At 69.5% G+C, this 57671-nt stretch carries 48 protein-coding genes and 1 riboswitch (1 of these 49 running past the window's edge); of the genes, 23 read left to right on the top strand and 25 right to left on the bottom strand.

Annotated features, from left to right (window positions below; all coding sequences use genetic code 11):
* On the top strand, positions 1 to 667 hold the 3' portion of the coding sequence (locus tag ACIBK4_RS11630; RefSeq protein WP_398994446.1) for a GNAT family N-acetyltransferase. 296 nt of this gene lie to the left of the window's left edge; 667 of the gene's 963 nt are visible here — the last part of the coding sequence; its start codon lies beyond the left edge, outside the window; the stop codon is at positions 665 to 667.
* Here the strand turns inward: ACIBK4_RS11630 and ACIBK4_RS11625 are convergent.
* The 3 genes from ACIBK4_RS11625 to ACIBK4_RS11615 all read right to left on the bottom strand — a co-directional run bounded on the left by ACIBK4_RS11625 (position 654) and on the right by ACIBK4_RS11615 (position 3435).
* The gene (locus ACIBK4_RS11625; RefSeq protein WP_398994445.1) at positions 654 to 1586 is read right to left on the bottom strand and encodes a chitinase; all 933 of its coding nucleotides are present in this window, start codon (positions 1584 to 1586) and stop codon (positions 654 to 656) included. The genes ACIBK4_RS11630 and ACIBK4_RS11625 overlap by 14 nt on opposite strands.
* A gap of 262 nt (positions 1587 to 1848) precedes the next feature.
* Positions 1849 to 3024 carry a permease gene (locus tag ACIBK4_RS11620; RefSeq protein ID WP_398994444.1) on the bottom strand — a complete coding sequence of 392 codons (1176 nt, stop codon included), beginning with the start codon at positions 3022 to 3024 and terminating at the stop codon, positions 1849 to 1851.
* Positions 3025 to 3075: 51 nt separating this feature from the next.
* On the bottom strand, positions 3076 to 3435 hold the full coding sequence (locus tag ACIBK4_RS11615) for a DUF2218 domain-containing protein (RefSeq protein WP_398994443.1): 360 nt from the start codon (positions 3433 to 3435) through the stop codon (positions 3076 to 3078).
* A gap of 122 nt (positions 3436 to 3557) precedes the next feature.
* Here ACIBK4_RS11615 and ACIBK4_RS11610 point away from each other — a divergent pair, with 122 nt between their 5' ends.
* The 4 genes from ACIBK4_RS11610 to ACIBK4_RS11595 all read left to right on the top strand — a co-directional run bounded on the left by ACIBK4_RS11610 (position 3558) and on the right by ACIBK4_RS11595 (position 7446).
* Entirely contained in the window at positions 3558 to 4136 is a 579-nt protein-coding gene (locus ACIBK4_RS11610) for a TetR/AcrR family transcriptional regulator (protein ID WP_398994442.1), read from the top strand.
* 193 nt (positions 4137 to 4329) lie between these two features.
* Complete coding sequence (locus ACIBK4_RS11605; RefSeq protein WP_398994441.1) at positions 4330 to 5469, top strand: ABC transporter substrate-binding protein; 1140 nt, start codon at positions 4330 to 4332, stop codon at positions 5467 to 5469.
* Between the two features lie 85 nt (positions 5470 to 5554).
* Positions 5555 to 6802 carry a sensor histidine kinase gene (locus tag ACIBK4_RS11600; RefSeq protein ID WP_398994440.1) on the top strand — a complete coding sequence of 416 codons (1248 nt, stop codon included), beginning with the start codon at positions 5555 to 5557 and terminating at the stop codon, positions 6800 to 6802.
* Complete coding sequence (locus tag ACIBK4_RS11595; protein ID WP_398994439.1) at positions 6799 to 7446, top strand: response regulator; 648 nt, start codon at positions 6799 to 6801, stop codon at positions 7444 to 7446. The genes ACIBK4_RS11600 and ACIBK4_RS11595 overlap by 4 nt, the downstream gene beginning before the upstream one ends.
* Before the next feature lie 8 nt (positions 7447 to 7454).
* Here ACIBK4_RS11595 and ACIBK4_RS11590 read toward each other — a convergent pair whose 3' ends face one another.
* From ACIBK4_RS11590 to ACIBK4_RS11575, 4 genes are all read right to left on the bottom strand, one after another.
* Positions 7455 to 9509 (bottom strand): beta-galactosidase, encoded by a 2055-nt coding sequence (locus ACIBK4_RS11590; RefSeq protein WP_398994438.1) that lies wholly within the window; start codon positions 9507 to 9509, stop codon positions 7455 to 7457.
* Positions 9510 to 9646: 137 nt separating this feature from the next.
* A complete protein-coding gene (locus ACIBK4_RS11585; protein WP_398994437.1) occupies positions 9647 to 10987 on the bottom strand; it encodes an ABC transporter substrate-binding protein in 1341 nt (446 codons plus the stop codon).
* Between the two features lie 46 nt (positions 10988 to 11033).
* Positions 11034 to 11984, bottom strand: a complete 951-nt coding sequence (locus ACIBK4_RS11580) for a carbohydrate ABC transporter permease (RefSeq protein ID WP_398994436.1) — start codon at positions 11982 to 11984, stop codon at positions 11034 to 11036.
* A 3-nt stretch (positions 11985 to 11987) separates the two neighbouring features.
* The gene (locus ACIBK4_RS11575) at positions 11988 to 12914 is read right to left on the bottom strand and encodes a sugar ABC transporter permease (protein WP_318021014.1); all 927 of its coding nucleotides are present in this window, start codon (positions 12912 to 12914) and stop codon (positions 11988 to 11990) included.
* Positions 12915 to 13207: 293 nt separating this feature from the next.
* Between ACIBK4_RS11575 and ACIBK4_RS11570 the strand changes: the two genes are divergently transcribed.
* On the top strand, positions 13208 to 14194 hold the full coding sequence (locus ACIBK4_RS11570) for a LacI family DNA-binding transcriptional regulator (protein ID WP_398995038.1): 987 nt from the start codon (positions 13208 to 13210) through the stop codon (positions 14192 to 14194).
* A 52-nt stretch (positions 14195 to 14246) separates the two neighbouring features.
* Here ACIBK4_RS11570 and gndA read toward each other — a convergent pair whose 3' ends face one another.
* Both gndA and ACIBK4_RS11560 read right to left on the bottom strand, forming a co-directional pair.
* A complete protein-coding gene (gene gndA / locus ACIBK4_RS11565) occupies positions 14247 to 15716 on the bottom strand; it encodes an NADP-dependent phosphogluconate dehydrogenase (protein WP_398994435.1) in 1470 nt (489 codons plus the stop codon).
* Positions 15717 to 15860: 144 nt separating this feature from the next.
* The gene (locus ACIBK4_RS11560) at positions 15861 to 16394 is read right to left on the bottom strand and encodes a hypothetical protein (RefSeq protein ID WP_398994434.1); all 534 of its coding nucleotides are present in this window, start codon (positions 16392 to 16394) and stop codon (positions 15861 to 15863) included.
* Positions 16395 to 16536: 142 nt separating this feature from the next.
* Here ACIBK4_RS11560 and ACIBK4_RS11555 point away from each other — a divergent pair, with 142 nt between their 5' ends.
* Positions 16537 to 17394 carry an endonuclease/exonuclease/phosphatase family protein gene (locus tag ACIBK4_RS11555; protein WP_398994433.1) on the top strand — a complete coding sequence of 286 codons (858 nt, stop codon included), beginning with the start codon at positions 16537 to 16539 and terminating at the stop codon, positions 17392 to 17394.
* Position 17395: 1 nt separating this feature from the next.
* Here ACIBK4_RS11555 and ACIBK4_RS11550 read toward each other — a convergent pair whose 3' ends face one another.
* Both ACIBK4_RS11550 and ACIBK4_RS11545 read right to left on the bottom strand, forming a co-directional pair.
* Positions 17396 to 17857, bottom strand: a complete 462-nt coding sequence (locus ACIBK4_RS11550) for a hypothetical protein (RefSeq protein WP_398994432.1) — start codon at positions 17855 to 17857, stop codon at positions 17396 to 17398.
* A gap of 197 nt (positions 17858 to 18054) precedes the next feature.
* A complete protein-coding gene (locus ACIBK4_RS11545) occupies positions 18055 to 19737 on the bottom strand; it encodes an NlpC/P60 family protein (RefSeq protein WP_398994431.1) in 1683 nt (560 codons plus the stop codon).
* A gap of 8 nt (positions 19738 to 19745) precedes the next feature.
* Positions 19746 to 19919, bottom strand: a riboswitch (cyclic di-AMP (ydaO/yuaA leader).
* Between the two features lie 334 nt (positions 19920 to 20253).
* On the opposite strand from ACIBK4_RS11545, the gene ACIBK4_RS11540 reads away from it, so the two are divergent.
* Positions 20254 to 22332, top strand: a complete 2079-nt coding sequence (locus ACIBK4_RS11540) for a DUF1996 domain-containing protein (protein WP_398995037.1) — start codon at positions 20254 to 20256, stop codon at positions 22330 to 22332.
* A gap of 90 nt (positions 22333 to 22422) precedes the next feature.
* On the opposite strand, the gene ACIBK4_RS11535 is transcribed toward ACIBK4_RS11540, so the two are convergent.
* The 5 genes from ACIBK4_RS11535 to ACIBK4_RS11515 form a co-directional block, all read right to left on the bottom strand.
* Positions 22423 to 23877 (bottom strand): glyceraldehyde-3-phosphate dehydrogenase, encoded by a 1455-nt coding sequence (locus ACIBK4_RS11535; protein ID WP_398994430.1) that lies wholly within the window; start codon positions 23875 to 23877, stop codon positions 22423 to 22425.
* Between the two features lie 117 nt (positions 23878 to 23994).
* Positions 23995 to 24321: an SCO5918 family protein gene (locus ACIBK4_RS11530; protein ID WP_366437420.1), complete on the bottom strand. Its 327-nt coding sequence runs from the start codon at positions 24319 to 24321 to the stop codon at positions 23995 to 23997.
* A gap of 62 nt (positions 24322 to 24383) precedes the next feature.
* A complete protein-coding gene (locus tag ACIBK4_RS11525) occupies positions 24384 to 25952 on the bottom strand; it encodes a DEAD/DEAH box helicase (protein WP_398994429.1) in 1569 nt (522 codons plus the stop codon).
* A 180-nt stretch (positions 25953 to 26132) separates the two neighbouring features.
* Positions 26133 to 26336, bottom strand: a complete 204-nt coding sequence (locus tag ACIBK4_RS11520; RefSeq protein WP_019056860.1) for a cold-shock protein — start codon at positions 26334 to 26336, stop codon at positions 26133 to 26135.
* Between the two features lie 252 nt (positions 26337 to 26588).
* Positions 26589 to 34391, bottom strand: coding sequence for an SDR family NAD(P)-dependent oxidoreductase (locus ACIBK4_RS11515; protein ID WP_398994428.1), 7803 nt, complete (start codon positions 34389 to 34391; stop codon positions 26589 to 26591).
* 106 nt (positions 34392 to 34497) lie between these two features.
* On the opposite strand from ACIBK4_RS11515, the gene ACIBK4_RS11510 reads away from it, so the two are divergent.
* A complete protein-coding gene (locus ACIBK4_RS11510) occupies positions 34498 to 34935 on the top strand; it encodes a hypothetical protein (RefSeq protein WP_398994427.1) in 438 nt (145 codons plus the stop codon).
* Positions 34936 to 34965: 30 nt separating this feature from the next.
* Positions 34966 to 35895 carry an oxygenase MpaB family protein gene (locus ACIBK4_RS11505; protein WP_398994426.1) on the top strand — a complete coding sequence of 310 codons (930 nt, stop codon included), beginning with the start codon at positions 34966 to 34968 and terminating at the stop codon, positions 35893 to 35895.
* Between the two features lie 17 nt (positions 35896 to 35912).
* On the opposite strand, the gene ACIBK4_RS11500 is transcribed toward ACIBK4_RS11505, so the two are convergent.
* Positions 35913 to 36719 carry a class II aldolase/adducin family protein gene (locus ACIBK4_RS11500; RefSeq protein WP_366437415.1) on the bottom strand — a complete coding sequence of 269 codons (807 nt, stop codon included), beginning with the start codon at positions 36717 to 36719 and terminating at the stop codon, positions 35913 to 35915.
* Positions 36720 to 36887: 168 nt separating this feature from the next.
* Positions 36888 to 37337, bottom strand: a complete 450-nt coding sequence (locus tag ACIBK4_RS11495; RefSeq protein WP_366437414.1) for an Lrp/AsnC family transcriptional regulator — start codon at positions 37335 to 37337, stop codon at positions 36888 to 36890.
* A 177-nt stretch (positions 37338 to 37514) separates the two neighbouring features.
* On the opposite strand from ACIBK4_RS11495, the gene ACIBK4_RS11490 reads away from it, so the two are divergent.
* The 9 genes from ACIBK4_RS11490 (at position 37515) to ACIBK4_RS11450 (ending at position 45650) form a co-directional block, all read left to right on the top strand.
* Positions 37515 to 38660, top strand: coding sequence for an acyl-CoA dehydrogenase family protein (locus tag ACIBK4_RS11490; RefSeq protein WP_398994423.1), 1146 nt, complete (start codon positions 37515 to 37517; stop codon positions 38658 to 38660).
* 76 nt (positions 38661 to 38736) lie between these two features.
* Positions 38737 to 39498: an SDR family NAD(P)-dependent oxidoreductase gene (locus ACIBK4_RS11485; protein ID WP_398994422.1), complete on the top strand. Its 762-nt coding sequence runs from the start codon at positions 38737 to 38739 to the stop codon at positions 39496 to 39498.
* A gap of 69 nt (positions 39499 to 39567) precedes the next feature.
* A complete protein-coding gene (locus ACIBK4_RS11480) occupies positions 39568 to 40707 on the top strand; it encodes a thiamine pyrophosphate-dependent dehydrogenase E1 component subunit alpha (RefSeq protein ID WP_398994421.1) in 1140 nt (379 codons plus the stop codon).
* Complete coding sequence (locus ACIBK4_RS11475; RefSeq protein ID WP_398994420.1) at positions 40704 to 41672, top strand: alpha-ketoacid dehydrogenase subunit beta; 969 nt, start codon at positions 40704 to 40706, stop codon at positions 41670 to 41672. The genes ACIBK4_RS11480 and ACIBK4_RS11475 overlap by 4 nt, the downstream gene beginning before the upstream one ends.
* Positions 41673 to 41685: 13 nt before the next feature.
* The gene (locus ACIBK4_RS11470; protein ID WP_398994419.1) at positions 41686 to 42993 is read left to right on the top strand and encodes a dihydrolipoamide acetyltransferase family protein; all 1308 of its coding nucleotides are present in this window, start codon (positions 41686 to 41688) and stop codon (positions 42991 to 42993) included.
* A 129-nt stretch (positions 42994 to 43122) separates the two neighbouring features.
* Complete coding sequence (locus tag ACIBK4_RS11465) at positions 43123 to 43818, top strand: alpha/beta fold hydrolase (protein ID WP_398994418.1); 696 nt, start codon at positions 43123 to 43125, stop codon at positions 43816 to 43818.
* 66 nt (positions 43819 to 43884) lie between these two features.
* Positions 43885 to 44487: a helix-turn-helix domain-containing protein gene (locus ACIBK4_RS11460; protein WP_398994417.1), complete on the top strand. Its 603-nt coding sequence runs from the start codon at positions 43885 to 43887 to the stop codon at positions 44485 to 44487.
* 60 nt (positions 44488 to 44547) lie between these two features.
* Positions 44548 to 44952, top strand: coding sequence for a RidA family protein (locus ACIBK4_RS11455; protein WP_398994416.1), 405 nt, complete (start codon positions 44548 to 44550; stop codon positions 44950 to 44952).
* Between the two features lie 44 nt (positions 44953 to 44996).
* Positions 44997 to 45650 carry a TetR/AcrR family transcriptional regulator C-terminal domain-containing protein gene (locus ACIBK4_RS11450; protein WP_398994415.1) on the top strand — a complete coding sequence of 218 codons (654 nt, stop codon included), beginning with the start codon at positions 44997 to 44999 and terminating at the stop codon, positions 45648 to 45650.
* Positions 45651 to 45709: 59 nt separating this feature from the next.
* On the opposite strand, the gene ACIBK4_RS11445 is transcribed toward ACIBK4_RS11450, so the two are convergent.
* Positions 45710 to 46522: an SDR family NAD(P)-dependent oxidoreductase gene (locus ACIBK4_RS11445; RefSeq protein ID WP_398994414.1), complete on the bottom strand. Its 813-nt coding sequence runs from the start codon at positions 46520 to 46522 to the stop codon at positions 45710 to 45712.
* Positions 46523 to 46693: 171 nt separating this feature from the next.
* On the opposite strand from ACIBK4_RS11445, the gene ACIBK4_RS11440 reads away from it, so the two are divergent.
* Positions 46694 to 47116, top strand: coding sequence for a nuclear transport factor 2 family protein (locus ACIBK4_RS11440; RefSeq protein WP_398994413.1), 423 nt, complete (start codon positions 46694 to 46696; stop codon positions 47114 to 47116).
* A gap of 89 nt (positions 47117 to 47205) precedes the next feature.
* Here the strand turns inward: ACIBK4_RS11440 and ACIBK4_RS11435 are convergent, their stop codons facing one another.
* The 4 genes from ACIBK4_RS11435 to ACIBK4_RS11420 all read right to left on the bottom strand — a co-directional run bounded on the left by ACIBK4_RS11435 (position 47206) and on the right by ACIBK4_RS11420 (position 50648).
* On the bottom strand, positions 47206 to 48249 hold the full coding sequence (locus ACIBK4_RS11435) for a glycoside hydrolase family 5 protein (protein WP_398994412.1): 1044 nt from the start codon (positions 48247 to 48249) through the stop codon (positions 47206 to 47208).
* Between the two features lie 369 nt (positions 48250 to 48618).
* Positions 48619 to 49443 (bottom strand): SAM-dependent methyltransferase, encoded by an 825-nt coding sequence (locus ACIBK4_RS11430; protein WP_398994410.1) that lies wholly within the window; start codon positions 49441 to 49443, stop codon positions 48619 to 48621.
* Between the two features lie 84 nt (positions 49444 to 49527).
* Positions 49528 to 49779, bottom strand: coding sequence for a DUF397 domain-containing protein (locus ACIBK4_RS11425; protein WP_366495946.1), 252 nt, complete (start codon positions 49777 to 49779; stop codon positions 49528 to 49530).
* A complete protein-coding gene (locus ACIBK4_RS11420) occupies positions 49776 to 50648 on the bottom strand; it encodes a helix-turn-helix domain-containing protein (RefSeq protein ID WP_398994408.1) in 873 nt (290 codons plus the stop codon). The genes ACIBK4_RS11425 and ACIBK4_RS11420 overlap by 4 nt, the downstream gene beginning before the upstream one ends.
* A 240-nt stretch (positions 50649 to 50888) precedes the next feature.
* On the opposite strand from ACIBK4_RS11420, the gene ACIBK4_RS11415 reads away from it, so the two are divergent.
* On the top strand, positions 50889 to 51335 hold the full coding sequence (locus tag ACIBK4_RS11415; protein ID WP_398994407.1) for an ATP-binding protein: 447 nt from the start codon (positions 50889 to 50891) through the stop codon (positions 51333 to 51335).
* Positions 51336 to 51375: 40 nt separating this feature from the next.
* On the opposite strand, the gene ACIBK4_RS11410 is transcribed toward ACIBK4_RS11415, so the two are convergent.
* Positions 51376 to 52662 (bottom strand): PP2C family protein-serine/threonine phosphatase, encoded by a 1287-nt coding sequence (locus tag ACIBK4_RS11410; RefSeq protein WP_398994406.1) that lies wholly within the window; start codon positions 52660 to 52662, stop codon positions 51376 to 51378.
* A 266-nt stretch (positions 52663 to 52928) separates the two neighbouring features.
* On the opposite strand from ACIBK4_RS11410, the gene ACIBK4_RS11405 reads away from it, so the two are divergent.
* A complete protein-coding gene (locus tag ACIBK4_RS11405) occupies positions 52929 to 53681 on the top strand; it encodes an SAM-dependent methyltransferase (RefSeq protein WP_398995036.1) in 753 nt (250 codons plus the stop codon).
* A gap of 6 nt (positions 53682 to 53687) precedes the next feature.
* Here ACIBK4_RS11405 and ACIBK4_RS11400 read toward each other — a convergent pair whose 3' ends face one another.
* Positions 53688 to 56345 carry a glycoside hydrolase family 2 TIM barrel-domain containing protein gene (locus ACIBK4_RS11400; RefSeq protein WP_398994405.1) on the bottom strand — a complete coding sequence of 886 codons (2658 nt, stop codon included), beginning with the start codon at positions 56343 to 56345 and terminating at the stop codon, positions 53688 to 53690.
* 220 nt (positions 56346 to 56565) lie between these two features.
* On the opposite strand from ACIBK4_RS11400, the gene ACIBK4_RS11395 reads away from it, so the two are divergent.
* Positions 56566 to 57444, top strand: coding sequence for a SigB/SigF/SigG family RNA polymerase sigma factor (locus ACIBK4_RS11395; protein ID WP_398994404.1), 879 nt, complete (start codon positions 56566 to 56568; stop codon positions 57442 to 57444).
* Positions 57445 to 57671 lie beyond the last annotated feature (227 nt).

Below are 57671 nucleotides of genomic sequence, written 5' to 3'. Positions count from 1 at the left end.
TCTCCACCTGTTCGACCTGATGGAGACCCGGGCCGCGCAACGGGCCGCCGCCAACGGGGCACGGCGAGCGGTGGTGCACCTGCACCTCACCCTCGCACCCACCATGGACACGGACGCGCTGCGCGGCCGAGGCTGGCGCCCGGTCCGCCGCTACAACGTGATGGCCCGTCAACTCTCTTCGGCAGCCGACCCGTTGCCGTCCGCCCCGCCCGGCGTGACTCTGCGCCCCTGCCTGACGGAACCGGACCGGCGGCGTGCCCACGCGCTGCTCCAGGAAGCGATGACCGAGCACTTCGACTTCCAGTACCGCACCTACGCCCAGTGGCTGGACGACATCGACGCCGAGCGGGTCGACTGGTCACTGATCTGGACCGCCCACGTCGACGGCCTCGGGGACGCCGCGATGCTGCGCACCCACGGCGACCGCGCCTCGATGGCCTGGATCAGCAACATCGCCGTCCTGCGCCAGGCCCGCGGCCGGGGCCTGGGCAGCCACCTCCTCCGCCACGCCTTCGGCCACTACGCGGCGCTGGGCCGCGACCGCATCGGCCTGGGCGTGGACACCGACAACACCAGCAACGCGCTCGCGCTGTACGAACGGCACGGCATGGCCCTCGACTACGGCGTCGACACCTGGGAGTTGACGCTCCCCGTCACCTCCGGGTAAGCGACTCGAAGGCGTGGCTGAAGTACCAGGTGTCCTGGGCGATCCCGGAGCAGTTGTTGGCGCCCCCGGTGCCCACACAGGTGCCGTTGTCGCGTTGAAGTGCCCAGAAGGACAGCGTGTTGATGCCCCGGGCGGCGGCCCACTTGCTCACCGTGACCGCGTTCTGCGTGGTGAAGGTCTCCGCCGGACCGAAGTCGTCGATGCCGGGCATCTCCGTGACGCCGATCCGCTTCCACAGCTTCGCCGGGTTCTTCTTCGGGTAGAGCGCGGCGAGTTGGGCGTGCAGCCCGGTCGCGGCGGTCTTGGTGTCCTCCGCCATGTCGTGGGTGGCGCCGTCGTAGTAGTCGAACGTCATGATGTTCACGACGTCCACGCGCGCGCCGTTGTCGACCGCGTTCTGCAGCAGGGCGACGCCGTTGGGTGCCAGACCGGTGGTGGTGGTCGGCAGGGTGTAGGAGAACTCCACGCTGCGGCCCGTGCGTTCGGCCCAGCGCTGCACCTTCGCGATCGCCTTGTTGCGGCGGTCGATGCCGGCCGTGTTGTTGATGGAGTCGGCCTCGATGTCGAGGTCGATCCGGCTCACGCCGTACGTCGTGACCAGGCTCTCGTAGACCTTGGCGATGGCGTCGACGTCGGTGCAGCTGTCGGCCAGTTCGGTGTTGGTGGTGTCGGCGCTGTACCCGCCGAAGGACGGGATGACATTGCCGCCGCGCGCCTGGATCGTCGCGATGTCCTTGCCGAACGTGGACTTCGAGATCGGCTGCGCGGGCAGGCCGTTCCAGTACGCCGTGCAGGAGCCGGCCGCCTCGGTCTGCAGGAAGGCCATCGTGAGGTACTTGTTGCCGGAGGCCGCCGCGAGCGCGGCCGGGCTCTCACCGGTCCATGCCTCGAAGTACGGCGCCGCCACATGGTCCGGCATGGGCGGCACGCGGTGCGTGGCGCTCGCGTCACCCCCGCCGAGAGCAACAAGCCCCGTGGACAAGGCGGTTACGGCCGCGCAGGACAGCGACGCGCGAAGAGGCCCAGGTCGTCTCATTGACGCTCCCATGCTGAAAGGAGAGAAGCCGCCCCTGACCGGGACGAACAGCGACCATATTTGGACTAGACCAATCGTCTGTCAAGGTTCTTTACAGTGAACTGACCGTGACGGCCCGCGAATTCGGCGGTCGGTGCGTCCCTGGCTAGTGGTGGTCGTGGTGCTCGTGCTCCTGCTCCTGCTCGCCGTGATCCGGTGAACCGCCCATCATCCGCAGCATCGCGGGACCGCCGCTGCGCAGGAACCGTACGACCAGACTCGCGGCCAGCAGCAGGAAGACGATGTTCAGCCAGGTCGTGTAGTTCCAGGTGATCCCGTCGTCGGGGATCTTGGCGTCGGCCTGGTCCGGGATGAGCCCCAGACCGCCGAAGGCGAACTCGACGATGTACCCGGCGACGGCCATCGCGGTGAAGAAGGTGACCAGCAGGAAGCCGGCCGTCCGGGCGCCGTAGTACTTCCGGTAGATGTTCAGGATCGGCAGGATCAGCAGGTCGGCGTAGATGAAGGCGATCACCCCGCCGAAGCTGATGCCGCCCTTCCACAGGACCACCGCGAGCGGCACGTTGCCGATCGAGCAGACGAAGGTCGCGATGGCCACCAACGGTCCGACGAGCGGGCCGACCAGCTTCGCGGCGAGGGGATGGTCCGCGAGGAAGAACGTGTGCCAGAAGCTGTCCGGCACCCAGGCGGCGATCGCGCCCGCGATCAGCAGCCCGGCCACCAGGTCGCGCAGGATCGCGGCCCACTCCATCACGAAGATGTGCGCGACGGACGTGAACCCGTCCCGCGAGAACAGCCGACGGACGAAGCTCCCCTCGCCCCCGATCGACATGTCCATCGCCGCGTGCCCCTCCATGGAACCGGCCAGCCCGCGCTCCGCCTGCTCCCGCGCCCGGTCCAGCAGACGCTGCCGCAGGAAGAGCCGGAACAGCACCGCGAGTACGACGATCATGATCGGTCCGCCGACGAACTCGGCGGCGGTGAACTGCCAGCCCATCAACAGGGCCAGGATCACGCCGAGTTCGACGACCGGGTTGGTGGAGGCGATCTCGAAGGCCATGGCCGCCGTGAAGTTCGCGCCCTTGCGGAACAGGGAACGGGCGAGCGCGACGGCCGCGTACGAACAGGACGACGAGGCCGCGCCGAGCCCGGCGGCCAGGGCGAGCGTGCGCGGCCGGTCGTCACCGAGCAGCCGTACGACCGTCGACCGGCGCACCACCGCCTGCACGACAGCCGAGAGTGTGAACCCGAGGATCAACGCCCAGGTGACCTCCCAGGTCATCGAACCGGCAATGGACAACGCGTGCCCGATGGCTCCCATGAACCCGCCCCTCTCCGATGTGTGTCGGCAGGACTATACCCCCTGGGGGTATCAAGTGTGCGTGGCGGGACCCGTCCCCCACTCCACCCTCAACGGATCGCGCTTGCTGAACCTCGCCAGGTGGGTGCTGACGAGGTCCTGAAGTCGTTCGAGGTTCTCCTGGTCGTCGGCCTCGACGCGCACGCGCAGCGTGCCGGGAAGGGCCCGCAGGGTGCACTGGCCCCACGGCAGGCGGAGCAGCCCCTCGTCGTCCGTCCACTCGACCTCGATCCGGTCTAGAGGAACCTCCGGGAGTGCGTGGGCGCGCGGGCGATGGCCCAGGTGTCGGCCCTTGTTGGCGAAGTGCTTGCAGAGCTGTACGAGATAGCGGCTGGCGCGGTCGGTGGGGATGTGCGCTTCGGCGGTGAGCATGGGTTCGATTCCTCGGTTCGGTCGGCCCGTCTGTTGCTTCGGCTGCTTCGGCAGCTTTATCGAGACACTGTGTCGCTGTCAATGCATAGTGTCTCGATGGCGGCAAGACGTATGCTGAGGCGGTGCCGAAGCTCTGGAACGAGACCATCGAGGAGCACCGCCGCGCCGTACGCGACACGGTGCTGGAGACCACGGCGGTGCTGGTGACCGAGCGCGGGCTGCGCTCGGTGACGATGTCGAAGATCGCCGAGGAGAGCGGTATCGGCCGCGCCACGCTGTACAAGTACTTCCCGGACGTCGAGTCGATCATGACGGCGTGGCACGAGCAGCAGATCGCCGGTCATCTCCGCGAACTCGCCGAACTCCGGGACGGTTCCGGCAGCGCGGGGGAGCGGCTGCGAGCGGTACTGGAGGCGTACGCCTTCATCCAGCAACGGCGCCACGGCCACGGCCCCGAACTCGGCGCGCTGCTCCACCAGGGCGACCACGTCGTCGGCGCCGAGCAGCACCTCCACCGCTTCCTCCGCGAACTCCTGGCCGAGGGCGCCCAGGCCGGCGACATCCGCGCCGACGTCTCCCCGGACGAACTCGCGACCTACTGCCTCCACGCCCTCGCCGCGGCCGGCGTCCTGCCGTCCAAGGCGGCGGTACGACGCCTCGTGTCGGTCACGGTCACGGGGCTGCGCCCGGCGCAGGAGTGACGGAACTCCCTGGTTGGCGACATCCCGTTCAACCGATCGGTTGAACGGGACTTCAACCTCACGCACATCCCTCGCTCCGTACGGACGACGCGAGCGGCCCCCGGGCGGCTGAAGAATCACGGATGACCATGGCACGCAGGGTTCCGGCCCACGCGGCACATGGCCTCACGCCCCCCTCAGAGAGGCCCCCATCGTGTCCAGTTTTCTCAGCAGACGACGTGTTCTCGCCGGTGGAGCCGGTGCCGCCCTCGGGATGAGTGTGCTCGCTGCCACGCCCGCTTCCGCCACCTCGGCCGCGCGGTCCTCGCGGAGCGGTTCCGGAGCCGAGGAGAGCCGAACGCTCGACGAGCTGTACCGGGACGCGCTCGCGGACGGCGGCAAGCTGGTCGTCTATGCCGGAGGTGACACACCGACCCAGCAGGACGCCACCAAGGCGGCCTTCAAGAAGCGTTTCCCCGACATGGAACTGACGCTGATCGTCGACTACAGCAAGTACCACGACGTCCGCGTGGACAACCAGTTCGCGACCGACACCCTGGTCCCCGATGTCGTACAGCTCCAGACGCTGCAGGACTTCACGCGGTGGAAGGAGCAGGGCCGGCTGCTGCCCTACAGGCCGGCCGGGTTCTCGAAGGTCTACGACAAGTTCAAGGACCCGCAGGGCGCCTGGGTCGCCATCGGCGCGGTCGCCTTCAGCTTCCTGTACGACGTCGCCGCGGTCGGTGCGGACGCCCCGAAGACCCCGCTCGACCTGATCGACCCCAAGTGGAAGGGGAAGATCGCCTCGTCCTACCCGCACGACGACGACGCGTCCCTCTACCTCTACTCGCTGTACGCGCAGCGCTATGGCTGGGAGTGGGTGGCCGCGCTCGCCGGGCAGGACGTGCGGTTCGCCCGGGGCAGCAACTCCCCGGGAGACGCGGTTCGCGGCGGCCAGAAGGCGATCGGCGTCGCGACATCGGGCACGCTGGTCTCCACGTCTCCCGTGAAGTGGGTCGTTCCCGACAGCGACCCCTTCATGGCCTGGGGCCAGCGCGCCGCCATCCTCAAGCAGGCCAAGAACACCACGGCCGCCAAGCTCTACCTCAACTGGCAGCTGTCCGACACCCAGCAGCGAGCGTCCTTCAACGGCTGGTCGGTACGGACCGACACCACGCTCCCGGCGGGACTGAAGCCGCTCTGGGAGTACCCGAACGCGAACATCGACGGCTTCCCCCGCTTCATGGCCGACCGCGCTCAGGTCGAGCGCTGGAAGCAGACCTTCGCCCTCTACTTCGGCGAGGTCAAGGGCGATCCCTCGCCGGGCTGGCTGGGGCTGCACCCGGGCGCGTGACGAGCCCCACTGCTCACACCGGTCATACAGGTGGTCGATAGACTCGGGGGCCCTGTCCGGATCAAGTGGCCCAAGGGGATCTGCCGTGTCCGCTCGCGCTCCGCTGACCGCTCGCGGCAGTCGGCTCACCCTGGAGCACGTCTCCCATCTCGCGCTGTTCCTCGTCGTCGGGGCGGGCTTCGTCCGGCTCGCCCTCGTCGACGTCCCGTTGTGCTGGTACATCGTGAGCCTCAGCGGAGCGCTGGCCCTGGTGTACGCGGCCGGACTGACGTGGTGGGACCGGCTCGGGCCGTTCGGCCGGCGCGCCTGGGTCCCCGTCCTGCTCCTGCTGTGGACCGTGCTCACCTTCCTCACCCAGCCGCCGCTGACAACTGCCTACGTGTGGTGCGCCGTTCCGCTGGCCTGCGCCGCCCTGCGCGTGCTCGGCCGCCGGGCCGCCGTGGTGACGGTGGCCGTGATCACCGTCGTACTCGTCGGCTCGCTCGTCCGCTCCACCGGCGGGTTCGACCCCGAGGTCGCGCTGGTCCCCGTGGCGGCGGTGTGGGCGACCGTCGCCCTCTACCGGACCCAACAGCGGGACGCGGCCGTACGACAGCGGCTCGTCGAGGAACTGCGCGCCACCCGGGACACGTTGGCGAAGCAACAGCGCCAGGCCGGCGTGCTCGCGGAGCGCACCCGTATCGCCCGCGACCTGCACGACACCCTGGCCCAGGAACTCGCCGGCAGCGTGATGCTGTTGCAGGTGGCCGAACGCGACTGGGACGAGCGGCCCGACGTGGCCCGCACCCGGGTCCGCGCCGTGGCCGACGGACTCGGCGCCAATCTGACGGAGACCCGGCGGATCATCCGCGACCTGACTCCCGCCGCCGTCGCCGAGGCGGGCCTGGAGGACGCGCTACGGCTGCTGTGCGCCCGGTCGCGGACGGAGGGCGCCGGGGCTCGGGTCCAGTTCCGCGCGGTGGGCGCGCATCAACCGGTACTCGACGACCACACGGCCACCGTCCTCTTCCGCGTCGCCCAGAGCACGTTGGCCAACGTACGCGAACACGCCGACGCGGCAAGCGTGTTGGTCACCTACCGGCAGCACCGGGACCGGGTGGAACTCGAAGTGAGCGACGACGGACGGGGCTTCGACCCCGCGGCGGCCTTCGCGGCCGGTGCCCGAGCGGACCGCGGCTTCGGGCTGCCCGCCGCCAGAGCGCGGCTGCGTGAGTGCGGGGGAGACCTCGACGTGAGCAGCGTGCCGGGGCGCGGGACCAGGATCCGCGCCACGGTGTCCGCCGTGCCACGGATCCAGCCGGTCGCCCCCCTCGCCACGGCGACCACCTCATGACCGCCGGACCGCTCCGCGTCCTGATCGCGGACGACCACACCGTCGTACGGGCCGGACTGCGCGCCCTCCTCGACGGCGAACCGGACCTCGACGTGATCGGCGAAGCCGGGAGCGGCGAGGAAGCCGTGCGCCTGGCAGCCCGGTTGACGCCTGACGTCGCACTGATGGATCTGCGGTTCGCCGGGCCGGGGAGCGGGATCGACGGCGTCGAGGCCCTCCGGCGGCTCGGTGTGCAGGCGCCCGGGGTGGCGGTGGTGATGTTGACCAGCTACGCCGGACGGGCCGATGTCGTACGGGCGTTGGAGGCCGGCGCGCGCGGTTACGTGCTCAAGGCGGGGCCGCCGGAGGAGCTGTTCCAGGCCGTCCGTGCGGCCGCCGCTGGATCGGTCGGGCTGGCGGCGGACGTCGTCGGTGAACTCGTCGGTCAAGTGGTCAGCCCCGCCCAGGAGTTGACCCGGCGCGAGATCGATGTCGTCCGGCTGATGGCCGAGGGGCGCAGCAACCGGGCCATCGCCGAGGCGTTGTTCCTCAGCGAGGCCACGGTCAAGACCCATCTCGTGCGGATCTACCGCAAGTTCGAGGTCGACAACCGGGCGGCGGCCGTGTCGGAGGCCGTCCGCCGGGGGCTGCTCGAACTCACTTGATTCGTCGGTCAGTTCGCGGGCCGGCGTACTACGGCGACATCCCTGGGGGAGAGGACCGGGAAGCCGTCCTCGCCCGCGCTGCCGACCAGGAGTTCGCCGGTGAGACCGGTCAACGGCACTGTCCCGTCGGTGCGGTTGACCAGGAACAGATAGCGGCTCTCGGCGTTCCGGCGCACGGTCAGCTCCACAACTCCCCGTGCGGTGTCCGGGAGTTCACTGCCGACACCGGCCGGCGCGAGCAGCTCGGGGAGCAGACCCGCGAGGCCCTCGCGGCCCAGGCGCGTGGAGACGTACGCGGCCGAACCCCCGCCCACCGTGCGGCGGGTGACGGCGGGACGGCCGGAGTACGCACCGCTGCGGTAGTGGGCCAGCACCTCCACCTCGGCGTCGGTCACCGTGATCCGGTCGGTCCACAGGGAGCCGGTGGCGGTGCCGTCGAGGTCCAGCTCGACCGTGTCGCCGTCGAGCAGCGGGCCGAACTCCTCGATGCGGATGCCCAACAGGTCGCGCAGGGCGCCCGGGTAGCCGCCGAGCCAGATGTGGTCGTTCTCGTCGACGACACCGGAGAAGTAGGTGGAGACGAGGTGACCGCCCTGCTCGACGTAGCGCGTGAGTTCCTTGGAGAGGGCCGCCGGGATCATGTGCAGCACCGGCGTGATCACCACGTCGTAGCGGTCCAGGGCGGTCTGCGCCGTGACGATGTCGGCGCGGACGCCGAGGTCGAGGAGGGCGGAGTACCAGTCGAGCGCTTCCTGGCGGTAGTCGAGGCGGTCGGTGGGGTGCGAGTCCTGCTCGCTCGCCCACCAGGACTCCCAGTCGAAGACGATGCCGACCCGGGCCGTCTCCCGGTCCGTGCCCGCGATGGGGGCCAACGCCCGCAGCGTGCGGCCGAGTTCGGCCACCGCGCGGAAGACCTCACTGTCCTCCCCGGCGTGCGGGACCATCGCCGAGTGGTACTTCTCGGCACCGGCGGCCGACTGGCGCCACTGGAAGTAGCAGACGGCGTCGGCGCCGTGCGCTACGTGCAGGAGGGAGTCGCGGGCCAGGTCGCCCGGGCGCTTCGCGACGTTGACGGGCTGCCAGTTGACGGCGCTGGTGGAGTGCTCCATCAGGAACCACGGCCGGCCGGCGGAGATCCCGCTGACGAGGTTCGCGGAGAAGGACAGCTCGTCGCGGTCCTGCGAACCGGGCAGCACATAGTGGTCGTTGGAGACGAAGTCGATCTCGCTCGCCCAGTCGGCGTAGTTCATGCCCTTGGTGTTGCCCATCACCATGAAGTTGGTGGTGACCGGCACGTTGGGGGTGATCTCGCGCAACAGGTCGCGTTCCGCGCGGAGATGGTCCTTGAGCGCGTCGGAGGAGAAGCGCTTGAAGTCGAGTTGCTGGGTGGGGTTCGGGAAGGAGGCGGCCAGCCGGGGCGGGAGTATCTGCTCCCAGTCGCTGTACCGCTGGGACCAAAAGGCCGTGCCCCAGGCCTGGTTGAGCGTGTCGATGGTCGTGTAGCGGGCGCGCAGCCAGTCGCGGAAGGCGCGGGCCGCGTCGTCGGAGTAGTCGTAGACGTTGTGGCAGCCGAGCTCGTTCGAGACGTGCCAGGCGACCAGCGCGGGGTGGTCGGCGTAGCGCTCGGCCAACTTCCGTACCAGGCGCAGCGCGTGCTCGCGGAAGACGGGCGAGGTGGGACGCCAGTGCTGGCGGCCTCCCGGCCAGAGGGTCTCGCCGGCGGCGGTCACCGGGAGGATCTCCGGGTGCTCCGTGCTCAGCCACGGCGGCGGGGACGCGGTCGCGGTGGCCAGGTCGACGCCGATGCCGCCCGCGTGCAGCAGGTCCATGACCTCGTCGAGCCAGCCGAAGTCCCACTCGTCCCGGGCCGGTTGGATGCGCGCCCAGGAGAAGATCCCCACCGAGACGATGTTGACACCGGCCTCACGCATCAGCCGGATGTCCTCGTCCCACACCTCGCGCGGCCACTGCTCCGGGTTGTAGTCGGCGCCGTAGGCGAGGCGGGGGGTGGTGGGCTCACCGTCCGGCCCGTGCCGCAACTGGGACAGGAGGGTGGAGATCATGGTGGTCCTTCCGGTTACTGCACAGGCGGTACGAGATGCGTGGTGGATTCCGGGCGGGCCGCCGCTGAGCGGTTGCTGCTCAGCGGCGGCTCCCGGGGTGGTGCCGGTTACTTCTTCGAGCCGTTATTTCGAGCGGGTCACTTGTTGACCGTGAAGCCCTGCTCGTTGCCGTACTTGACCGAGGCGTCCTGCCAGCTCTTCAGACCCTGGGCCAGCGTGGTGCCCGAGATGTAGGCCTTGCCGACGGTGTCGTTGAAGATCGAGTTGGCGTACTGCTGGAAGGGCAGGTACGACCAGTCGGAAGCGACCTCGGACGCGGACTGGGCGAAGATCTTGTTCGCCTGCTGCCCGCCGAAGTACGGGAACGCCTTGTTCTGGAACGCCGCGGACTGCTGCTCGGCCTTGGTGGCCGGGAAGGCGCCCTCGTTCACGCGGGTCTGGACGCCGGCGCCGGCGTTGGCGTACTGGACGAACGCGTAGGCGAGTTCCTTGTTCTTGCCCAGGGTGGGCAGGGTGAGGGACGAACCGCCGTTCTCCGCGCTGGACTTGCCGCCCGCGGTCCACTGCGGCATCGGGGCCGCGCGCCAGTCGCCGGAGGCACCGGCGACACCGCTGACGAAGTTGGCGGGCATCCAGGCGCCGGTGGTCAGGGTGGCGATGGTGCCGTCACCGAGGCCCTTGTACCAGTCGTCGGTCCAGCCGTTGATCGGCGCGAGGAGCTTCTGGTCGATCAGCTTCTGCCAGGTCTCCGTGTACTTCTTGGCGCCCGCGTCCTCGAAGTTGACCGTCACCTTGGTGCCGTCGACCTTGTAGGGGCGCGAACCGGCCTGCCACAGCATGCTGGTGGTGAAGCCCGCGTCACCGGCGTCGTTGGCGATGTACGCCTTCGGGTCGGCCTTGTGCAGCTTCTGGGCCGCGACGACGTACTCGTCCCACGTGGTGGGGACGGCGATCTTGTACTTGTCGAAGACCTTCTTGTTGTAGAACATCGCCATCGGGCCCGAGTCCATCGGCAGGCCGTAGACCTTGGAGCCGTCGCTCACCGCGTTCCACGGACCGGCCGTGTACTTGGAGGCCAGCTTGTCGGCGCCGTAGGGCGCCAGGTCGGTCAGGCCCTTGGTGAGCGAGTACTGGCTCACCGCGAAGTACTCGACCTGGGCGACGTCGGGGACGCCCTTGCCGGCCGCGATCGCGTTCGACAGCGCGGTGTAGTACTTGTCACCGGACTTGTCGCTGACCAGGTTGATCTTGACCTTCGGGTACTTCTTCTCGAAGTCGGCGGCGACCGTCTTCAGCGTGGGCTCCCAGGCCCACACGTTGACCGTGCCGCCCTTCTTCAGGGCCGCCTGGATGTCCGACGCGGAGACTGCCTTGCTGCTGGAACTGCTGTCGTCCGAGCTGCCGCACGCGGTCGCGCCCAGGGAGAGGACGGAGAGGACGGCGAGGCCGCGCAGCAGGCGGCTGGTGGTTCTGCGCATGGAGGTGCTTCCACTTCTTCGTGGGTGGGACTTCTTGAGGGTTGGGTTATTCCTTGACGCTTCCGGCGGCGAGACCCGACTGCCAGTACTTCTGCAGCAGCAGGAACGCGGCGATCAGCGGCACGATGGTGAGCAGCGAACCCGTGATCACCAAGTTGAAGATGACGTCGCCGCCGATGGTCTGGGCCTGGGAGCTCCAGGCGCTCAGGCCCAGGGTCAGCGGGTACCAGTTCGGATCCCTGAGCATGATCAGCGGCAGGAAGTAGTTGTTCCAGGTCGCGACCGTGGTGAACAGCAGCACCGTCACGACACCGGGGGCGAGCAGCGGCAGGGAGACCTGGAAGAAGGTGCGGATCTCGCCCGCGCCGTCGATCCGCGCGGCTTCGAGGAGTTCGACCGGGATGGCCTCGGTGGCGAACACCCACATCAGGTACAGGCCGAACGGCGAGACCAGCGACGGGATGATCACCGCCCACGGGGTGTCCGTCAGCCCCACCTTGCTGAACATCAGGAAGGTCGGCACCGCGAGGGCTGTGCCCGGTACGGCCACGGCGCCGATGACCACGGCGAAGACGGCGCGTTTCCCGGGGAAGTTGAACTTCGCCAGCGCGTAGCCGCCGAGGATCGACAGGAAGGTGGCACCGCCGGCGCCGAGCACGACGTAGAGCAGGGTGTTCAGCAGCCAGCGGCCGAAGATGCCGTCGTGGTAGGTGAACGTGTCGTGGATGTTCGACCAGAGGGCGAACTTGTGGGCGAACCACAGGCCGTTGGAGTCGGAGAGTCCCTGCTGCGTCTTGGTCGCGTTGATGACCAGCCACAGCAGCGGCACCACGGTGTAGACCAGGACCAGACCGGTCAGCACGGTCAGCAGCACGCTGCGCTTGGGGCGCCCGGGGGTGTGCTTCTTGCGGGGTGTGCGCAGGCGGGGCGCGCCCTTGTGGCCTCCGCCGGTCGGCGTGGACGCGGAGGGAGAGGCGGTGGTGACGGGGGTGCTCATGGCTCAGGCTCCCTTGCGCATGCCGCGGAGCTGCACGACGTACGCGATGATCATGGTGATCAGCCCCATGATGATGGCGACCGCCGCTGAGTAGTTGTGCTGCTGTCCGTTGAAGGACAGTGAGTACGTGTAGAAGTTCGGCGTGTAGTCCGTCGTGATCGCGTTGCGTGCCAGCGGTCGCAGGATGCTCGGCTCGTTGAAGAGCTGGAAGCTGCCGATGATCGAGAAGATCGTCGCGATGACCAGGGCGCCGCGGATCGCGGGGAGCTTGATGGCCGTGATGACGCGGAACTGCCCGGCACCGTCGATCTCCGCCGCCTCGTACAGCGAGGTCGGGATGACCCGCAGCGCCGAGTAGAAGATCAGCATGTTGTAGCCGACGAACTCCCAGGTCACGATGTTGCCGATCGACGCCAGCACCAGGTGCGCGGAGAGCGGGTCGGGCAGCGTGACGTCGAACGCGCTGTTGATGTCACCGACCAGACCGAACTGGGTGCCGTACATGAAGCCCCACATCAGGGTGGCCACCACGGCGGGCACGGCGTACGGCAGGAAGATCGAGATCCGGAAGAAGTCCCGGCCGAAGAGCCGGCCGCTGTCCAGGGCGAGCGCCACGAACAGGGCGATGCCGAGCATGATCGGCACCTGGATCACCAGGAACAGCGAGACCCGCTCCAGGGAGGACCAGAACTGGTCGTCCTGGAAGGCCTGCGTGTAGTTGTCCAGGCCGACGAAGTGATTGCCGCCGATGAGCTGGTCGCGGAAGAGGCTGAGATAGATCGAGTACGCGATCGGAGCCAGGAAGACGAAGGCGAAGACCACCGCGAAGGGTCCGATGAAACCCCATCCGGTCCAGGATCGTCGGTCCCGTTTCGCCGACGGCCTGGTAGGAGGCCGAGTCGCGGCCGCAGGGGGTTGAAGCGTCGTCATGTAGTTCCTCGCTCGTCCATCTCGGAACCGGCGTCACACGCCGTCGCGATGTCGCGTAAACAGCACGGTCCGGAACGGCCCCGGCCTGTTATGTTTACGTAAACATCTGATGGCGGCATGTCTACACTGCCCCAATGTCGGTGGTCAAGGGTCGTTTGGGGAAACACGGCCGAGGCGATCGGATCGATATGTGAGGGATACAGGTGGACACAGTGGACGGTGCCTCGGGCGGTACGGAGAAGCCACGCAGACGCAGCGGGAAACGGTCGTCGAGACGCGCCCCGAGCGCGTCCATGGCGGATGTCGCGCGCGTCGCCGGCGTGTCGTCACAGACCGTCTCCCGCGTGTCGAACGGCTTCGCGGGCGTCAACGAGGAGACGCGGCAGCAAGTCCTCGCCGCCATGAAGGAGTTGGGCTACCGGCCCAACAGCGCGGCCCGGGCGCTGAAACGCGGCGAGTTCCGCACCATCGGCGTGATCACCTTCAACCTCTCGACCACCGGCAACATGCGCACCCTGGAGGCGATCGCCACCTCCGCCGCGCACGAGGGCTACGCCGTCACGCTGCTGCCGGTCGCGGTGCCCACCCAGGACGAGGTGCGCGGCGCGTTCTCCCGGCTGGGCGAACTCGCCGTCGACGCGGTCATCGCCATCATGGAGGTCCACCTCCTGGACGCGGCGACCATCTCCCTGCCGCCGCACGTCCAGGTCGTGGTCGCCGACTCCGACGCGGGCGACCGCTACAGCGTGGTCGACACCGACCAGAACGGCGGCGCCCGGGCCGCCGTACGCCACCTCCTCGACCTCGGCCACCGCACGGTCTGGCACCTGGCGGGCCCCGAGGAGTCCTTCGCCGCCCAGCGCCGCGCCGACGCCTGGAGCGCCGAACTCGCCGACGCGGGGCGGTCCGTGCCCCCCGTCGTACGCGGCGACTGGTCCGCGGAGTCCGGCTACCGCGTGGGCCTGGAACTCGCCCAACAGGCCGACTGTACGGCCGTGTTCGCGGCCAACGACCAGATGGCACTGGGTCTGCTGCGGGCCCTGCACGAGCGCGGTCGGCGCATCCCCGAGGACGTCAGTGTCATCGGCTTCGACGACATCCCGGAGGCCGGTTCCTTCCTGCCGCCACTGACCACCGTCCACCAGGACTTCGCCGAGGTCGGCCGCCTGTGCGTCGAGGGTGTCCTACGGCGGATGCGGGACCGCGGCGACGAACACGGCACCACGCTGGTGCCCACGAAACTCGTCATACGCGACAGCACGGCACCGCCCGTCGCATAGGCAGGAGGGCCCTCCCGCGAACCACGCGGGAGGGCCCTCCTGGCGGGGTGACTCAGGCCGTCGTCTCCGGGCGGCCGGGGCGGGACCAGTGCGTGTGGAACATGCCGGTGCGGTCCGTGCGGCCGTAGGTGTGCGCGCCGAAGAAGTCGCGCTGCCCCTGGAGCAGGGCCGCCGGCAGCCGGTCGGCGCGCAGCGTGTCGTAGTGCGACAGCGCGGCGGAGAACGCCGGGACGGGGATGCCGCGGCGGGCCGCGGAGGCGACGACCTCGCGCCAGGGGACCTGCGCGTCGCCGATCTCCCGCGCGAAACTCTCCTCGCCCAGCAGGCTGACCAGCCCCGGGTCCGTCGTGTACGCGGCGCGGATGCGGTCGAGGAAGGAGGCGCGGATGATGCAGCCGCCGCGCCAGATCCCGGCGACCGCGGCGAGGTCGATCGACCAGTCGAACTCGGTCGCCGCGTCCTGGATCATCTTCCAGCCCTGGTCGTAGGCGATGACCTTCGAGGCGTACAGCGCCTGCTCGACCTGGGCGGTGAACCGGTCGGCCTCGGTGCGGCTCAGCGGGGGAGTGGTGCCGCCGGGCAGGCCGCGGTAGGCCGCGCGCAGGTCGCCCTGGCTGGACGAGGCGCGGGCGAAGGTGGCCTGCGCGATCGCGGTGACCGGCGAACCCAGCTCCAGCGCGGTCTGCACGGTCCAGCGCCCGGTGCCCTTCTGGCCGGCCGCGTCGGTGACGATGTCGACGAACGGCTTGCCGGTCTCCGCGTCGGTGTGGGCGAGGACCTCGGCGGTGATCTCGATCAGATAGGAACCGAGCCGCCCCTCGTTCCAGCGCCGGAAGATCTCCGCGATCTCGGCCGGGCTGTAGCCGCCGACCTGGCGCAGCAGGTCGTACGCCTCGGCGATGAGCTGCATGTCGGCGTACTCGATGCCGTTGTGCACCATCTTGACGAAGTGCCCGGCGCCGTCGGTCCCGATGTGCGTGGAACAGGGCTCGCCGTCGACCTTCGCGCTCACGGACTCGAACATCGGGCCCAGCACGGCGTACGACTCCGCCGAACCGCCGGGCATGATGGAGGGCCCGTTCAGCGCGCCCTCCTCGCCGCCGGAGACACCGGCGCCGACGAAGTGCAGGCCCTGCTCGCGCAGGGCGGCCTCGCGGCGGCGGGTGTCGGCGAAGTGGGCGTTGCCGCCGTCGATGATCATGTCGCCGGGCTCCATGAGCGCGGCGAACTCGTCGATCACGGCATCGGTGGCCGGACCGGCCTGCACCATGATCATCAGGCGGCGGGGCTTTTCGAGCGCGGCCACGAACTCCTGTGCCGTCTCGGCCGGGACGAAGGCGCCCTCGTCGCCGTACTCCTTCATCAACTCGTGGGTGCGGTGCGGCGACCGGTTGTGGACGGCCACCGTGTAGCCGTTGCGGGCGAAGTTGCGCGCGAGGTTGCGGCCCATCACGCCGAGGCCGGTGACGCCGATCTGGGCGGTTCCGTCGGCGGCGGGGTCGTGCGGTGCGGATGCGTTCATGGGGTGCCTGTTCTCCGAGTCGGTGACGTGGCGGGTCGGCGCTGGGCGCCCATGACCGCAGGTACGTCTGTGATCGCGAAAAGACTCGAAGTACAGGCCCCCGATTCGTAATTCGTTACGGCCGCGCGTCGCCGGAACCCGGTCTCAGCAGCCCGAACCGGTCGGAGTGAACTCCACGCGCGCGTGCTCGTCCGCACCGCGCACCTCGTCGTAGGCGGCGCGCGTGACCTGGTACCAGACGTCGTCCTTGGCCGTGTTGCCGCCGACGTCGTCCAGGCTCACGCACCAGCGTTCCTTGCGGACGGTCCGGGTGTACGTCTCGGTGCCGCTGCGCACCTTCGCGCACTTGCGGTACTGCTCCGTGGTGGTCCAGGTGCGGGTCTTCTTCTTGGTGCCCGACCCCGAACTGGACTTGTGCTGCACCTTCTTGGTGGCGGGCGTGCACTTGGTCACGGTGTGCGGCCGAGTGGCCTTCGTCGTCTGTCCGGCGAGGTGCCGGACCGCATCGCGGAGGCCGGTCACGGTGTCGGGGGTGGGCTGGGCCTTCGGCGCGGTGGTGCTCGCACCGCTCTGGACCACGCTGGACGTGGAACCCGAACTGTCACCGGTCCCGCATGCGTTGAGCGCTCCGATCAGAAGTGCTGTGAGTCCGCCCGCTATCAGTCGTTTGGTGAACATGCCCCCGCCGCCCGTGTTTTGGAAACGGTCAGCGTAGCCGACGGCCGGGGTGCGGCAACGGGAGCCGAGTGGGCCGGGGCGTGTCGTCCTCGGAGGTTGCCGTCCGCTCGCCGGGGCGGGCTCCGTACAATGCGGCCTGACCATGGGTGAGTTACTGGTGAGATGCGCGACGTTCAACGTGCTGCACGGTCAGCGGATCGGGCCGGACGGCCGGCCGGAGACCGCTGCCCCCGGCGATCCCTCGGGACCCCTCGCCGAGGCCGTCGCGGGCCTGGACGCGGACGTGGTGGCACTCCAGGAGATCGACTGTCTCCAGGAGCGGTCGGGCGGTGTCGATCAGGCCGCCGTCGCCGCCGCCGCGATGGGCGCACGCGACTGGCGCTACGCGACGGCGCTGCACTGCCGTTCCGTACCCGGCCGGGGCTGGGTCCCCGACCCGGCCGAGCCCGGGATGCGCGTCTACGGTCCCGAGAGGCAGCCCGAAGTCTCTTCGCACGGAGTGGCGTTGCTGTCCCGGCTCCCGGTCCACGAGTGGCGGGCGCTACGGCTTCCGCCGGCGCCCTTCGGCATGCCGTTGCGGGTGGCCGGGCGGGCCGCTCCGGTGCTGGCCCGGGATCAGCCGCGGGCCGCCCTGGCCGCCGTACTGGAAGGGCCGCACGGCCCGTTCACCGTCGTGGCCGTCCATCTCTCGTTCGTGCCGGGGTGGAACCTCGGGCAACTGCGCACCGTGCGCCGCTGGATCGCCGATCTGCCCCAACCCCAGGTCCTGATGGGCGACTTCAACCTGATCGGCGCGCTGCCCCGGGCCACGCTCAACGCGACCTCGCGGCGGGTCTGGCGAGGGTCCGCCCGTCAGGCGACCTTCCCCTCGCACCGCCCGCTCGTCCAGCTCGACCACATCCTGCTGAACGGGCTCGGCGTGGACGCCGTAGGGGCGGTGGACGTGCCGAGGACGGCGATCTCGGATCACCGGCCGCTGGTGGTGGAGCTGGCGCTCTGAGTCAGTTCCAGAGGGGGTAGGTCACCGTGTGCTGGAACTTGTCCGGCCTCGCGCCGGGGTACGTCAGGGTGATCTCGCCGTACTGCCGTACCTGCGGGTGCCGCTTCCAGGTCTGCGAGGTGTCGAGCCGCACGGCGACCGGATACGAGTGGAACTTGCCGACCGCGCAGTAGGGCTTGCAGTCGTTCACCACGTTGACGCCCGTGGCCGTGGCGGAGTTGGCGTTCCAGGACGTCCAACGCAGCGACGTGAGGCGGCTGTTGCCGTCGCCGCAGGCGAGCATGAAGTCGGTGGGGCGCACCTCGGGGTGCCACAGACAGTCGACGAGCACGGGACTTTGGGGCTGCCGGGACGAGGCGGTCGGCGTGGGGTCCGCCGTGGCCGCGGACGAGGTGCCGACGGCCGGCGCGAGCAGGGCGGCGGCACAGAGCGTGACGACTCCCACCATGGTGTGTTTGTACATGTCCGCTCCCGGCCGCCTCTTCGTCCTCGTCGCCCCGCACCGGCGGTGGGCCCGCCTGCCGGGGCACGGTCGTCGTGTCTCTGTCGACGCTACGACCGTGTCCCAGGATGCACCACTTGTACAGGCCGACGACGCGGTTGGCCGGGAGTGTCGCGGGGTGTGCGGTCAGGGCCGGGAAATGCCCGGCCCTGATCGGATCAGGCGGGCCGTACGGCGCCCCGGATGGCGGCGGCACCGGCGTAGAAGATCGACTCCTCGCGTATCGGCGTCCCCGGGCTCGGCGCGTGGATCATCAGGCCGTTGCCGGTGTAGAGGCCGACGTGGTCGATGCTGTCGTGGAAGAAGATCAGGTCACCGGGGCGGATGTCCGTGAGCGGGACGAGGGCGCCGGCGCCGGACTGTTCCTGAGCGGTGCGCGGGAGGAGGACGCCGGCGGCCTTCCAGGCGGCCTGGGTGAGGCTGGAGCAGTCGTACGCGTCCGGTCCCGCCGCGCCCCACAGGCAGGGCCTGCCGATCTGTGCGCGGGCGAAGGCGAGCGCGGTGCTGGTCTTGCTGAGCGTGCTGGGGTCCTGCGGTACGGCTGCCGCGGGCGCCGGGCTGATGGTCGGCGCCGGGGGAAGAATGATCTCCGGGGCCATCGTCGGAGCCGTGGGCAGGGTGAACTCGGGAGCGACGGCCGGGGCCGCGGCGAAGGAGACCTCGGCGGCGGGCGGGGTCGGCTGCCACTCCTGCCGCGGCGGACGCCAGTCCGGCTCCGGCGTGGCGTACGAGGTCCGCTGCTCGGTCACCATGGGCATCTGGCCGGTGGACCATGCCTGTTGCTCGGGGACGATCGGCATCTGGCCGGTGGACCAAGCTGGTTGCTCGGGCGCGATCGGCATCTGCCCCGTGGACCAAGCTGGTTGCTCAGGGACGATGGGCATCTGGCCTGTGGACCAGGCCTGCTGCTCGGGGATGACGGGCATCTGCCCGGTGGCCCAAGCCTGTTGTTCGGGCACGATCGGCATCTGGCCCGTGGCCCACGCCTGTTGTTCGGGCACGACGGGCATCTGGCCGGTCGACCACGCCTGCGGCTCCGGGACCATCGGCATGGACCCGGTCGACCAAGTCGTCTCCGGGGTGGGCCAGTTGGTCTGCGCGGGCGGCCAGGTGGCACCCGTTGGGGCCGATTCGGTGCGCGGCGCCGCGATGTACGGGAGCAGCTCCAGGTCCGCGGTGAGCGGGTCGAAGACCGGCGCCGGGGCGGCGGCCGCGAGGGTGAGTTGCTGCGGTTCCACGACGGGTGCGGGCGGTACTTCGATGGCAGGCACGGGCGGCAGGTCGAGGACGGTCGCCTGCGGCATCTGAGCCATCTGCTGCATCTGGGGTGCCTGCGGCGCGGCGGGCGGCAGCGCGGCGACCGGCAGAGCAGTCAACTCCGCTACCGGGGAGGCGAGTTGCGGGGTGGCGAGCGCCGGCGCAGAAGTGCCTGCGGTCAGTTCGGCCACGGCGCGGCCGGGCGGCGCTTCGAGCGCTCGGCCGCCGCCCTCGGTCTCGGGGCGTCGTTCGGACCGCTCGGAACGGGGTGCCGCCGGACGCGCGGGAGTCCTGCCCGGCGGCAGGACCGCCGGTACGGTCGGGCCGAGTTGGGCACGGGCCCGGTCGAACCACTGCTTGGTGACGGCGTCGAGAGCGGGGTCGGAAGGACGCGACGCGCCAGGACGGGGCTCGACGCGCTGACGCGGACCCCCGGACATCTTGCGCGTGGCGTTGTAGTTTCCGGTGGCTGTCTCGGCCCTGTCGTAAAGGGAGTTGATCCGCCGCTGCACTTCGTCACGGCTGGGTCGGTCGTCCACGGTGGGGCCACTGCCTCCGGTGCGCGTACGTCGTTCTGCCGGCATGGCAGACGTGCTCCTTCCGTATCGCGCCTACCGGGTTAGCTGTCGGGTTCGGGCGGCCGATCACGGAAGGATTGCCCTACGACCCTTGCCCGGACGGGCAGTTGGGCCGATTCACCCCAAGTCGGTTGGGTCCCCGGTTCCGGCTGTCGCGAGCGACACACCGGATTCGGCGCAAACCGTGCGGCCCGGCGCTGATCGCCGGAGTAGGTCGTACGGTCTGAGCGTCAACTTAGCCAACGTGTGTGCCTCGTGTGAAGGTTGAAGCGCGATATGTCCGATACGTTTTTGTGACCTTTACCTCTCCCAAACGTGTCCCGGGCTCATGAGCCCGCCGAGCCGGGTGATCCATATGAGGTCGCTATGAATTTTTGGGACGGTTGAACACACCGGCATCCGGCTCCGTATTGGAACGGGGGATTTCCATGCCGGGACGATCCGGGCCGACCGATACGTGTAGGAGCAACTTCCTTGGCACGCAACACGCGCAGACGCCCCACGGGCGCACGACGCGCGACGATGGCAGCAGTCGCCCTGATGCTGGGCGGCGGAGGACTGGTGGCGGCGAACGTCTACGCGTCGGCGTCCGAAGGCTGGGGTGGTGATTCCGCCCAACAAGGGTCTCCGGACGCGGCGTCGGACGCCGCCACGATCGACTGCCCGGACATCGGCACCCAGTTGACGACGGTCCCGGACGAGGCGAAGACCGAGGTCGACGCCCAACTCGCGCTTCTGGACCAGCAGATAACCGAGGCCTACCAGAAACTGAGGGACTCGACGGAGTCCATACGCCAGGACGCCTCCTTCGCCGACAACGCGATCATGAATCCGTTGAAAGAGAAGCGGGCCGCGACGATCAGCCGGATCGACGACGCCATCGACCGTGTCGGCGACCGCCCGGAGGGACTCGACGCGCTCGCCGGCTGCACTCTGATCGCCCCCACGAACGAGAACGGTGACCAGGGCGGCGACGGGAACGGCAACGGCAACGGCGACGACCAGAGCGCCAGTGCGAGCGCGAGCGCCAGTGCCAGTGCCGGCGGCCAGGGCAACCAGCCGGTCGCCAATGGGCCGGTCGCCTCGGACTACGCGGACATCACCTCCGTACAGCCCAACGTGAACACCCCGCAGGACCAGGCCGACGCCTCCCGCGGCACGTTCGTCACCGCGTGTGGCGTGAACGAGAACGGCCTGTTCAACTCGGACAACGTGATCGTCGCCCCCGGTGTCACCAACGGCGCCCACCACTTCCACGACTACATCGGCAACCAGTCCAACAACGCGTTCGCCAGCGACGACGACCTGGCGAAGGCGAACACGAGCTGTGAGAACCCGGGCGACAAGTCCACGTACTACTGGCCCGTGTTGCGCCTCCAGAACGGCAAGCAGGAGCGGGACGCGGACAAGCCCGGCGGCGGCACCGAGGGCAACTCCGGGCAGATCGTCACGGCCAAGGCGGCCACGCTGACCTTCGTGGGCAACCCGAAGAGCAAGGTCGTCGCGATGCCGCGCCTCCTGCGCATCATCACCGGCGACGCCAAGGCCTTCGTGAACGGCCCGGCCAACGCCAACGCCTCCTGGAGCTGCACCGGGTTCGAGGACCGGCAGCTCAAGGACAAGTACCCGCTCTGCCCGGCCGGCAGCGACGTGGTGCGCACCTTCAAGTTCCAGAGCTGCTGGGACGGCCGCAACATCGACAGCGCCAACCACCGTACCCACGTGGCCTTCGAGGCCGCCGACGGCTCCTGCCCGACGGGCTTCGAGGCCATCCCGCAGCTGGTCCAGCGGATCGTCTACGACGTCGACGCGCCGAGCCTCCAGGACGGCGGCAAGACGACCCCGCTGTTCGCGGTGGACTCCTTCCCCGAGCAGCAGCACAAGCCGGTCACGGACCACGGCGACTTCATCAACGTCTTCGACGAGGGCCTGATGAAGGACATGGTCACCTGCATCAACGACGGCGAGAAGTGCGGCGCCGGGACGAACAACGACCCCGGCGGCTCGGGCGACGGCTCCGGCTCCGGTGGCGGCTCGGGTTCGGGTGGCGGTTCGGGTGAGCCGCAGGAGTCCCCGTCGGCCACCGACACCGCTACGGCGGCGCCCACGGACACCGCGTCCGACGAGCCCGCCGGGAACGGCGGCAACGAGGGGAACGGCGACAACGGCGGCAACGCCGGGAATGGTGACAACGGCGGGAACGGCGACAACGGTGGCCAGGTCAGCGCGGATCCCGCGACGAGCGCCCCGGACACCGAGACCAACGCCCCCGAGCCCACCGACACCCAGAGCACCGACCCCGGTGACCTGACGACCGCCGTCTCGATCCCCAAGGCGGACACGAAGACCGAAGGCTCCAAGTCGTCCGAGACGCAGGGGAGTTCGGACGACGGCTCGGGCGGCGAGGTCGGCAGCGCCGTGACGACACCGCCCGCCTCGTCCTCGGGCGGGGAGAGCTACGGCGTCGTAGGCCCGAACCAACCGCAGGCGCAGGGCGGGCTGGCGGAGACCGGCGCGAACCTGTGGCCCGCGGTGGCCGGCGCGCTGCTGCTCGTCGCCGGATTCGTCGTGCTGTACCGAGGCAAGCGCAGTACACGCTGACACAGCGCACGTCGGTGACAACGACGGCCCGGCCGCCCGCACTTGGGGGAGGCCGGGCCGTCACACGTTCGCGTGCCGGGGCAGAGGACGTCAGACAGCCGGTGCGGGGTAGGTCGGATACTCGACCCCGGAGACATGCTGGACGACCCGGACGACCTGGCAGGAGTAGCCGAACTCGTTGTCGTACCAGAGGTAGAGGATCGCGTTGTCGCCGTCGACCTTGGTGGCGCCGGCGTCGATGATCGAGGCGTGGCGCGAGCCCATGAAGTCGCTGGACACCGCGTCGGGGGCGGTGGTGAAGTCGATCTGCCGTTTCAGCGGGGATGTCAGCGACACGTCACGCAGGTAGTCGAGGACCTCGGCGCGGGTGGTCTCGCGGCCCAGGCGCAGGCTGAGGATGGCGATCGACACGTCCGGCACCGGGACCCGGATCGAGCTGCCGGTGATCGGCGCCTTGAGGTCGGGCAGCGCCTTCGCGACGGCGGAGGCGGCCCCGGTCTCGGTGATGACCATGTTCAGCGGCGCCGAACGGCCGCGCCGGTCGGCCTTGTGGTAATTGTCCAGCAGGTTCTGGTCGTTGGTGAACGAGTGGACGGTCTCCACATGGCCGCGCAGCACACCGTACTCGTCGGCCATCGCCTTGAGGGGCGGCACGATCGCGTTGGTGGTGCAGGACGCGCAGGACAGGATCCGCTCGTCCGGCTTGATGGTGTCGTGGTTGACGCCGTGCACGATGTTGGGGACGTCGTCCTTGCCGGGCGCGGTCAGCACGACCTTGTCGATGCCGGGCCGCAGATGCTGCGAAAGTCCTTCGCGGTCACGCCACTTGCCCGTGTTGTCGATGAGGATGGCGTTCTTGATGCCGTACGCCGTGTAGTCGACCTCCGACGGGTCGCCCGCGTAGATCACCTTGATCTCGTTGCCGTTGGCGATGATCGTGCCGTTCGCCTCGTCGACGGTGATCGTGCCCTGGAACTGGCCGTGGATCGAGTCGCGACGGAGCAGCGAGGCCCGCTTCACGAGATCTTCTTCGGCCCGCCCCCCACCCCGCCGTACGACGATGGCGCGCAGCCGCAGCCCGTTGCCCGAGCCGGCCTTCTCGATGAGCAGGCGCGCGACCAGGCGGCCGATGCGACCGAAGCCGTAGAGGACGACGTCGCGGCCCTCCCGGCTCTCGATCTTGTTGGCGCCGGTGGCACCGGCGACGGCCTCGGCGGTGAACTCCTCGGCGGACAAGCCGCGTTCGTCGCTCCGGTGGGTCGCGGCGAGCATGCCGATGTCGATCTGCGAGGGGCCCAGGTCGAGCACGGTGAGGGCGCGCAGATACGGCAGGGTCTCGGTGACGGAGAGTTCCTCGCCGTCGATCTGGCGGGCGAACCGGTGGGTCTTGAGGATGCTGACCACCGACTTGTTGACCAGGGAGCGGCTGTGCAGCAGGACCGTGACGTCCCGCTCGCGATGCAGCTTCCCGATCATCGGGATCATCGACTCCGCGATCTCCTCGCGGGTCTTCCAGTTGGTGAACGAGTCCTCGTTGACAGGCACAGGTTTCTCTTTCGAGCTAGACGGCGCTCATATGCTAACCCGCTGTTCATCCGCTCGTTCCGTAGGGGTGCCGCAGCCTGCGCCCAGGGGTCCCTCTCGGCTGTACTGGTGGTACTTCTACACGGTTTCCGACACGTCCTGGGCCGCGCCGCTGCCCAGCAGCGCCGACGCGTTCTCGAACGGCGTGAGCTCGTGCACGGGCGCCGCCTCGGGCAGGCCGTGGCAGGTGAAGCCGAGCCGGGTCATGGCCCGGACGACCTCACCGCTGTTGAAGTCACGGGGGTCCTGCCGGGTGATGACCTGCCCCACCTGCTTGACGGGGTAGCGGCGCCGCCCGATGGTCACGGACTCACCCGTGATCAGCTCGGGCTTGATGCCCTTCATCGTCTCCAGGACACCCATCTTGGTGAGGTCGAAGGGATACCGGGCGATGACACAGCGCATGTTGCCTCACAGAGAGAAGGAGGATCGGGCTGAACGGGCGCCCGAAGGCGCCGAGTTGGTCCTCAGGCCGCAGGGCCGAAGGACGACCGTCGCTGTCCCCGGCTGCTGCTTCCGCTGGCGCCGCCGCTGCGCCGCGCGGCGCCACCGGCGGACGACCGGCCACCCTCGCCGGCCGGACGGCCACGACGGCCCCGGGACGAGGAGGAGGACGGGCGACGGGTGCGCTCGCGCTCCACGACCGGGGCCTGGATGACGACCGGGACGCCGGACGGAGCCTGAGCGCCCGTGATCCGGGTCAGCTCCTCCTCGCCCGAGCGCACGGAGGTGACCTCCGGGGTGATGCCGGCCGCGACCATCAGACGGGTGAAGTCACGGCGCTGGTCGGGGGTGACCAGCGTGACGACACTGCCGGACTCGCCCGCACGGGCCGTGCGGCCGCCGCGGTGCAGATAGTCCTTGGGGTCGGTGGGCGGGTCGACGTTGACGACCAGGTCGAGGTTGTCGACGTGGATGCCGCGTGCCGCGACGTTGGTCGCCACCAGCGCCGTCACATGCCCGTCCTTGAACTGGGCGAGCGTGCGGGTGCGCTGCGGCTGGGACTTGCCGCCGTGCAGACCGGCCGCACGGACACCGTTGTTCAGCAGGTGCTTCACCAGCCGGTCCACCGCGTGCTTGGTGTCCAGGAACATGATGACCCGGCCCTCGCGCGCCGCGATCTCGGTGGTCGCCCGCTGCTTGTCCGTGCCGTGGACGTGCAGGACGTGGTGCTCCATCGTCGTGACCGCGCCCGCGGAGGGGTCGACGGAGTGGACGACGGGGTCGGTCAGGTAACGGCGGACCAGGAGGTCCACGTTGCGGTCCAGGGTGGCCGAGAACAGCATCCGCTGTCCGCCCGGCTGCACCTGGTCGAGCAGCGCGGTGACCTGCGGCATGAAGCCCATGTCGGCCATCTGGTCGGCCTCGTCGAGGACGGTGATGGTGACACCGTCGAGCCGGCAGTCGCCGCGCTCGATGAGGTCCTTGAGGCGTCCCGGAGTCGCGACCACGACCTCCGCGCCACCGCGCAGTGCCCCGGCCTGACGGCCGATCGACATACCGCCGACGACGGTGGTCATCCGCACGCTCACGGCGCGGGCGTACGGGGTGAGCGCGTCGGTGACCTGCTGGGCCAGCTCACGGGTGGGGACGAGGACGAGCGCGAGCGGCTGACGCGGCTCGGCGCGGCGGCCCGCCGTACGCGCCAGCATCGCCAGGCCGAAGGCCAGGGTCTTGCCGGAGCCGGTGCGGCCGCGGCCGAGCACGTCGCGCCCGGCAAGGGAGTTGGGGAGCGTAGTGGCCTGGATCGGGAACGGGACGGTGACGCCCTCGTGACCGAGCGCGGCCAACAGCTTTGCGGGCATGTCGAGTTCGGCGAACGACTCCACGGCGGGCAGGCCGGGGGTGACCGTCTTCGGCAGCGCGAACTCGCCCTGGAGGGCGACCGGTCGGCCACCGCCGCCCTTGGAGCGGCGCGGCGCGCCGGCGCGGTTGCCGGACGGAGCTGCCGAGCGGTAGCCGCCGCCGCTCTTTCCGGATTCCGGATTCCCATTACGCTTTCGCGAGAAACGGTCATTCGTACGTGCGCGGTTCAAAATGTGGAACCTTCCTTGATATGGCACGTATCAAGGAATTCCCGCGGTGAATGAACGGCGCAGAGAATCGCAAGAACGAGCCGGTGGCTTCGGCGGAATATCGCCGAAAGCATGGGAAATGCAGCGAGCTGGGGCCCGCACCCCAAGGTGCGGGCCCCAGCTGCGAAGTAAACGTCGTCGTTACGCAGGAACGATGTTCTCGGCCGTCGGGCCCTTCTGGCCCTGCGCGATGTCGAAGGTCACCTTCTGACCCTCCTGCAGCTCGCGGAAGCCCTGGGCGGCGATGTTCGAGTAGTGGGCGAAGACGTCAGCGCCGCCACCGTCCTGCTCGATGAAGCCGAAACCCTTTTCCGCGTTGAACCACTTCACGGTGCCACTAGCCATTTTGTTCTCCTTCGGGGCGGTCACCGGAGCCCACAGTGTGCGGACTCCGTGTCGCCGTGATGATCACCCCGCCGGAATAAAACCGGACACACAAAAAAATGCTCCACCGTCCCGGAGGGCGGTGCGGGCATCTGAAGGGTTTGGCAACCACAACTGCAACTGAGATCAATAGTAGCACGGCGCGATCGGCCGTGTGCGGTCGTTAATTTCATTTCTCATGTCGCCGACGTAGATATTGGGTTTCGTGCCGGACTACGCCGGTGCGTCGATCCAGTCACGGATGACCTTGGCCGTCGTCGCGGCGTCCTCCTCCAACACGCTGAGATGCGTGCCGGCGGTGTCCACCGTGTCCCCTGCACCCGGCCAGGACGAACGCCACTCCCGCGGCATGTCCGCCAGTGGCTCGGAGGCACGCACCAACAGGGTGGGCACCTCGACGGGCTCGGGCTGCCACCCCCGGAACATCCGGGTGTACGCGCCCAGCGACAGCAACGTCAGATCGTCCACCATCGTGTCGAACGTCTCGCCGGCCATCAGCGGAATCCGGGCCGGCAGGGACAGCAGCCACGGCTCGGCCTCCCGGTCCGGAGTGACGTGGTACGAGTCGATCAGCACCAGCCCGGCCGGGGCGGCACCGAGGTCCGCCAGCCGAGTGGCGAGCGCGTGGGCGGCCGTACCGCCCATGGAATGACCGACCAACACGTAACGCCGGTCGCCGAGTTGATCCCCTACGGCCGTGGCGTGTGCCTCCGTCAGCGACTCCAGGTCCCGTGCCACCGCGTCTCCGTCGTCGATCCCGGGGTGCCGCACCTCGAAGACGTCCCGCTCGCCCTCGAAACAGGGGGCGAGCCCCGCGTACCAGGGGCGCCCCAGATTGCTGGCGAAACCGGGAACACAGACGAGGGCCGGCCCCCGGGTACCGGCGGCCAGCCGCAACGGCGGCAGCGCGTGCCGGGCAGCCTCCTCGGGACCGAACGCGGGCGCGCCGATGGACGCGGTCACCAGGAGATGCATGGCCGATACGACATCACCGGTCTCGCAGACCTTCCGGTACAGGGCCGGCAGTGACCGCCCGGCACCGCGCCCGCGCTGCCCTGGCCCCACCGGCGACGGGACGGTCGCGACGGAGACCTCGTCGGACAGGCCGCCCCGCAGCTCGCCGTACAGATGCTCGGCGAGCTGCTCCGTGTCCGGCCAGTCGTAGGCCACGGTGACCGCGAGGGGTGTCCCCGTGAGCAGGCTCAGCCGGTTGCAGAGCATGACCCGCATCAAGGAGTCGAGGCCCAGTTCCGAGAAGTCCCGGTCGACCGCGTCGGCGTCGGTGTGACCGAGCACACCGGCCACCTCGGTCCGGATCAGCGCCCGCAGCGCGGGTAGCCGCTCGGGCACGGGCAGCGCCGCGAGCCGGTCCCGCCAGGATCCGGCGACACCCTCCGCCGGGATGATGGAAGAGGCCGACTGCCGGTTCGCACGGAACAGCCCACGCAGGGGCGGCGGGACGACGGTCCCGGCCGGAACGGCATTCGGCGAACGGTCCAACGGCAGTGGCGCGAGGACCGGTTCACCGCTGCCGAGCGCGGCGTCGAAGAGCGCGAACGCCTGCTCAGGAGAGACCGCACGCACCGGCCCGCCGTGAACCCGGCCGCTGCGAGCCGCCATACCCTCGTCGTCGGCCCACGCACCCCAGACCAACGACAGCGCGGGCAGGCCGAGTTCGGCGCGATGGCGGGCGAGCGCGTCCAGGAACGAGTTCGCCGCCGCGTAGTTGGCCTGACCGGGGTTGCCCAGCAGCCCGGCCGCCGACGAGAACAGCACGAACCGCGCCAGTGGCAGATCCTTCGTCAACTCGTGCAACTGCCAGGCCGCGTAGGCCTTCGGCCGCAGTACGGCCGTCAGTCGCTCGGGTGTCATCGAAGCCAGCACGCCGTCGTGCAGCACCCCGGCCGCGTGCACTACGGCGGTCAGGTCGGGCCCGAACCTCTCGACTACGGCGGCGAGTTGGTCCCGCTCGGCGATGTCGCAGGCCACGAGGTCCACCTGCGCGCCCGCCCGCTGGAGGTCGTCCCGCAACTCCCGTGCGCCCGGCGCCTGTTCGCCTCGACGGCTGACGAGCACGAGCCGCCGAACTCCATGCCGGTCGACCAGGTGCCGGGCCAGCATCGCCCCCAAGGACCCGGTGCCACCGGTGATGAGGACGGTGCCGTCGCCGAGCGAGCCGTTGGTCGCGGAACCGGGTGCGGCCGCCAGTCGGGGGACACTCAACATGCCTTCGCGGACGGCGATTTGGGGTTCGCCGGTGGCGAGGGCCGCGGACACCTGTCGTAGTGACTCGGGGCGGCCGTCGACGTCCACCAGGGTGAGGCGCCCGGGGTACTCCGACTGCGCGGTCCGCAGCAGGCCCCAGACCGTGGCGGCGGGCAGGTCGGGGGAGGCCTCGGCGGCGCCGCGTGTGACCACGGCCAGCCGCCCGGAACCGGCGAGATGTGTTTGCAGCAACTCCATTGCCCGCACGGTCAGTTCGTGCGCTGCGGCGGCCGGGTCCGCGCTCGCGCCGCCGGGAGCCGACAAGGAGGCCACGACCAACTCCGGCGTCTTCTCGGACCAGGACGACTCGTCGTCGGCGGAGGCGAGGAACGCGGCGAGGTTCAGGTCATCCGTCTCCGACATCGCTACGGTGGGTGCCTCGCCGGTGCTCGGAACGCTCGTCCAGCGCAGCCGGTACAGCTCTCCGGCCGGAGTGGGCCCCATCTCCGGTGCGGGGCGGGTCGTCATCGACTCCAACCGGGCCACGGGTGCGCCCGTCGGAGTGGCGAGGTCGAGGGTGATCGAGTCCGGGCCGGTCGTCGTCATCCGGACGCGCAGTGCCGTCGCACCCGTGACGTGCAGGGTCAACCCCCGCCAGGCGAACGGCAGTCGGGGTGCCCCGGTCGGGGGTTCGGCGAGGAGCCCCGGGTGCAGGGCGGCGTCCAGCAGGGCCGGGTGGAGCATGTGGTGCCGGGCGTCCGCGACCGGCAACGGGCGCACCTCGGCGAACAGTTCAGCGTCCCGCCGCCACAACGCCGTGACGCCTTGGAACGCCGGACCATATGCCAGCCCGGCCTCGGCCACCCGCTCGTAGGCACCGGCGAGATCCACCCGCGTAGCACCCGCCGGCGGCCACGCCGTGAGGGAGACCGCGTCGGCCAGGACACCCGGGCCGAGCCGACCCGTCGCGTGCTGGGTCCAAGTGCCCAGCGCACCGGATTCCTCGGGCCGTGCATACACGTCCGCGCTTCGACGCCCGGAGTCGTCGGGCTCGCCCAGGACCACCTGGAGTTGGACGCCCGCTTCGTCGTCCTCGGGGAGGAACAGCGGGTTGAGCAGGGCGAGTTCCTCCAATGCGGCGAGACCGCACAGGTCGCCCGCGTGCAGCACGAGGTCGGCGAACGCGGCGCCAGGTACGAGAGTGTGGCCGCCCACGACGTGATCGCGCAGCCATGGCTGGGCCGCCCCGGACAACCGGCCCGTGCACAGCAGGCGTTCTGTGCCCGGCACCGTGACCGTCTGGGTGAGCAGCGGGTGTCCGGTACCGGCGGTCGCGTTCGTACCGGTGTCGGGCAGCCAGTAGCGCTGCCGCTGGAAGGGATAGGTCGGCAGCCCGTCGACCCGTCGGGCACCGCTGTCCGCGTACACACGGCGCCAGTCCAACCGCACACCGTGGACGTGGAGTTGGCCGAGTGCGTCGAACACCGTCCGCGCCTCGGCGCCGTCTCGGCGGGCCGCCGGGGTGAAGAGGAGTTCCTTGCCGGTCCCGGCCAGGCTCGCCGCGACCTGGGCCGTGAGCTGGGCGTCCGGACCGATCTCGGTGAACGCGGTCACCCGTCCCTCGTGTGCCAGCCAGTGCACGGCGTCCCCGAACCGCACGGCCTCACGGGCATGCCGTACCCAGTACTCGGCCGACCGCAGCTCGTCTCCGGTGGCCGGGAGCCCGGTCAGGCCCGACATCACCGGGATGGTGGGGTCCCTGTACGTCAACTCGCGTGCCACACGGTCGAATTCGGCGAGCATCGGCTCCATGAGCGGGGAGTGGAAGGCGTGGCTGACCCGTAGCCGGACGGTACGACGGCCGCGTACGGCGAACCGCTCCGCGAGCGCGAGGACCGGCGCCTCCGCGCCGGAGACGACAACCGCACGGGGGCCGTTCACGGCCGCGATCGCGACCCCGTCGGTCAGCTCGGACGTCACCTCCGCCTCGGTGGCGTCGAGTGCCACCATGGCACCGCCCTCTGGCAACTCGCTCATCAACCGCCCCCGCGCAGCGACCAGTTCGACGGCGTCCGCCTCGGACAGCACGCTCGCGCAGTGGGCCGCCGCCAGCTCGCCGACCGAGTGTCCGGCGAGGAACTCCGGCCGTACGCCCCAGGATGCGAGCAACCGGAAGACGGACACCTCGAAGGTGAACAGGGCCGCCTGGGCGAAGTCCGTACGGTTCAGCAGCGCGCTCGCGTCGGCATCCCAGAGAACTGAGCGCAGCGGACGCTCCAGGTGCGCGTCGAAGCGCGCGCACAAGGCGTCGAAGGTGGTCGCGAACTCCGGGAAGGTTGCATACAACTCGCTGCCCATGCCCGTCCGTTGGGCTCCTTGGCCGGTGAAGAGCAGTGCCAGGCGGGCGGAGGGGTTGCTGGTGTGTGGCGGGGCGGATGCCGTCAGGGTGTCGAGGGTGGTCAGCGTCGCCGTACGGTCGTCGGTCGGGACGGTGGCTCGGTGGTGGAGTGCTGCTCGGGTGGTGGCGTAAGTGAATGCCACGTCTGACAGGGGGAGTTCAGCGTGCTCGCGCAGGAAGGTGGCAGTGCGGGCGGCCTGTTCGCGCAGGGCCGCCGGGCTCGCGGCGGAGAGCAGCAGCGGGGGTGTCACCGGGCGGCGAAGGGGCGGTCCGTCGGCTACGGCCGCCTCGGGCTCCTCCAGGATTACGTGCGCGTTGGTCCCGCCGATGCCGAACGCCGACACCGCCGCGCGTCGCGGGCGTCCGGGCTCGGGGTGCCACTCCTCGTCCTGGGTCAGCAGCCGTACGGTGCCCGATGACCAGTCCACGTGCGGGGACGGTTCGTCGGCGTGGAGTGTGCGGGGGAGCCGGTCGTGGTGCATCGCCAGCACGGTCTTGATGACGCCGCCGACTCCGGCCGCGGCCTGGGTGTGCCCGAGGTTGGACTTCAACGAGCCGAGCCACAGAGGGCGTTGGGCGGTGTGTTCCTGGCCGTAGGTCGCGAGGAGCGCGTGTGCCTCGATCGGGTCGCCGAGTGCGGTGCCCGTGCCGTGGGCCTCCACCGTGTCGATGTCGGCCGGAGCCAGTCCCGCGTCGGCCAGTGCCGAGCGGATCACCCGTTGCTGGGCAGGGCCGTTGGGCGCGGTGAGGCCGTTGGACGCGCCGTCGGAGTTGACGGCCGAGCCGCGCAGCACGGCGAGTACGGGATGGCCGTTGCGTTGTGCGTCGGAGAGCCGTTCCAGCAGGACCAGGCCGACGCCCTCGCCCCAGGCGGTGCCGTCGGCCGCCGCCGAGAAGGGCTTGCAGCGGCCGTCCGGGGCCAGTCCGCGCAGTCTGCTGAACGCGATGAACGGGCCGGGCGAGGCCATCACCGTGACCCCGCCGGCCACGGCGAGCGAGCACTCCCCGTCGCGCAGGGACCGTACCGCCGAGTGCATCGCGACCAGCGACGACGAGCACGCGGTGTCCACCGTCACGGCGGGCCCGCGCAGCCCCAGCGTGTAGGCGATACGGCCGGAGGCCACGCTGCCCGCCGAACCGAGGGCGAGGTGCGCCTCCAACTCGTGGCCGCCGCGGTGCAGTAGACGGCTCGCGTAGGTGGCGTGCATGACGCCGACGAAGACGCCGGTGTCGCTGTCGCGCATACCGGCGGGGTCCATGCCCGCCCGCTCCAGCAACTCCCAGCCGGTCTCCAGGAGTAGTCGCTGCTGGGGGTCGGTGGCGAGGGCCTCGCGGGGCGACATGGTGAAGAAGGCCGCGTCGAAGTCGGCCGCGCGGTCCACGAATCCACCCCGGCGCGTGACGGACTTGCCGAGCTGGTCGGGGTCCGGGTCGTAGAGGTCGGCAACGTTCCAGCCACGGTCGGCGGGGAAGTCGGAGGTCGCGTCGGTGCCGTCGGAGACCAACTGCCATAGATCCTCCGGGGATTCGACTCCGCCCGGGTAGCGGCAGGCCATGGCCACGATGGCGATCGGCTCTCCGGGTTCGGCGTCATGGCCGATTCCGGTGGTACGTGCGGGGCCGTCGCCGTGCAGCGCCTCGCGCACCAGGGTCGCCACGGCGGCGGGCGTGGGGTGGTCGAACACCAGCGTCGCGGGCAGCGCGAGGCCGGTCGCCGTGCCCAGGCGGTCGCGCAGCAGGACAGCGCCGAGCGAGGTCAACCCCTGTTCGTTGAACGGCACTTCGGGGGCCAGCTCCCGCAGATCCATGTCGAGAGTCCGGGCCGTCACTTCGAGAACCAGGTCGAGTACGGCGTCGGACGCGGCCGCGAGCCGCTTGCGCAGGGCAGCCGACGCGGTCGTACGCTCCGCTGCGAGACGCTCGGGCAGCTGCTCGGCGAGTACGGCCCGGGCGATCTTGCCGGAGGCGGTACGGGGGAGGGACGCGGTCGGGTAGATCTCGTCCGGCACCTTGAACCCGGACAGCCGTTCGCGGCAGGCGGTGAGGGCCAGCGCCGTGTCGACACCGTCCGGGCCGGGCACGACGAACGCCACCGGCACTTCGCCCAGCACATCGTGCTGTCGGCCGACCACAGCGGCGTCGGTGATGTCGGGGCGGGCCAGCAGCACCCGCTCCACTTCGGCGGGGTTGATGTTCACGCCGCCCCGGATGATCAACTCCTTGACCCGGCCGGTGACATGGAGATGACCGTTCGGGTCGCGTCGACCGAGGTCCCCGGTGCGGTACCAGCCGTCGGTGAACGCCTCGGCGGTCGCGTCCGGGCGGTTGTGGTAGCCGGCCATCAGCCCGGGCCCGCGCACCCAGATCTCGCCCTCGTCCCCTTCGCCGATCTCGGCACCGGTGGACGGATCGGTGATCCTGACGTCCAGCACCAGCAGCGGAAAGCCACGCGAGGGATCGTCGCGGGGGCCGTCGAGACGCTCGATCGCGATCTTGCCACAGGTCTCCGTGGAGCCGTAGCCGTCCAACAGGGGTGCGGCCAGGGTCAGTTCGACCTCGGATCGCAGCTCGGGGGAGCAGGGTGCGCCTCCGCTCACGCACACTCGCAGCGAGGGCGGCACCGGACGCGCGGTCTCCCGCAGCGACTCCAGCAGAAGGCGGTAGGTGGCGGGCACCCCGCCCAGAATCGTGAACTGCTCGGCGGCCAGCGCCTCGGCGACGTTCGCGCCGGGGGTGAGGACCCGTGCGGTCGCACCGACCGAGAGGATGCCCAACAGGCATACGGAGTGGCCGAGGGCGTGGAACATCGGCAACGGCCAGAGCAGTCGGTCCTGTTGCTCCAGTCCGAACGCCGGCACGTAGGCCGCCGTCACCGACCACAGTCCCGAACGTTGCGTGGAGACAACGCCCTTGCTCTGTCCGGTGGTGCCGGAGGTGTAGTGGATCCAGGCCGGCTCGTCGAGATCGAGGTCGTCACGGGGCGCCGTACCCGACTCCGTACCGGCAAGGCTCTCGAAGGCGATCGCGCCCTCGGTCGGGTCGTCCTGTCCGACGACGATCACCCGCTGCACGGAGGCGAGTTGGGCGAGCGGTCCCTCACTCACCACCGCCGCGGCACCGCAGTCGTCGAGGAAGTACGCCAACTCCTCTTCCGAAGCGGTGGGGTTGAGCAGCACGCCGATCGCCCCGGCGCGCAGCACCCCCAGCCAGGTCTCCACCAGCTCCACCTGGTTGCCCAGATGGATCGCGACCCGGTCCCCACGCCGCACCCCGAGCCGAACCAAATGGCCCGCCACTCGGGCGGTGCGTTGCTCCAACTCCCCGTAGGTGACGGCCCGTCGGTCGTCCCGGTACGCGGTCTTCCCGCCGATCCGAGCCGCGTGCTCCCGCAGGATGTCCGGCAGTGTACGCACCGACTCGCCCCCGTAAATTCCCATTCCCACCCTTTCGTTCCCCCGCAATGAGCGGTCACCGTACGACAGTCGCCGTCGGGCGGCCGCATAGGGCACGCTCTACGGCATGGTGATGTGCGAGTACTTCTCGGCCGCGAGTGACGAGGCTGCCGTCGGTGTCCTCGACGGACCGGGCGGCCCCGATGCGTCGGTGTTCGACGTGCTGCCGCTCAACGGCATCGACCCGGTGGTCGTGCTGGCGCGGCTCGAAGGCATCCTCACCGACTCCACCTACGACGAGGCCCGCGCCCGCCCCCGATCCGGGCAACTGCTCTCGGACCCCGAGGCCGAAGCAGCCTTCGTCGTCAGCGTCTCCGACACGCTCCGGGACGCCCTGGCCACGGCGTCCGGTAAGCGACTGGACCTGGCGGCAGGGCCGTTCGCGGCTGTCGAAGAACTGGGATTCACGCCCACCAAGACGTCGGAACTGCTCCATCGGTTGTCCGGCCTGGCCCGGAGAGCCGCAGCGGAGAACCGGCGCCTGTACTGCTGGTGGGCCCTGTAAGAACCTCAACTCGGCAGTCAGGAGCCTCCTTTGACCCCACCCGGCGACCCGTCGACACCCGAGCCGCTCGGGCCGTCGTCGCTGGCCTGGCGGTACTTCAGCGACTGGCGGGGCATGCTGATCGGCCTGTGGGCCGGGTCGATGCAGAACATGCATCCCGCCCTCGGCGCCGGAGTCGAGGAACACTCACAGTTCTTCGAGGAGCGCTGGGAACGGCTGCTCCGCTCGCTCTACCCCATAGCCGGAGTCATCTACGACGGCCCGGACGCGGCCCGTACCGCCCGCGAGGTCCGCGACTATCACGTCGGTATCAAGGGAGTTGACAGCCAGGGGCGGCGCTATCACGCCCTCGACCCGGACACATTCTTCTGGGCGCACGCGACCTTCGTCATGGTGCCGGTGCTGGTGTGCCGGTACTTCGGCCGGCCGCTGACGGAGGAACAGAAGGAGGAGTTTTACTCCGAGAGCCTTCAGTGGTACCGGCTCTACGGGGTCAGCGACCGGCACGCTCCGGCCAACTGGGCGGAATTCACCGGGTACTTCGAGCGGATGTGCGTCGACACCCTGGAGGACAACTGGGCGGCACGTGCCGTGCTGGACATCCGCCGCATAGGCAGGCCACCTTTCCTGAAGTGGCTGCCTGAGGTGGTGTGGCGGGTGATCCGGGGGCCGTTGACCCGACCCTTCGTGTGGCTCACGGTCGGGATGTATCCGCCTGCGGTGCGCGCCAAGTTGGGCTACCGCTGGTCGCGTCGGAGCGCGGTCGGGCTGTGGCTGGTGGGGCGTACCGTGGCGTTCGGCTGGCACCTCGTGCCGTTCGAGCGGCGCTACCACCCGCGGGCCAGGGCCGGTTGGCGCCGGGCGCGCGGTCTCGTCGTAGGACCGGTCGAGACGCCGCGGCGGAATCTGCCGCCGGTGGAGCGGCGGGGGGACGGCAAGCACTACGCGCCCGATGTGTAGCCGCGGGCGTTCCGGAATCAGCCCAGGACGTCGGGTTCTTCCTCCACCACGAGGTCGGCCAGAAGGTTGAAGTTGTGCCGCGCCATGTTGGCGTTGCTGAACTGCCGGTGCGCCAGGGTGACTTCCTCCTCGGTCATGACGCGGGGGGTGCCGGCGGCGTCGGCGAGAAGCTGCATCTGGCAGGCGCGGTCCATGGTGATGAACCACCACGCGGCCTCCTCCACGGACCGGCCGACCGTCAGCAGGCCGTGGTGGCGGAGGATGGCGGCCCGTCGCTCGCCGAGCCGGGCGGCGATCCGCTCGCCCTCGGTGCGCTCCAGCACCAGGCCCTTGTACTCGTCGAACACGATGTGGTCGTCGTAGAAGGCGCAGGACTCCTGCACGATCGGGTCCAGGAGCTTGTCGAGTGACGCGAAGGCCCTGCCGTGGATCGTGTGGGCGTGTGCGACCGCCACGACGTCCGGGCGGGCCTGGTGGATGGAGGAGTGGATCCAGAAGGCCGCCTTGTTGGTCCGGCGCTCGCCCTCGACGACCCGGCCCTCCTCGTCGATGAGAAGCAGATCGCTGACGCGGATCTTGGAGAAGTGCACCGCGTACGGGTTGACCCAGAACCGGTCGGGGAACTCGGGGTCCCGCGCGGTGATGTGTCCGGCGATGCCCTCGTCGAAGCCGTAGCGGGCGAAGATGCGGAACGCCGCCGCCAACTGCCGCTTGCGGTGGGCGCGTTCGGCCTCGATGGTCTCGCGGCTCTCAGCCAGCCGGGGAATGTCCAGTTCCTCGGTGTTCTCGAAGTCGATGTCGTTGCTGCCGGTGGTGATGGACATCGGTACGTCCTTTCCGGGGTGCGGCTCAGGGTGCGCGGGTCACGGGTCACGGTCACGGGTCACGGTCACGGGTCACGAGGAATTTCTTTCAGGCTGCAACCATCTTCCGGTTCGTGTCAACCTCACAGGCAAGAAATATTGCCTCCTGGGTACCAGTGACCCGGCCCGTCAGTCACCCCTGCGCCAGGCGCCCAGCACCATCAGCGTCTTCGTGCCGATCACGGCGCCCGTACGCCGGAGCCGGTCGATCACATCGCGCAGGTGCTGCACGTTGGTCACCCGGACGCGGACCAGGGCGTCGGGGTCGCCCGCGACGGTGAAGACCTCCAGGGCCTCCGGCACGCTGGTGGCGGCCATGGTGATCGCCTCGACCTTGACGTCGCCGGCGAACCGCAACTCGACGAACGCCTCGAAGCTGGAGCCCAGCTTGCCGTGGTCGAGGGTGACCGTGTAGCCGGCGATGACTCCGTCCCGCTCCAGCCGGTCGACCCGGCGTTTGACCGCCGACGGGGAGAGGCTGACCCGCTCCGCGATCTCCGTCATCGTCCGACGGCCGTCCTCGACCAGCAGCTCCAGAATCGCGCGGTCGACGCTGTCGATGAGTCCTGTGTCGGTCATTCGTATCTCCTCCTCGCGCCTGTTTTTTGCGGTTGACATCAGTCTCGCTCTACTTTCTTGCATCGCATGCAAGATACCCGCAACTTAATTGCCATCGCTCGTGTCCCGCCGGTCCACTGACAACGCCTGCAACTGGTCGGCGACCGCCGTTCGAGGGCGTGAGGAAGGGACCCAGCGGTGAAGGTTGAGCGCGAACTACCCTCCGGCGAGGCCCGGGAGCTGTTGGAGCTGACGGTCGAGATCGCGGACAAGGAACTCGCCCCGCGCGCGGCCCAGTTCGAGGAGGAGAGCCGCTTCCCGCGCGAGGTGTTCGGCCTCCTGGGGGAGGTGGGCCTGCTGACCCTTCCGTTCGGTGAGGACGTCGGGGGAGGAGGCCAGCCCTACGCCGTCTACCTGCAAGTACTCGAAGAGCTGGCCGCCTGGTGGGCCGCCGTCGCCGTCGGTGTCAGCGTCCACACCCTGTCGTGCCACGCGGTCTCCGCCTTCGGCACGGCGGCGCAGCAACAGGCGCTGCTGCCCTGGCAGTTGAGCGGCGCCGCACTCGGCGCCTACTGCCTCTCGGAGGAACACGCGGGGTCCGACCCCAGCGCCATCCGCGCCGGGGCGGTGCCTGACGGCGAGGAGTGGGTGGCCCGGGGCGCCAAGGCCTGGGTCACCCACGGCGGTGAGGCCGACTTCTACACCGCCTTTCTGCGCACGTCCGCCGACCCGCGCAACGGCATCTCCTGCTTCCACGTGGACGCCGGGTCGCCCGGCCTGAGCGCGGGTGCCCCGGAGCGCAAGATGGGGCTGCGCAGTTCGACCACTGCGGTGATGCACTTCGACGACGTGCACATCTCGGGCGACCGACTGATCGGCGAGCCCGGCCAGGGCCTGAAGATCGCACTGTCCGCACTCGACGCGGGCAGGCTCGGCATCGCCGCGGTCGCCGTCGGGATCGCGCAGGCGGCGCTGAACCACGCGGTCGACTACGCCCGCGAGCGCCGGACGTTCGGCCGCCGCATCATCGAGCACCAGGGCGTCGGTTTCCTGCTCGCCGACATGGCCGCGCGCACCGAAGCGGCCCGCGCCACCTACCTGGTCGCCGCCCGACGCAAGGACTCCGGCCAGGAGTTCAGCCGCCAGGCCAGCATCGCCAAACTCATCGCGACGGACACGGCCATGGCCGTGACCACCGACGCCGTACAGGTTCTCGGTGGCGCCGGATACGTCCGCGAGCACCCGGTGGAGCGCTATATGCGCGAGGCGAAGATCACGCAGATCTTCGAGGGCACCAACCAGATCCAGCGCATGGTCATCGGTCGCCATCTCGCCGACTCATGAACTCGACCGTATTTCCGATGACTTGCACGTTCCCTACGACTTGCACGTTCCGACGACTTGAAGGAAGGCGGGCACCGTGACATCTCGCGATGCTGTTGCCGTCATAGCGGGAGGCGGCTCGGGGCTGGGGCGGGCGACCGCACACCGGCTCCACCGACAGGGCCGTACCGTCGTGCTGTTGGACCTCCCGAACAGTCAAGGGGAGGCGGCAGCCGCCGCGTTGGGGGAGCGGGCCCATTTCGTCGCGGCGGACGTGACCGATCCGGACCAGGTCCGGCAGGCCTTCGCACACGCGGCGGAGCACGGTCCGGTGCGTGCGGCCGTCAACTGCGCCGGAGTCGCGACACCCGGCCGCATCCTGGGCAAGCGGGGAGTACTGCCGGCCGAGGACTTCCGGCGCGTGGTCGAGATCAACTTGCTCGGCACCTTCCACGTGCTCTCCAGCGCTGCCGCCGTCATGGCCGACAACACCCCGGACAACGGGGATCGAGGCGTCATCGTCTGCACCGCGTCCATCGCCGCCTACGACGGCCAGATCGGCCAGGCCGCGTACGCGGCGAGCAAGGGCGGGGTGGTCTCACTGACCCTGTCGGCGGCCCGGGACCTCGCCGACTCGGCCATCCGCGTCGTCACGATCGCGCCGGGGCTGTTCGACACCCCGCTGCTGTCGGGCCTGCCGGAGAAGGCGCGGTCCCAACTGGGCGCCGCCGTACCGCATCCGTCCCGGCTCGGCTCACCTGACGAGTACGCCGCCCTGGTCACCCACATCCTCGACAACCCGATGCTCAACGGCGAGGTCATCCGCCTCGACGGCGCCCTGCGCATGCCCCCGCGCTGAACCCCCGCACCGACAAGGCCCGTTGACCCGCTCTCCCTGTCGAGAGCGTCGCCCGGAAAGAGAACCCGCATGGCACACGCCGTACAACACCTGTCGTCGGAAACGGCATTGGCCGAGCCGCCCGTTCAACTGCTTGACCCATCAGGGGCATTGGGTACAGATACCCGGCTGCCTCTCGACCTGGCGACCGTCGACCTCCCCGCCCTCTACCGCGACATGGCGCTCGTCCGCCGTCTGGACACGGAGGCCATCGCCCTTCAACGGCAAGGGGAGTTGGGCCTGTGGCCGTCACTGCGCGGGCAGGAGGCGGCACAGGTCGGGGCGGCGTACGCGCTGAACGAACGGGACATGGTCTTCCCCACCTACCGCGAACACGGTGTGGCCTGGTGCCGAGGGCTCGACCCGGTGTCGCTGCTCGGGCTCTTCCGGGGTACCACGCTGGGCGGTTGGGACCCCTACGAACACCACTTCAACCTGTACACGCTGGTCATCGGCGCGCAGACCCTGCACGCGGTGGGCTACGCCATGGGCCTGTACCGGGACGGCAGCACCGGCTCGGGTGATCCCGACCGCGATACGGCCGTGCTGGCGTTCCTCGGCGACGGCGCGCTGAGCGAGGGCGAGACGAACGAGGCGTTCATCTGGGCCGCCGCCCAGAACCTGCCGGTGGTGTTCTTCTGCCAGAACAACCAGTGGGCCATCTCCGCCCCCTACAGCGTGCAGAGCCGGATCCCCGCGGCTCAACGGGCCGCCGGATACGGCTTTCCCGGCATCCGCGTGGACGGCAACGACGTCCTGGCCTGCCTCGCCGCGACGCGCCACGCCCTGCACCAGGCACGAACCGGCGGTGGCCCCACGCTGATCGAGGCCGTCACCTACCGCGTCAACGCCCATACGACGGCCGACGACGCGACGCGTTACCGGGCCGCCGAGGAGACCGAGGACTGGACGGCCCGGGATCCGCTGGAACGGCTACGCGCGCATCTTGGGTCCGTGGGCGCCGTGAACGACGAGTACTTCACCGACCTCGAACAGCGCGAGCGAGCTCTGGCCGAGCAACTGCGCGCAGACTGCCGGGAGTTGGCGGACCCCGACGCCTCCTCGCCCTTCGAGCACACCTACGCGCAGATGCCCGCCGGTCTGCGCCAACAGCTGCGCGAGCACCTGGAGTTCGTCTCCACCGGCCCGCAGGACGGGGAGAGCAAATGACCGTCTCCATGGTGAAGGCCCTCAACGACGGCCTGCGTCAAGCCCTGACCGACGATCCCCAAGTCCTGCTCATGGGCGAGGACATCGGCCGGCTCGGCGGTGTGTTCCGCGTGACCGACGGACTGCGCAAGGAGTTCGGCGACCTGCGAGTGGTCGACACCCCGCTGGGCGAGGCGGGCATCGTCGGAGCCGCGATCGGACTCGCGATGCGCGGCTATCGGCCCGTCTGCGAGATCCAGTTCGACGGCTTCGTCTACCCGGCGGCGAACCAGATCATCACCCAACTCGCCAAGCTCCGACACCGCTCGGCCGGCCGCATCTCCCTGCCCGTCGTGATCCGCATCCCCTACGGCGGTGGCATCGGCTCGATCGAGCACCACTCGGAGTCGCCGGAGACGTACTTCGCCCACACGGCCGGGCTGAAGGTGGTCACCTGCGCCACCCCGCACGACGCGTTCCACATGATCCAACAGGCCGTCGCCGACGACGACCCCGTGGTCTTCCTCGAACCCAAGCGGCACTACTGGACCAAGGGAGAGATCGACCCGGCCTCGCCCCTCCCGCTGGAGCAGGCCGTCGTCCGCCGCGCGGGGACGGACGTGACACTGATCGGCTACGGCCCGACCGTGCCCATCGCCCTGGAGGCGGCCGACGTCGCGGCGGAGGAGGGCCGCAGCGTGGAGGTCGTGGATCTGCGCAGTCTGTCCCCGTGGGACGTCACGACGGTCCGCGCGTCCGTGCACCGCACCGGGCGGGCGGTCGTCGTCCATGAGGCAGCCTTCTCCCACGGGTTCGGCGCGGAGGTCGCCGCACGGCTGCAGGACGAGGAGTTCCACTACCTCGAAGCGCCCGTCGTGCGGGTCACGGGATACGACACCCCGTACCCGCCCAGCCGCCTGGAGTCGGACTGGCTTCCCGGTGTCGACCGGATCCTCAACGCCATTGACCGCAGCCTGAGTTACTAGGAGGGGCGCCGTCGTGACGAGCCCGCAGCAGTTCTTGCTCCCCGACGTCGGCGAGGGTCTGACGGAGGCGGAGATCCTCGCCTGGTCGGTACAGCCCGGCGATGTCGTCGAGGTCAACCAGATCATCGTCGAGGTGGAGACGGCCAAGGCCGCCGTCGAACTTCCCTCGCCCTACGCCGGGGTGGTCAGCGCCCTCCACGCGGAGGTGGGGGAGTTGCTTCCGGTCGGCAGACCGCTGATCACGATCGACACCGGCACGTCAGCGGGAGGCGTGGAGGGCGGAGAACCCGACGCCCCGGCTGTGCGGCAGCCGGAACCGCAACAGGCGGAACTGCTCGTCGGATACGGCCCGCAGGGCACCGGCACCGGCCGTCGCAGAAGGCGCCCCGCTCACGCCCAGCCGCAACGTGCGGTCGGCGGGGAGCGAAGTGCCCCGGATCGAGGCGGAGTCAGGCCGGCCGCCAAACCGCCGGTCCGCAAGCTCGCCAAGGATCTCGGGGTCGACCTGACGACCGTCGCCCCCACCGGCCCCGGGAACACCATCACCCGCGAGGACGTCCGGCGCGCGGTCCCGGAGACGCTGCCCGCTCCCGTCCCCGAAACCGCTCGAACCTCCGAAACACGCATACCGATCAGGGGGGTTCGCAAACACACGGCCGCCGCCATGATCGCCTCCGCCTTCACTGCACCGCATGTCACCGAGTTCATCACCGTCGACGTCACCGCGACGATGCGGCTTCGTGAACTCGTCGCCGGGCGACGGGAGTTCCGCGATCTGCGGGTCACTCCGCTGCTGTTCTTCGCCCGGGCCTTCCTGATCGCGCTGGCCAAGACCCCTGAGGCGAACAGCAGTTGGGACGAGGAGGCGCAGGAGATCGTCCTGAAGCACTACGTCAACCTCGGTGTGGCGGCGGCGACGGACCGCGGATTGGTCGTGCCGAACATCAAGGGCGCGGACCGGATGTCGTTGCTCGAACTGGCCCAGGCGCTGGCGGACCTCACCGCGACCGCCCGCGCCGGCCGCACGTCCCCGCAGGACATGAGCGGCGGCACCGTCACGCTGACCAACGTAGGGGTGTTCGGCGTGGACACCGGTACGCCGATCCTCAACCCGGGGGAGGCCGCCATCCTCGCGGTCGGCGCCGTCCGCCGTATGCCCTGGGTCGTGCAGGACGGCGACGGAAACGAACGCATCGAGCCTCGCTGGGTCACCCAGCTCGCGCTCTCCTTCGACCATCGACTCATGGACGGCCGGCAGGGCTCCGAGCTGCTGGCCAATACCGCGCAGATCCTGAACGAACCTGGGCTCGCGATGCTGTGACGGTCGCCGTGCCGGACGGCATGGCGGCCTAAGAGGCAATTTAATTTGCCCATGAGGTTGACGTGGGTGGGGCCGGACCGTGACTCTGTGGGGAGAGCGAGGGCTCTGGAATCCCAGGAGGAGCGGGCTATGGCTACGTTCGTACTCGTACACGGTTCATGGGGTGGCGGCTGGTGTTGGGACCGGTTGCGCCCCCTGTTGGAGAGCGCCGGCCACACGGTTCTCACGCCCACACTCACCGGCCTTGCCGAGCGGAGCGAGCTCTCCGCACCGGACGTCGGCCTGGGCGTCCACGCGCGGGAAATCGCCGAACTCCTTGAATCCGAAGGGGTGGTGGACGCGATCCTGGTCGGGCACAGCTACGGCGGGATGGTGATCACCGGCGCGGCCGCGCTCGCCCCGGACCGGGTCGGGCAGGTGGTGTACGCGGACGCGTTCGCCCCCGTGACCGGCGAGTCGGCGTTCACGATGCTGCCGTGGCTGGAGAAGGCGTTCTCCGAGTCGCCGGGGCCCGCCGAGTGGGAGGTGGCGGCGCTCGACCCCGGGTTGCTCGGGGCGGACGACGAGGCGGCGGCATGGCTGTCGAGCAGGATGACGCCGATGCCGCGCCTCACCCACGAGGAGCCGCTCGGACCCGGCAGTGAGGAAGCCCTGGCGAGCAAGGCGGTCACCTACATCTACTGCGCCGATCAGGCCCTCTTCACCGATATCGCCGCCTCGGCGGAGAAACGGGGATTCCGGGTCGTGGCACTGCACGACATCACGCATGTCGGCCTGCTCACGAGCCCGCACATTCTTGGGCGGGAACTGCTGAACCTCGTATAGACAGAGGCCGTCCGATGTACCTGACAGGCTCGCTCTATTGCCTCTGGGGCATGTTAGTGTGCCGGAATGCCGATCGAGGACACTGATCTCTGGGTTGCCCAACGCCTCAAGGACATGCGGGGTGAGCGGGGCATCACCCTGACGACACTGGCCGAACAGACCGGCATTTCCTCGGCGCATCTGTCGCGCCTGGAGAAGGGTGTGCGCAAGCCGTCCATCGGCGCCCTGCTGCAGATCGCCCGCGTTTACGGCGTATCCATCAGTGAGTTGGTCCAGGAACCCGATCAGGACGACTTCCATCTGGTGCGCGCCGACGCGGCGATGACGCGTGACGGGCAGGACGGCCGGTACACCGTACTGAGCGGACCTCGGGAAACCATGTCCGTCATCCGGGTCGAACTGACACCGGGCAAACACACCAAGACCGCACGGCACGTCGGCGAAGAATGGCTGCATGTGCTGTCGGGGGCGATCACTCTCGACATCTCGGGTGTATCGCTGGAGCTGGACACCGGGGATTCGGTGCATTTCGACTCGTCGAAGGAGCATCGCCTCACCTGCAAGGACGATGCCGTCGCGACCGTCCTGATCGCATCCACAGCGGCGACCGTTCCGATGCGGCACCCCATTCCGGCGTCGTCACGGCGCAACTCGGCGGAACAGCGCTGAGTATGGCGTGAACGCGCAGGGTGCACGTCGGTCATTCCAGGAAAAAGAGGAAGACTCACGATGTCGTCACTCGTCGCGCTGAATCCTGCCGAACTCCCGCCCCTCACCGGCGTGATCTCCCACGGCCTGGCCCTTCCCGACCTCGGTCTCATCTATACGTCCGGGCAGGTCGCATGGGACGCCAAGGGGGAACTCGTCGGCCGGGACGATCTGGCGGCGCAATTCACCAAGGCCTACGAGAACATCGACGCGGTGCTGGCCGCCGGAGGGTCGAGCCGCAGCAAAATCATCAAGGAGACGATCCATCTCGTCGGGTACGACCCCGACAACTCCGCCGCATTGATCTCGCTCATCGCCGGCTGCCGGGGAGCGGGGCAGATTCCTCCCGCGAGTACCTGCGTGGGCGTGGAGACTCTCTTCGCGGAGGGCTATCTCGTCGAGATCGAGGTGGTCGCGACCTTGTGAGCGGTGGGATCGCTCACCCATGCTGCCCCGGGTAGCATTGTTCGGTGACCAAGACGCCAGGAGCTGCCCCGACCAAGGTCGGCATCACGCTCGATCGTGTGGTCGGGGCCGCATTCGATGTCCTGCATCGGGACGGCATCGCCAAGCTGTCGGCCCGGGCGATAGCGGCCGAACTCAATGTCCGGATGAACACGGTCATGTGGCACATCCGGACCAAGGACCGGCTGCTCGGCCTGATGGCGGAATCCATCATGGGCGAGGTCGACCTGGACCACCTGCACGGCGACTGGCGCGAGCAAGTGGCCGAACTGGTCCGGCGGTTGCGGCAGGCGATGCTCGGACACCGGGACGGCGCGCTGCTCGTCGCCGGCACCTTTCCGGTCGAGCCGAGCACGTTGGCCTTTTCCGAGCGGATGGTGACCCTTCTCTTCGAAGGGTGCCCCACCCGTAAGTCGGCCGCGTGGACGTCGTGGAGCCTTTTCTATTTCACGCTCGGCCTTGTTCAGGAAGAACAGGCGACACCGGCCGCGTTCCACGATCGCCTCCGGGAAACGGTGGACGCGGAGCGTTTCCCGGGCCTCCACTCGGTGCTGGAGGACTACGTCTCGATCGACTACAGCGAGCGCTTCGACTTCGGGATCGAGCAGATCCTTCAGTCGGCCCCGACGACCAAACCCCGCCCTCGCGACGGGAGCTGACGGTGCGTCGGGGTGTCGTAGCGCTCGCTGCGTGCTGATTGAGGATGTGCGGTCGCGCCTCAGGATCCGAACGCGGTTTTGGACACCTCGTCCCAGGCCCGCCACTCGTCGAGTCGCGCCTGGTATTCCTTGGTGATCCTTTCCAGCGGGCCCTGACCGAAGAAGATCCGCAGGGGCGGCTGTTCCGCGTCCACCACGATGAGAATCGCGGCGCGCGTCGCGGTCGGATCGCCGCGCCGGGAGGAGATCCCCGACATGGACGCGCGGAAATCGTCATAGGCCGGAAGGCGCTCGGTCTGCACGGCAGAGGGGCCCGCCCATTCGGTGGCGTATCCGGCCGGCTCGACCAGGGTGACCTTGATGCCGAAGTCCTTCACCTCGGCGGCGAGGCTCGCGGTGAAGCCTTCGAGGGCGAACTTGGACGCGTGGTAGAGGCCGAGTCCGGGCAGCGAGGTGACGCCGGCGACGGACGACACCTGGATGATGTGGCCGGAGCCGCGGGCGCGGAGGTGGGGGAGTACCGCCTGGGTGACCCACAGCGCGCCGAACACGTTGATCTCGATCTGGTCGCGGGCCTGCCGCTCGGTCACCTCCTCGACCATGCCGAACAGGCCGTAGCCCGCGTTGTTGATGACGACGTCGAGCTCGCCGAACGTGTCGATCGCCTGCTGCACGGCGTCGAACGCGGCCGTGCGGTCGGCGACGTCGACGCGCAGCGGGAGTACCGCGTCGCCGTACTTCTCGACCAGGTCGTCGAAGGCGGATGCGGAACGGCTCGTCGCCGCGACCCGGTCGCCCCGTTCGAGCGCGGCTTCCGCCCATTCCCGGCCGAATCCCTTCGAGGCTCCGGTGATGAACCACGTCTTCGCCATGATCTTCCTCCAGGGGTGCGTTTTCTTGTTCGGTGACCAACACGACAAGTTAACTTGGTCAGTGACCAAGATGTCAACCTGGAACGGGCCCCTTGTGCGGTGACCAAGCGGTGCGCTACGGTCCTGGTCGGCGACCAAGGTTATTTTGGTGTGAAAGGATCATTCCCGGCCATGAATGCGAATGTGCGCTATCAGGATTTCTTCCACGGTGTGTTCACGTGGATATCCGGTCTGTGTAACGCCGGGAATCGCGGCACCCTCGACGACATTCACCGGTTCTGGGCAGCCGACGCGCGCATCATTACCTGCGGTCACGTCAGGGCGGCCGGCGTCGAGGAGCTGCGGAAGCATTTCGGGATCTATCCACAGCAGTACGAAGAGGTGGAGATCCGGGAGCCGTACAGATATCTGGAGTCGGGGGACGACGTCGTCATCGAGTACGACATCCTGATCCGCGGACGACGTCATGAAGGTGCCGCGGACGGTGCGGATGCCGACCGGCGGGAATTCCGTGTGATGGCGATCTTCTCCATCGCCGACGGCAAGATCTCGGAAATGCGTCAGGTCACCGGCGTCAAGGCGGGGGACGCCTGACTGCCGCTGCCGTCAGTGCCCGACGCACCTGATCCGCGCCCCCGTTGTACGGGAGACGCGGATCAGGTGTAGCGGGTCAGGGCGCCGGTTCAGGACTTTACGGGCTTGCCGCGCCCCCACGCCCAGGCCAGGCGGTCGGCGCCGGACTGGTTCGTGGTGACCAGCCATGGGCGGGCCGCGTCGCCGATGAGCTTCTGGATCGAGTACGTGTCGTCGGTGCGCAGGCCGGGCCAGTACACCGAGCCCATGCCGAGCTTGCGGAACGTGTCGGTGTCGGCCTGGATGAAGTTCACCGAATTGTCCGTGGGCGTCGGGACGTTGTAGTTGAGGCCCGTGGTCATCGGGGCGCCGAACTCGTCGGCCACCGTGCGGTTCGCGCAGTCGCCGAGACGCTCCTTGAGGTCGCTCACCCACTGGTCGTAGGTCGCGTAGTCCTTCCAGAAGCCGTAGTGGTGCAGCGAGAGGTACGTGCCCTTCAGGCGCGGGTCGGCGCAGACCGTGGTGACGTGGTCGTTGTAGCCGGCGCCGCTGACGAAGACGCGGTTGCGCGGCACCTTGGAGTAGGTGTCCAGCCACTTGGCGGCGAGGTCGGCCCACTCGGTGTCGGTGTATCCGTGGGGCTCGTTCATCGGCTCGAAGTAGACGCGCTGGTTGTGCTGGTAGGCCTTCACCACGGTGTTCCACATGGGCCAGTACGTGGCGGGGTCGTCGATGAAGCCGTCCTTGTTGGCGCCCGTCCCCTCCCAGTACGAGACGATGACCTTGAACCCCTGTGCCGTCGCCGCGTCGATCACCCCGCGGTACGACTTCCAGTAACTGCCGTTCACCGTGTACGGGTTGATGGGCAGCCGCACCGTGTTGGCGCCGAGGTTGGCGCGGAACGCCGCGATCACCCGGGTCGCCTTCGCATACGTCTGGGCGTAGCTGTCGGAGAGCGACAGGCCGGACAGGACGACCGGGTCGTCGGCGTAATTGTCGCGCGGGTCGGCCCAGTTGACGCCCTTGAACTGGGAGGTGTTCGTGCTCGGCGCGGCGGAGGCGGGGCTGCCGGCGAGTGTGGTGCCGGTGACCGCGGCGATCGCGACGGCCACGAAGGTGGCCCGCAGGCGGGTTCTGGCGGGGTTGGTGCGCATCGACTTGCCCTTTCAGGAATGGCGACTCCGCGCATGGCGAGGCCTGCGCGCGGCTGAGCGGCCGTCGGAACGGATACCGGGCGGGACGGATGACGTCGGCTCGTCGTCCCAAGTCCCGGTGCACTCCGTGGTGTTGGGGGAGTACGGGCTCGGTGGGCCCTGCTCGCCGGGAGCCTCCTGTCCCCCTTCCTCCACCGACCGCGACGCGATGTTTACGTAAACATGCTGCGGTCGCAGCACCGACCGGATCTGTCGGCCGGGCCGGACTGGAGATGTTTACGCAAACATGGCGGCGCCGGAATCGTGGCATCCGGCACCGCCGTCGTCAAGGTTTCCCGCACGTAACGTCGCCCGCGTCCCGCGGCGGGGCTACGGCTTGATGCCCACCCCGGTCCACAGGCTGACCTTGGCGTCCGTGGGCGCCTGGTCCTCGGACCACTCCTCGGTCACGGGCTCGGGGCGCCAGCGGTGCCCGACGGAGATGCCCGGGTCGAGCAGGTCGAGCCCGGTGAAGAAACGCGCGACCTCGTCCCGCGTACGGACCTTCACCGGTGTCCCGCCCTCCTCGTAGATCGCGGTGACCTTCGCCCAGGGCTCGGGGTCGAAGTCAGCGGTGACGTGGCTGATGGCCAGCGCGCTGCCCGAAGGCAGGACCGACAGCAATCGGTCCACGAGCCCGTACGGGTCCTGCTCGTCGGTGACGAAGTGCAGCAGCGCGTTCAGGGACAGCGCGACCGGCTGGTCGAAGTCGAGTATCTCGGCCACTTCGGGGGAGTTGAGGAGCGTATCGGGGTCGTTCACGTCCGCCTGGACGTACGCGGTGCGCCCCTGTTGGGTGCTGCGCATCAGGCGCTCGGCGTACTTCAGGACCAACGGGTCGTTGTCGGCGTAGACCACCCGGGCCTCGGGCACCACGGACTGGGCGACCTGGTGCAGGTTCGGCTCGGTGGGGATGCCCGTGCCGATGTCGAGCCATTGGCGGATGCCGTACTCCTGGGCGAGCACGCGGGTGGCCCGGTGCATGAACGCGCGGTTCTCCCGGCCGGCGACGAAGACGCCGGTGAAGATCTTCGAGACCGCTTCGGCCGCCTGCCGGTCGACCTCGAAGTGGTCCTTGCCGCCCAGGTAGTAGTCGTACATGCGGGCGGAGTGCGGCCTGCTGGTGTCGATCTCCCGCGCGCTGGCGTTGGTCATGCTCTCCCTCTCAAGTGGTGTACGTCGGCGTCTCGGGCAGGTCGCAGCCGGGCCGGCTCCAATTCCCCACGCCCGTGGTCCGGTTCAGCCTGCCATCAGATGGTCGGCCAGGCCCCGCTTGACCCCGTCGACGAACGCGGCCATCTCCTGGGGCGTGTAGATCAAGGCGGGTCCGGCGGGATCGGTCGACTGGCGCAACGCGACGCGCCCGTCGGCCAGTTGCTTGGTCTCCACGCACTGACCCCCGTTGGGACCGCTCCAGGGGCATTCCCAGCCCTGGTCGCCGAGGTTCGACGCGGGCATCCCGTTGTAGACCTTGTCGTCGGTGGTGGTCATGAGTACTCCTTGCGCATGCGGTTCAAGATCGCCTTGCTGTCCGCGGACGAGGTCAGCAGCGACATCCTGTTGTGCGCTTCCAGGTGGGCCACGACGTCGGAACGCTGGTCCAGGTACATGGAGGCGGAGAGGATCTCGCTGTAGACGACATCGGGCAACTCGGGTTCCTCGAACCGGAAGTAGGTGAAGGGTGCGCACGCCCCCACGTGGGCACCCGCCGAGAACGGGACGATGTCAACACTGACGTGGTCCAGTTCCGAGACCTCCAGAAGCCGGTCTATCTGGTTCCGCATGACCGCGGGACCGCCCACCACCCGGTGGAGCACGGCTTCCTCCAGCACCGCCCACAGCGTGGGCGAGTCCGGCTTCTCCAGCAGACTCTGGCGGCGCAGACGTAACTGCACCCGCCGTTCGAGGTCTTCGTCGTTGTCGTTCGGGAAGCCGCCGCTCAGTACGCCTCGCGCGTAGTCGTACGTCTGCAGAAGTCCCGTGACGTAGTGCGGTTCATAGGTACGCAGGGTCTTGGCGCCGGTCTCCAGGCTCACATAGGCCGTGAACCAGCCCGGGAGCACATCGCGGTAGGCGTGCCACCAGCCGGGCTCGTTCGCGCGGTCGGCGAGGGCGACGAACTCCTCGATCTCCTGACGGTCGGCGCCGTAGGTCTCCAGCAGCTTCTCGACGTAGAGCGGTTTGAGGCCTACCTCGGCCTTCTCCAGGCGGCGGATGGTCAGCGAGGTCACCCGCAGCGCCCTGGCGGCGTCCTCCAGGGACACCCCCGCACCCTGTCGCCACTCCTGCAGCCGCCGGCCGAGGATCATGCGGAGAACCGTGGGTGCACCCGCGCCGGTACTCGACCGAGCTTCGCTCACGCCCAACCTCCTGAGGGACTGTCACCGGCATTAGTCTGACAGCGACTTGCTGATGCCGCCAGACAGAATCCGTCGTTCTGAAATTATCAGGGAGTCGGTTGCAGCTTGAACTGAGCTATGGGCATAGTTACTTGTGTGAGCGATCTAGGCCGCCCGCCGGAACTCCCCAAGTCCGGCAGGCCTGTTGCTGATGCTGTGCGTCTCCCGCCTGCGCCCGCCCCCGATGGAAGGCGAACCACCGTGTCCCCCCACACGACTCCCTCCCCGCAGCTTTTAGACGTCGTCCGCCCGGACCTGGCGCACTGGATGGAACTTCCCGCGCACCGCTCCGGCGTCCGGGTCGCCCGGCACGCCATGGGCGCGCAGTTGGCCAAGTGGCGCCTGCCCGAAGAAGTGCGCGACGACGCGGTCCTGCTCATCTCCGAGCTGGCCACCAACGGCGTGTGCCACACACCCAGCGCGAGACTCCTGTGCGGTATAGGACTCGTCACCGACCGTAGTCTGCGCATCGAGGTCCATGACCACGACTACACGGGCAGTGATCTTTCCCGCTGCGAGCCGTGCCTCGACGACGAGAGCGGGCGCGGCCTGTTCATCGTGCAGGCGATCGCGGACACCTGGGGGGTCGACCGGTCGGCGCTCACCGGCGGCAAAGCCGTGTGGGCCACCCTGTCCACCGGCTACTGACGCCGGACACCCGGAGGGGGCGAGGACGCCCGCGGCCTGTTCAGGTGGTCGCGGGCGTCAACTCGGCCAGCAGCAGCGTGCGGTCGTCCGCCCCGGGCGTCGCGTACGGGGCGCTCAGCAACCGCTCGCACAGCGAGGGGAACCCCTCGGGGCCGCCGACGGGCGTGGGCTCGGCGGCGGCCGTGTCGAGGGACCGGGCCAGGCCGGCGATCTCCTGGTCGATGTCGGCGTGCCGCGACTCGACCAACCCGTCGCTGTACAACAGCAGCAGGGCCGGTTCGTCGATGGTCAGCACCGTGGCCTCGTAGTTGCCGGTGCCGAGCCCCAGCGGCAGACCCGCGCTGGCGAGCGTGACCGGTACGGCCGGTCCCTGCGGGCCGCGCAGCAGCGGCGGCGGATGCCCGGCGCCGACGAGGGTGCACGTGTGCGCCTGCGCGTCCCACTCGGCGTAGATGCAGGTCGCGAAGGACGCGCCCGGGGTGTCGTACGCCAACTCGTCGAGTCTTCGCAGGAGTTCGGGCGGCTCCATGTCGAGCCGGGCCAGGGTGCGCACGGCCGTACGCAACTGGATCATGGCCACGGCGGATTCGGGGCCGTGGCCCATCGCGTCGCCGACGACCAGGCCGACCCGGCCGCCGGGGCGGGGCAGGACGTCGAACCAGTCGCCGCCGATGATGTTGCCCTGGCCGGCCGGGAGATAGCCGTGCGCGATACGGCAGCCGTGGAACGCCTGGGCCGGGTCCGGGAGCAGGCTGTTGCGGATGGCCAGCGCGGTGCGGCGCTCGCGTTCGTAACGGCGCGCGTTGTCCAGCGCGACGCTCGCCCGGGCCGCCAGCGACTCGACGGCCACGGCCTCGCCGGGCAGGAACGGGTCCCGGTCCGGGCCGCGCGTGCAGGCGACGAACCCGACGGTGGCGCCGCGCAGTTGGAGCGGGACGACGAGGAAGGACGCCGTCCCCAGCAGATCGTCTATGCGCTGGGCATCGCCGCCCGCGGAGGCCAGCAGCCGCTCGGAGGTGTGCTTGTCCACCGCGTCGAGCAACTGCGTATGACCACTGGCGAGGGCGCGCGCGTACGGCGTCTCGCGCGGGAAGACGACCACCTCGCCGACCGGCAGCACACCGTCCCAGGCCTCGGGCGCCTCCGTGCCCACCCGCACCGCCAGCCGACGCGCCTCGATCTGGGGCGGATCCACGGCGGGATACGCGTTCTCCTCCAACACCCAGCGCTCCAGCAGATACACCGACGCCGCGTCGCAGAACCCGGGCGTCAGCGCGTGCACGACATGGCTGCCGGTCAGCCGCAGGTCGAGCTCCGAGCCGATCACGTCCGCGGCGGGGGCGAAGACCTGCCTGCGGCGTGGGGGCCCGGCAGAGGGGGCGTCACCGCGGTGACTGCGCGCATCGTTCCGCAGGGTCGTGCCTTTCCGGGTGGGGGACCGGCCGCGTGGCGTGGGGGGCAAGCGGTCTGCCGTGCTTTCCTCGGCAACTATATGATGACGCGTCAAGGATCTTCGGGCGAAGGGAAGTTGTGGTGCCGGACAGTGGAGGCCTGCCGCAGGGGATCGACCCGCACAAGGCGAGTGTCGCCCGAATGTACGACGCGATGCTGGGCGGTGAACACAATTTCGCCATAGACCGCGAGGCGTTGGCGGCCTTCACCGCGATCGACCCCCAGGTCCGCACCCTGGCCCGCGCCAACCGCGACTTCCTCGGCCGGGCCGTGCGCTTCCTGGTCGCCTCCGGCGTACGGCAGTTCATCGACCTCGGCTCGGGCATCCCCACCCAGGGCAACGTCCACGAGGTCGCGCAGGCCGCCAGCCCCGGAGCCCGCGTCGTCTACGTGGACAACGACCCGGTGGCCGTCGCCCACAGCACCTCCCTCCTCGCCGACAACCCCGACGCGGACATCGTGGACGGCGACATCCGCAGACCGGCCGACGTCCTGTCCTCGCCGCAGGTACGGAAGTTGATCGACTTCGAGCAGCCCGTCGCCGTCCTGATGATCACGATCCTGCACTTCGTCACACCCGCCGAGGACCCGGCCGGCATCGTCGCCGCCTTCCGCGACGAACTGCCCGACGGCGGCTGGCTGGCCATGAGTCACGCCACCAACGAGGACCGCCCGGACACGGCGGCCGCCGTGGGCAAGCTGTACAGCTCCAGGGCCACTTCGCCCGTCACCGCCCGTTCCTACGACGAGATCCTCGGCCTGTTCGACGGCTTCGACCTCGTCGAGCCCGGCCTGACCTACGTCCCCCTGTGGCGCCCCGACCCGACGGACGAGATCCCGGAGAACCCGTCCGAGTACTGGGTCTACGCGGGCGTCGGCCGCAAGAGCGCCTAACACGGGCTACCGGCCTCTGCTCTGACGCACCGTCAACATGCTTGTCGCGGAACGGAGTCTGGGCGCGCTCACGGTGAGAGTCACCCGGCCCGGTCTCCTGGCCGGCCGGAGGATCGCCAGCGCCCGCCCGTGCCAGGTGTGCCGGCGGGGTTGCCGGAAGCTGTCCACGTTGTGCGGGTTGCCGTTGCCCACGGCGGCGAGTTCGCCCGCTCCGGCGACCTGGAACGTCACCGGGACCGTCGCGTCCGGCACCAACCGCCCATGCCTGTCGACGACTTCGACGCGTACATGCGCGAGGTCGTCACGGCTCGTGGTGAGGTGGGGGACGTCCGACACGAGCCGCAGGGCCGCCGGGGCGCCGACCGTCGTCAGCGTCGTACGGCCGATCTCCCTACCGTCGCGCGAGGCGACCGCCGTCAACTCCCCTTGCGCGTAAGGCACGGTGAAGGTGGCCATCGCCCGCTCCGGAGTCGTCGCGGACCCGCCCGGGAGCTCGGCGCCGTCGAGCAGCAGCCGTGCGCTGTCGCCCGGTGTGTAGACGTGCACCGTCATCGGGTGGCCGGGCTCGACGTCCCAGGTCCAGCTCGGCAGTTCGTCGAAGTAGCCCCACCAGACGGCGACTTGCTCGGTGCCGGGCAGTGTCGGGCGCTCCACCAGCAACTCCACCGGGCTGAGCCCGGAGACCGCGGCCCGCCAGTGGTTCTGCGGTTTGCGGCTGCCGATGAGGTCGATGTCCCCGCAGTTGCCCTGGAAGTAGGGGTACGGGTAGCCGAAGCCGCCCCAGGAGTGGTGCAGGGTGCGGGCGATCGACCAGCCGGGCATGACGCTCTGGTCGCCGATGCCCGCGGCCGTTCCCTCGGGTGCCATCGGGGTCTTGCCGATGCCGGACTCGCCGAGATAGTCCCAGGCGGCCCAGACCCAACTCCCCACCGCCCAGGCGTTGTCGTTCACGAACGTCGTGTCCTGGTGGATCGTCGCGGGGAAGCCCTCGCTCTGCGTCATCGCGCGCTCGGGATGCGCGTCGTGCATCGGGCCGTAGCCCTTGCCGTTCGCGTTGTAGTGCACGTCGCCCACGTCGACGTAACTCCAGGACGGATCGTCCGCACTGAATGTCGAGCCGCCGCCCAAGGTGATCGGACGGGTCCGGTCCAACGAACGGAGCCGGGCGGCCAGTTGGGCTCCCCGGACGCCGTTCGTCGCGTCGGTGATCTCGTTGCCCAGCGACCAGATGACCACGCTGGGATGGTTGCGGTCCCGCAGCACCGTGCCGGTCAGGTCCCGCTCCCACCACTCGGCGAAGTACACGGAGTAGTCGTCGGGGTTCTTGCCGGTGTCCCACATGTCGAAGAACTCGTCCATGACCAGCATGCCCAGCCGGTCACAGGCGTCGAGCAGAGCTGGCGTCGGTGGATTGTGGGCGGTGCGCAGCGCGTTGAAGCCGGCCTCCTGGAGGATCTCGACCCGGCGTTCCTCGGAGCGGTCGAGCGCCACGGCCCCCAGCGGCCCGTGGTCGTGGTGGACACATCCCCCGACGATCTTGACGGGCTCGTCGTTGAGCAGGAAGCCGACCTGGCCGTTCCAGACCAGCGAACGGATTCCGAACCGGGTGGTGACGGTGTCGACGACCTGCCCACGCACCACCACCTCGGCGCGTGCGGTGTAGAGGTTCGGAGATCTCGGGGACCACAGAGCCGGCCGCTCGACGTCAACGTCCAGAGAGGAAACGGCAGTTGCGCCGCCCGACGCGATCGCCTGCGCGGGAGCCTGCCGTACGCCTACGGCGTTCCCGTCCGGATCGAGGACCGTGACCCGCACGTGTGCCGACGTGGGCCGGGTGCCGAGGTTGGCGACCGACACCTCCACGCGAGCGAGTGAACGGCCCTTGTCCACCACGGGTGTTGTCACGTGGACGCCCCAGAGCGGGATGCGCACGGCGCCCGTCACCGTCAGCCAGGTGTGGCGGTAGATGCCCGAGCCCGAGTACCAGCGGCTGTTGCGGCCGCTGTTGTCGACGCGCACGGCGAGCACGTTGGGCCCCGTCGGGGCGAGGTGCGGGGTCAGGTCGTACGCGAACCCCGTGTAGCCGTAGGGGTGGAAGCCCAGGTGGACGCCGTTGAGCCACACGTCGGCGTTCTGGTGGACGCCGTCGAAGCGCAGCTCGGTGTGGCGTCCTTCGCCGGTCGGTGTCGTGAAGTGCTTGCGGTACCAGGCGATTCCGCCCACCGTGTATCCGGTCGAGCCGCCGTTCTGGCTGTGCTGTGTGTCGAACGGGCCGATCACCTGCGGAGGTTGGGGCAGTGTGGGGTCGGGGTCCTTCAGCACGAGGAGGGACGGGTCGCTCGTCGCGCCGCCGTCGGGGGAGCCGCCGTAGGAGAGGTCCTCGATGCTCCAGTCGTGCGGGAGGTCGAGCGGTCGCCAGGACGTGTCGTCGAAGGACGGTGTCCCGGCTCCGGTCGGGTCGCCGAGGCGAAAGAGCCAGCCCTCGTCGAACGATTGCTCACGTGCCGAACTCGACGCGGCGGATTGGTCGTTGGCGGCCGCGGAGGTCGGCTGTGCGAGGGTCGCGCCCGCGGCGATCGCGCCGAGCTGTAACGCGCGGCGGCGTGTCACACCGCCCAACTCCGTTGTGCCGTCGCCGTCGCGGTCTTCTCCGGTCGTCGTCATGTCGGCCACCCCACCCACTTCATTCGGTATGTCGAACGGGAGTCAGCATGCTGAACTGTCGTAGACGTGACAGGAGTAGAGGCGTGGGGTCGCCGGGTCAAGACGTGCGACGGAAACGAGGTGCGCGCCCCGAATTTGACCGGATGAGGGGGAGTGAGGCGCGAGAAGCGGGGCAGGGGGCTCTTGTCGGTAGTTCCTTCGGACGAATGGGGTGGGCGTTATGGCAGCCGTGACGGCAGCGGAGGCACCGGCCACGGCAGGGCGGCGGACGACGGCGGGGGAGGCGCTCCCGATGATCGCGGAGCCGTCCAAGGTGAGCCCGAAGGACGCGCGTGAGCTGTCGCGCCAGTTCTTCGACCGGCTGACCTCGCTGGAGGAGGGCACCCACGAGCACCAGTACGTGCGCAACACCCTGATCGAGATGAACCTCTCCCTCGTGCGCTACGCGGCCGCGCGCTTCCGCAGCCGCAGCAACAACGAGATGGAGGACATCGTCCAGGTCGGCACGATCGGACTCATCAAGGCGATCGACCGGTTCGAGCTCACCCGCCAGGTGGAGTTCACCTCGTTCGCCGTCCCCTACATCGTCGGCGAGATCAAGCGCTTCTTCCGCGACACCAGCTGGGCCGTCCATGTGCCGCGCCGGCTGCAGGAGGCCCGCGTCGAGCTGGCCAAGGCGACCGAGGAACTGCGGTCCCGCCTGGGTCGTACGCCCACCACGCGTGAACTGTCCGAGCTGATGTGCCTGACCGAGGAAGAGGTCATCGAGGCCCGCAAGGCGTCCAACGGCTACACCTCCTCCTCGCTCGACGCGGCGCTCAGCTCCGACGCGGGCGCCGAGGGCGAGACCGTGCTGGCCGATGTCATCGGCGAGGACGACCCGGGGCTCGAACTGGTCGACGACCTCAGCTCCTTGGCCCCCCTCATCGCCGAACTCGACGAGCGCGAGCGGAAGATCATCCACATGCGCTACGTCGAGGAGCGCACCCAGGCCGAGATCGGCGAGGAACTCGGCATCTCCCAGATGCACGTGTCCCGGCTCATCAGCCGGATGCTCCGCCGCCTCCGCGCGGGGCTGCTCGATCCCGCGGTCGTCTGACGGGCCGATCCGGCCCAACAATCCGGGCTGTTGGGTGCTTTCACCCTCCCCGGATGTCCGTTCTGGGGCACTCTCGTACTGTGGCCGGGGCGGGCCCCCCCGCCGCCCCCCCCCCCCCGCCGGGGTGGGGGGGGGGGGGGGGGGGGGGGGGGGGGGGGGGGGGGTGGGGGGGGGGCCCCCCCCCACGGGGGGGGGGGGGGGTGGGGGGCCCGGGGCGGACACCGCGG

Origin of the sequence: Streptomyces sp. NPDC050528, from assembly GCF_044457795.1 — a bacterium.
Lineage (GTDB): Bacteria > Actinomycetota > Actinomycetes > Streptomycetales > Streptomycetaceae > Streptomyces.
The sequence above is the reverse complement of the archived record's forward strand: the minus strand, read 5'-3'. Positions and strand labels throughout refer to the sequence as shown.

Coding starts and splice junctions, on each gene's coding strand:
- ACIBK4_RS11500 (WP_366437415.1), bottom strand. CDS start 36,719: ATGTCCATCACCACCGGCAGCAACGACATCGACTTCGAGAACACCGAG.
- ACIBK4_RS11580 (WP_398994436.1), bottom strand. CDS start 11,984: ATGAGCACCCCCGTCACCACCGCCTCTCCCTCCGCGTCCACGCCGACC.
- ACIBK4_RS11455 (WP_398994416.1), top strand. CDS start 44,548: ATGTCGTCACTCGTCGCGCTGAATCCTGCCGAACTCCCGCCCCTCACC.
- ACIBK4_RS11445 (WP_398994414.1), bottom strand. CDS start 46,522: ATGGCGAAGACGTGGTTCATCACCGGAGCCTCGAAGGGATTCGGCCGG.
- ACIBK4_RS11440 (WP_398994413.1), top strand. CDS start 46,694: ATGAATGCGAATGTGCGCTATCAGGATTTCTTCCACGGTGTGTTCACG.
- ACIBK4_RS11510 (WP_398994427.1), top strand. CDS start 34,498: ATGGTGATGTGCGAGTACTTCTCGGCCGCGAGTGACGAGGCTGCCGTC.
- ACIBK4_RS11625 (WP_398994445.1), bottom strand. CDS start 1,586: ATGCCGGACCATGTGGCGGCGCCGTACTTCGAGGCATGGACCGGTGAG.
- ACIBK4_RS11495 (WP_366437414.1), bottom strand. CDS start 37,337: ATGACCGACACAGGACTCATCGACAGCGTCGACCGCGCGATTCTGGAG.
- ACIBK4_RS11475 (WP_398994420.1), top strand. CDS start 40,704: ATGACCGTCTCCATGGTGAAGGCCCTCAACGACGGCCTGCGTCAAGCC.
- ACIBK4_RS11575 (WP_318021014.1), bottom strand. CDS start 12,914: ATGACGACGCTTCAACCCCCTGCGGCCGCGACTCGGCCTCCTACCAGG.
- ACIBK4_RS11465 (WP_398994418.1), top strand. CDS start 43,123: ATGGCTACGTTCGTACTCGTACACGGTTCATGGGGTGGCGGCTGGTGT.
- ACIBK4_RS11530 (WP_366437420.1), bottom strand. CDS start 24,321: ATGCGCTGTGTCATCGCCCGGTATCCCTTCGACCTCACCAAGATGGGT.
- ACIBK4_RS11405 (WP_398995036.1), top strand. CDS start 52,929: ATGTACGACGCGATGCTGGGCGGTGAACACAATTTCGCCATAGACCGC.
- ACIBK4_RS11460 (WP_398994417.1), top strand. CDS start 43,885: ATGCCGATCGAGGACACTGATCTCTGGGTTGCCCAACGCCTCAAGGAC.
- ACIBK4_RS11555 (WP_398994433.1), top strand. CDS start 16,537: ATGGGTGAGTTACTGGTGAGATGCGCGACGTTCAACGTGCTGCACGGT.
- ACIBK4_RS11545 (WP_398994431.1), bottom strand. CDS start 19,737: ATGCCGGCAGAACGACGTACGCGCACCGGAGGCAGTGGCCCCACCGTG.
- ACIBK4_RS11520 (WP_019056860.1), bottom strand. CDS start 26,336: ATGGCTAGTGGCACCGTGAAGTGGTTCAACGCGGAAAAGGGTTTCGGC.
- ACIBK4_RS11550 (WP_398994432.1), bottom strand. CDS start 17,857: ATGTACAAACACACCATGGTGGGAGTCGTCACGCTCTGTGCCGCCGCC.
- ACIBK4_RS11435 (WP_398994412.1), bottom strand. CDS start 48,249: ATGCGCACCAACCCCGCCAGAACCCGCCTGCGGGCCACCTTCGTGGCC.
- ACIBK4_RS11595 (WP_398994439.1), top strand. CDS start 6,799: ATGACCGCCGGACCGCTCCGCGTCCTGATCGCGGACGACCACACCGTC.
- ACIBK4_RS11590 (WP_398994438.1), bottom strand. CDS start 9,509: ATGATCTCCACCCTCCTGTCCCAGTTGCGGCACGGGCCGGACGGTGAG.
- ACIBK4_RS11570 (WP_398995038.1), top strand. CDS start 13,208: ATGGCGGATGTCGCGCGCGTCGCCGGCGTGTCGTCACAGACCGTCTCC.
- ACIBK4_RS11430 (WP_398994410.1), bottom strand. CDS start 49,443: ATGACCAACGCCAGCGCGCGGGAGATCGACACCAGCAGGCCGCACTCC.
- ACIBK4_RS11400 (WP_398994405.1), bottom strand. CDS start 56,345: ATGACGACGACCGGAGAAGACCGCGACGGCGACGGCACAACGGAGTTG.
- ACIBK4_RS11425 (WP_366495946.1), bottom strand. CDS start 49,779: ATGACCACCACCGACGACAAGGTCTACAACGGGATGCCCGCGTCGAAC.
- ACIBK4_RS11560 (WP_398994434.1), bottom strand. CDS start 16,394: ATGTTCACCAAACGACTGATAGCGGGCGGACTCACAGCACTTCTGATC.
- ACIBK4_RS11615 (WP_398994443.1), bottom strand. CDS start 3,435: ATGCTCACCGCCGAAGCGCACATCCCCACCGACCGCGCCAGCCGCTAT.
- ACIBK4_RS11480 (WP_398994421.1), top strand. CDS start 39,568: ATGGCACACGCCGTACAACACCTGTCGTCGGAAACGGCATTGGCCGAG.
- ACIBK4_RS11620 (WP_398994444.1), bottom strand. CDS start 3,024: ATGGGAGCCATCGGGCACGCGTTGTCCATTGCCGGTTCGATGACCTGG.
- gndA (WP_398994435.1), bottom strand. CDS start 15,716: ATGAACGCATCCGCACCGCACGACCCCGCCGCCGACGGAACCGCCCAG.
- ACIBK4_RS11585 (WP_398994437.1), bottom strand. CDS start 10,987: ATGCGCAGAACCACCAGCCGCCTGCTGCGCGGCCTCGCCGTCCTCTCC.
- ACIBK4_RS11395 (WP_398994404.1), top strand. CDS start 56,566: ATGGCAGCCGTGACGGCAGCGGAGGCACCGGCCACGGCAGGGCGGCGG.
- ACIBK4_RS11540 (WP_398995037.1), top strand. CDS start 20,254: ATGGCAGCAGTCGCCCTGATGCTGGGCGGCGGAGGACTGGTGGCGGCG.